Source organism: Pseudomonas izuensis, assembly GCF_009861505.1.
Lineage (GTDB): Bacteria > Pseudomonadota > Gammaproteobacteria > Pseudomonadales > Pseudomonadaceae > Aquipseudomonas > Aquipseudomonas izuensis.
The window spans coordinates 1-48,015 of sequence record NZ_WTFT01000057.1; the positions used below are offsets into that span (position 1 = coordinate 1).

47 protein-coding genes and 2 pseudogenes are annotated in these 48,015 nt (G+C 59.2%); 22 read left to right on the forward strand and 27 right to left on the reverse strand.

What is annotated here, in order from left to right:
- From pqqB to GPL81_RS29990, 4 genes are all read right to left on the reverse strand, one after another.
- A partial coding sequence (gene pqqB / locus GPL81_RS29975) for a pyrroloquinoline quinone biosynthesis protein PqqB (protein WP_160109680.1) occupies positions 1 to 889 on the reverse strand: 889 nt, incomplete at its 3' end.
- 125 nt (positions 890 to 1,014) lie between these two features.
- A complete protein-coding gene (gene pqqA, locus GPL81_RS29980) occupies positions 1,015 to 1,086 on the reverse strand; it encodes a pyrroloquinoline quinone precursor peptide PqqA (protein WP_008365141.1) in 72 nt (23 codons plus the stop codon).
- 117 nt (positions 1,087 to 1,203) lie between these two features.
- Positions 1,204 to 3,300 (reverse strand): PQQ-dependent dehydrogenase, methanol/ethanol family, encoded by a 2,097-nt coding sequence (locus GPL81_RS29985; protein ID WP_246219006.1) that lies wholly within the window; start codon positions 3,298 to 3,300, stop codon positions 1,204 to 1,206.
- A gap of 70 nt (positions 3,301 to 3,370) precedes the next feature.
- Positions 3,371 to 4,303 (reverse strand): transporter, encoded by a 933-nt coding sequence (locus GPL81_RS29990; RefSeq protein WP_160109681.1) that lies wholly within the window; start codon positions 4,301 to 4,303, stop codon positions 3,371 to 3,373.
- A gap of 256 nt (positions 4,304 to 4,559) precedes the next feature.
- Here GPL81_RS29990 and GPL81_RS29995 point away from each other — a divergent pair, with 256 nt between their 5' ends.
- Positions 4,560 to 6,461 carry a sigma-54-dependent Fis family transcriptional regulator gene (locus GPL81_RS29995; RefSeq protein ID WP_160109683.1) on the forward strand — a complete coding sequence of 634 codons (1,902 nt, stop codon included), beginning with the start codon at positions 4,560 to 4,562 and terminating at the stop codon, positions 6,459 to 6,461.
- Positions 6,462 to 6,516: 55 nt separating this feature from the next.
- On the opposite strand, the gene GPL81_RS30000 is transcribed toward GPL81_RS29995, so the two are convergent.
- From GPL81_RS30000 to GPL81_RS30010, 3 genes are all read right to left on the reverse strand, one after another.
- Positions 6,517 to 6,789 (reverse strand): DUF4242 domain-containing protein, encoded by a 273-nt coding sequence (locus GPL81_RS30000; RefSeq protein WP_160109684.1) that lies wholly within the window; start codon positions 6,787 to 6,789, stop codon positions 6,517 to 6,519.
- A 91-nt stretch (positions 6,790 to 6,880) separates the two neighbouring features.
- A complete protein-coding gene (locus GPL81_RS30005; protein WP_160109686.1) occupies positions 6,881 to 8,371 on the reverse strand; it encodes an aldehyde dehydrogenase family protein in 1,491 nt (496 codons plus the stop codon).
- Between the two features lie 283 nt (positions 8,372 to 8,654).
- Entirely contained in the window at positions 8,655 to 9,332 is a 678-nt protein-coding gene (locus tag GPL81_RS30010; protein ID WP_246219007.1) for a TetR/AcrR family transcriptional regulator, read from the reverse strand.
- Between the two features lie 47 nt (positions 9,333 to 9,379).
- Here GPL81_RS30010 and GPL81_RS30015 point away from each other — a divergent pair, with 47 nt between their 5' ends.
- Positions 9,380 to 10,102: an SDR family oxidoreductase gene (locus GPL81_RS30015; RefSeq protein ID WP_160109688.1), complete on the forward strand. Its 723-nt coding sequence runs from the start codon at positions 9,380 to 9,382 to the stop codon at positions 10,100 to 10,102.
- Positions 10,103 to 10,194: 92 nt separating this feature from the next.
- Positions 10,195 to 10,620: a GNAT family N-acetyltransferase gene (locus tag GPL81_RS30020; protein WP_096512204.1), complete on the forward strand. Its 426-nt coding sequence runs from the start codon at positions 10,195 to 10,197 to the stop codon at positions 10,618 to 10,620.
- A gap of 132 nt (positions 10,621 to 10,752) precedes the next feature.
- Here the strand turns inward: GPL81_RS30020 and GPL81_RS30025 are convergent, their stop codons facing one another.
- The 4 genes and pseudogenes from GPL81_RS30025 to GPL81_RS30040 form a co-directional block, all read right to left on the reverse strand.
- A complete protein-coding gene (locus GPL81_RS30025; protein ID WP_160109690.1) occupies positions 10,753 to 11,388 on the reverse strand; it encodes an Nmad2 family putative nucleotide modification protein in 636 nt (211 codons plus the stop codon).
- 2 nt (positions 11,389 to 11,390) lie between these two features.
- Positions 11,391 to 12,218 (reverse strand): Nmad3 family putative nucleotide modification protein, encoded by an 828-nt coding sequence (locus tag GPL81_RS30030; RefSeq protein ID WP_160109692.1) that lies wholly within the window; start codon positions 12,216 to 12,218, stop codon positions 11,391 to 11,393.
- Positions 12,219 to 12,561: 343 nt separating this feature from the next.
- On the reverse strand, positions 12,562 to 12,753 hold the full coding sequence (locus GPL81_RS30035) for a hypothetical protein (RefSeq protein WP_160109694.1): 192 nt from the start codon (positions 12,751 to 12,753) through the stop codon (positions 12,562 to 12,564).
- 114 nt (positions 12,754 to 12,867) lie between these two features.
- Positions 12,868 to 14,299 (reverse strand): annotated as a pseudogene (locus GPL81_RS30040) (IS1182 family transposase).
- Positions 14,300 to 14,618: 319 nt separating this feature from the next.
- On the opposite strand from GPL81_RS30040, the gene GPL81_RS30045 reads away from it, so the two are divergent.
- Entirely contained in the window at positions 14,619 to 15,209 is a 591-nt protein-coding gene (locus GPL81_RS30045; protein ID WP_218585675.1) for a flavodoxin family protein, read from the forward strand.
- Between the two features lie 102 nt (positions 15,210 to 15,311).
- On the opposite strand, the gene GPL81_RS30050 is transcribed toward GPL81_RS30045, so the two are convergent.
- Together GPL81_RS30050 and GPL81_RS30055 are read right to left on the reverse strand one after the other, a co-directional pair.
- Complete coding sequence (locus GPL81_RS30050) at positions 15,312 to 16,091, reverse strand: SDR family oxidoreductase (protein WP_160109697.1); 780 nt, start codon at positions 16,089 to 16,091, stop codon at positions 15,312 to 15,314.
- Complete coding sequence (locus GPL81_RS30055; protein ID WP_160109699.1) at positions 16,091 to 16,417, reverse strand: nuclear transport factor 2 family protein; 327 nt, start codon at positions 16,415 to 16,417, stop codon at positions 16,091 to 16,093. Before GPL81_RS30055 ends, GPL81_RS30050 begins: the two co-directional genes overlap by 1 nt.
- A gap of 99 nt (positions 16,418 to 16,516) precedes the next feature.
- Here GPL81_RS30055 and GPL81_RS30060 point away from each other — a divergent pair, with 99 nt between their 5' ends.
- On the forward strand, positions 16,517 to 16,858 hold the full coding sequence (locus tag GPL81_RS30060) for a winged helix-turn-helix transcriptional regulator (protein WP_160109701.1): 342 nt from the start codon (positions 16,517 to 16,519) through the stop codon (positions 16,856 to 16,858).
- A gap of 104 nt (positions 16,859 to 16,962) precedes the next feature.
- On the opposite strand, the gene GPL81_RS30065 is transcribed toward GPL81_RS30060, so the two are convergent.
- Positions 16,963 to 18,093 (reverse strand): Gfo/Idh/MocA family protein, encoded by a 1,131-nt coding sequence (locus GPL81_RS30065; protein ID WP_160109703.1) that lies wholly within the window; start codon positions 18,091 to 18,093, stop codon positions 16,963 to 16,965.
- Positions 18,094 to 18,316: 223 nt separating this feature from the next.
- On the opposite strand from GPL81_RS30065, the gene GPL81_RS30070 reads away from it, so the two are divergent.
- A complete protein-coding gene (locus GPL81_RS30070; protein WP_160109704.1) occupies positions 18,317 to 19,537 on the forward strand; it encodes an MFS transporter in 1,221 nt (406 codons plus the stop codon).
- 2 nt (positions 19,538 to 19,539) lie between these two features.
- On the opposite strand, the gene GPL81_RS30075 is transcribed toward GPL81_RS30070, so the two are convergent.
- Entirely contained in the window at positions 19,540 to 20,427 is an 888-nt protein-coding gene (locus GPL81_RS30075) for a LysR family transcriptional regulator (RefSeq protein ID WP_160109743.1), read from the reverse strand.
- Positions 20,428 to 20,561: 134 nt separating this feature from the next.
- On the opposite strand from GPL81_RS30075, the gene GPL81_RS30080 reads away from it, so the two are divergent.
- From GPL81_RS30080 to GPL81_RS30100, 5 genes are all read left to right on the forward strand, one after another.
- On the forward strand, positions 20,562 to 20,978 hold the full coding sequence (locus GPL81_RS30080; RefSeq protein WP_281355073.1) for an MBL fold metallo-hydrolase: 417 nt from the start codon (positions 20,562 to 20,564) through the stop codon (positions 20,976 to 20,978).
- Positions 20,979 to 21,198: 220 nt separating this feature from the next.
- Positions 21,199 to 21,879 carry an alpha/beta hydrolase gene (locus tag GPL81_RS30085; RefSeq protein ID WP_160109706.1) on the forward strand — a complete coding sequence of 227 codons (681 nt, stop codon included), beginning with the start codon at positions 21,199 to 21,201 and terminating at the stop codon, positions 21,877 to 21,879.
- Positions 21,880 to 21,938: 59 nt separating this feature from the next.
- On the forward strand, positions 21,939 to 22,694 hold the full coding sequence (locus GPL81_RS30090; RefSeq protein ID WP_160109708.1) for an SDR family oxidoreductase: 756 nt from the start codon (positions 21,939 to 21,941) through the stop codon (positions 22,692 to 22,694).
- Positions 22,695 to 22,930: 236 nt separating this feature from the next.
- Positions 22,931 to 24,037 (forward strand): alkene reductase, encoded by a 1,107-nt coding sequence (locus GPL81_RS30095; RefSeq protein ID WP_160109710.1) that lies wholly within the window; start codon positions 22,931 to 22,933, stop codon positions 24,035 to 24,037.
- Between the two features lie 120 nt (positions 24,038 to 24,157).
- On the forward strand, positions 24,158 to 25,369 hold the full coding sequence (locus GPL81_RS30100; protein WP_160109711.1) for an MFS transporter: 1,212 nt from the start codon (positions 24,158 to 24,160) through the stop codon (positions 25,367 to 25,369).
- 87 nt (positions 25,370 to 25,456) lie between these two features.
- Here the strand turns inward: GPL81_RS30100 and GPL81_RS30105 are convergent, their stop codons facing one another.
- On the reverse strand, positions 25,457 to 26,401 hold the full coding sequence (locus GPL81_RS30105) for a GlxA family transcriptional regulator (protein ID WP_160109712.1): 945 nt from the start codon (positions 26,399 to 26,401) through the stop codon (positions 25,457 to 25,459).
- Positions 26,402 to 26,730: 329 nt separating this feature from the next.
- Between GPL81_RS30105 and GPL81_RS30110 the strand changes: the two genes are divergently transcribed.
- On the forward strand, positions 26,731 to 27,453 hold the full coding sequence (locus GPL81_RS30110; RefSeq protein ID WP_160109714.1) for an SDR family NAD(P)-dependent oxidoreductase: 723 nt from the start codon (positions 26,731 to 26,733) through the stop codon (positions 27,451 to 27,453).
- A 305-nt stretch (positions 27,454 to 27,758) separates the two neighbouring features.
- Here GPL81_RS30110 and GPL81_RS30115 read toward each other — a convergent pair whose 3' ends face one another.
- A complete protein-coding gene (locus tag GPL81_RS30115; protein ID WP_160109715.1) occupies positions 27,759 to 28,838 on the reverse strand; it encodes a saccharopine dehydrogenase family protein in 1,080 nt (359 codons plus the stop codon).
- 197 nt (positions 28,839 to 29,035) lie between these two features.
- Here GPL81_RS30115 and GPL81_RS30120 point away from each other — a divergent pair, with 197 nt between their 5' ends.
- Together GPL81_RS30120 and GPL81_RS30125 are read left to right on the forward strand one after the other, a co-directional pair.
- Positions 29,036 to 29,839: a type 1 glutamine amidotransferase domain-containing protein gene (locus GPL81_RS30120; protein ID WP_160109745.1), complete on the forward strand. Its 804-nt coding sequence runs from the start codon at positions 29,036 to 29,038 to the stop codon at positions 29,837 to 29,839.
- A gap of 169 nt (positions 29,840 to 30,008) precedes the next feature.
- Complete coding sequence (locus tag GPL81_RS30125; RefSeq protein ID WP_425502632.1) at positions 30,009 to 31,010, forward strand: acetoacetate decarboxylase (ADC); 1,002 nt, start codon at positions 30,009 to 30,011, stop codon at positions 31,008 to 31,010.
- A 45-nt stretch (positions 31,011 to 31,055) separates the two neighbouring features.
- Here GPL81_RS30125 and GPL81_RS30130 read toward each other — a convergent pair whose 3' ends face one another.
- A complete protein-coding gene (locus GPL81_RS30130; RefSeq protein ID WP_160109747.1) occupies positions 31,056 to 31,499 on the reverse strand; it encodes a MerR family transcriptional regulator in 444 nt (147 codons plus the stop codon).
- Positions 31,500 to 31,750: 251 nt separating this feature from the next.
- Here GPL81_RS30130 and GPL81_RS30135 point away from each other — a divergent pair, with 251 nt between their 5' ends.
- Complete coding sequence (locus tag GPL81_RS30135) at positions 31,751 to 32,581, forward strand: alpha/beta fold hydrolase (protein WP_096510421.1); 831 nt, start codon at positions 31,751 to 31,753, stop codon at positions 32,579 to 32,581.
- A 206-nt stretch (positions 32,582 to 32,787) separates the two neighbouring features.
- On the opposite strand, the gene GPL81_RS30140 is transcribed toward GPL81_RS30135, so the two are convergent.
- On the reverse strand, positions 32,788 to 33,681 hold the full coding sequence (locus GPL81_RS30140; RefSeq protein ID WP_160109717.1) for an AraC family transcriptional regulator: 894 nt from the start codon (positions 33,679 to 33,681) through the stop codon (positions 32,788 to 32,790).
- Between the two features lie 184 nt (positions 33,682 to 33,865).
- On the opposite strand from GPL81_RS30140, the gene GPL81_RS30145 reads away from it, so the two are divergent.
- From GPL81_RS30145 to GPL81_RS30155, 3 genes are all read left to right on the forward strand, one after another.
- Positions 33,866 to 34,267, forward strand: a complete 402-nt coding sequence (locus GPL81_RS30145; RefSeq protein ID WP_160109719.1) for a VOC family protein — start codon at positions 33,866 to 33,868, stop codon at positions 34,265 to 34,267.
- Positions 34,264 to 35,241: a saccharopine dehydrogenase family protein gene (locus GPL81_RS30150; protein WP_160109721.1), complete on the forward strand. Its 978-nt coding sequence runs from the start codon at positions 34,264 to 34,266 to the stop codon at positions 35,239 to 35,241. The genes GPL81_RS30145 and GPL81_RS30150 overlap by 4 nt, the downstream gene beginning before the upstream one ends.
- Positions 35,242 to 35,313: 72 nt before the next feature.
- Positions 35,314 to 35,778, forward strand: coding sequence for a nuclear transport factor 2 family protein (locus GPL81_RS30155; protein ID WP_160109722.1), 465 nt, complete (start codon positions 35,314 to 35,316; stop codon positions 35,776 to 35,778).
- Between the two features lie 244 nt (positions 35,779 to 36,022).
- Here GPL81_RS30155 and wrbA read toward each other — a convergent pair whose 3' ends face one another.
- The gene (gene wrbA / locus GPL81_RS30160) at positions 36,023 to 36,625 is read right to left on the reverse strand and encodes an NAD(P)H:quinone oxidoreductase (RefSeq protein ID WP_160109723.1); all 603 of its coding nucleotides are present in this window, start codon (positions 36,623 to 36,625) and stop codon (positions 36,023 to 36,025) included.
- 210 nt (positions 36,626 to 36,835) lie between these two features.
- Positions 36,836 to 37,759 carry a LysR family transcriptional regulator gene (locus GPL81_RS30165; protein ID WP_160109725.1) on the reverse strand — a complete coding sequence of 308 codons (924 nt, stop codon included), beginning with the start codon at positions 37,757 to 37,759 and terminating at the stop codon, positions 36,836 to 36,838.
- Between the two features lie 177 nt (positions 37,760 to 37,936).
- Between GPL81_RS30165 and GPL81_RS30170 the strand changes: the two genes are divergently transcribed.
- The gene (locus GPL81_RS30170) at positions 37,937 to 39,433 is read left to right on the forward strand and encodes a DUF1254 domain-containing protein (protein ID WP_160109727.1); all 1,497 of its coding nucleotides are present in this window, start codon (positions 37,937 to 37,939) and stop codon (positions 39,431 to 39,433) included.
- Positions 39,434 to 39,455: 22 nt separating this feature from the next.
- Here GPL81_RS30170 and GPL81_RS30175 read toward each other — a convergent pair.
- Positions 39,456 to 39,638, reverse strand: a pseudogene (locus tag GPL81_RS30175) (SDR family oxidoreductase); the annotation flags it as partial.
- Between the two features lie 186 nt (positions 39,639 to 39,824).
- On the opposite strand from GPL81_RS30175, the gene GPL81_RS30180 reads away from it, so the two are divergent.
- Positions 39,825 to 40,055: a hypothetical protein gene (locus tag GPL81_RS30180; RefSeq protein WP_121102518.1), complete on the forward strand. Its 231-nt coding sequence runs from the start codon at positions 39,825 to 39,827 to the stop codon at positions 40,053 to 40,055.
- A 121-nt stretch (positions 40,056 to 40,176) separates the two neighbouring features.
- Here GPL81_RS30180 and GPL81_RS30185 read toward each other — a convergent pair whose 3' ends face one another.
- From GPL81_RS30185 to GPL81_RS30195, 3 genes are all read right to left on the reverse strand, one after another.
- Positions 40,177 to 40,671 (reverse strand): PaaI family thioesterase, encoded by a 495-nt coding sequence (locus GPL81_RS30185; RefSeq protein ID WP_096510428.1) that lies wholly within the window; start codon positions 40,669 to 40,671, stop codon positions 40,177 to 40,179.
- Between the two features lie 308 nt (positions 40,672 to 40,979).
- Positions 40,980 to 42,284 carry an MFS transporter gene (locus tag GPL81_RS30190; RefSeq protein WP_160109730.1) on the reverse strand — a complete coding sequence of 435 codons (1,305 nt, stop codon included), beginning with the start codon at positions 42,282 to 42,284 and terminating at the stop codon, positions 40,980 to 40,982.
- Between the two features lie 48 nt (positions 42,285 to 42,332).
- Positions 42,333 to 43,511 (reverse strand): M20 aminoacylase family protein, encoded by a 1,179-nt coding sequence (locus GPL81_RS30195; protein WP_160109732.1) that lies wholly within the window; start codon positions 43,509 to 43,511, stop codon positions 42,333 to 42,335.
- 141 nt (positions 43,512 to 43,652) lie between these two features.
- Here GPL81_RS30195 and GPL81_RS30200 point away from each other — a divergent pair, with 141 nt between their 5' ends.
- Complete coding sequence (locus GPL81_RS30200; RefSeq protein WP_160109734.1) at positions 43,653 to 44,606, forward strand: LysR substrate-binding domain-containing protein; 954 nt, start codon at positions 43,653 to 43,655, stop codon at positions 44,604 to 44,606.
- A gap of 308 nt (positions 44,607 to 44,914) precedes the next feature.
- Here the strand turns inward: GPL81_RS30200 and GPL81_RS30205 are convergent, their stop codons facing one another.
- Both GPL81_RS30205 and GPL81_RS30210 read right to left on the reverse strand, forming a co-directional pair.
- Positions 44,915 to 45,208: a hypothetical protein gene (locus GPL81_RS30205; RefSeq protein WP_160109735.1), complete on the reverse strand. Its 294-nt coding sequence runs from the start codon at positions 45,206 to 45,208 to the stop codon at positions 44,915 to 44,917.
- 69 nt (positions 45,209 to 45,277) lie between these two features.
- The gene (locus GPL81_RS30210) at positions 45,278 to 46,990 is read right to left on the reverse strand and encodes an ABC transporter ATP-binding protein/permease (RefSeq protein WP_160109736.1); all 1,713 of its coding nucleotides are present in this window, start codon (positions 46,988 to 46,990) and stop codon (positions 45,278 to 45,280) included.
- A 106-nt stretch (positions 46,991 to 47,096) separates the two neighbouring features.
- Between GPL81_RS30210 and fhuF the strand changes: the two genes are divergently transcribed.
- Positions 47,097 to 47,813 carry a siderophore-iron reductase FhuF gene (gene fhuF / locus GPL81_RS30215; RefSeq protein WP_246219009.1) on the forward strand — a complete coding sequence of 239 codons (717 nt, stop codon included), beginning with the start codon at positions 47,097 to 47,099 and terminating at the stop codon, positions 47,811 to 47,813.
- The last annotated feature ends 202 nt before the right edge of the window (positions 47,814 to 48,015 follow it).

The following is a 48,015-nucleotide window of genomic DNA, read 5'->3' on the forward strand; positions in this document are numbered from 1 at the left end:
CATACGCCACTTCCACACCGCGCTGCTCCAGTTCCGCACGCTGCGGCGAGTCCTCATCGAGAATCGGGTTGGTGTTGTTGATGTGGATCAGCACCTTGCGCGGCTCGGGCAATTGCGCGAGCACCTCGAGCATGCCGCCGGGGCCGTTTTGCGCCAGGTGACCCATTTCCCGGCCGGTGCGGGTGCCGACGCCACGGCGCTGCATTTCGTCGTCGTCCCACAGCGTGCCGTCCACCAGCAGGCAATCGCTGCCGGCCATGATTTCCAGCAGCGGTGCATCGACCTTGCCCAGGCCCGGTGCGTAAAACAGTTTACCGCCGGTGCTCAGGTCCTCGACGATCAGGCCGATGTTGTCGCCCGGATGCGGGTCGAAGCGGTGCGGCGAGTAGGGCGGCGCGGCGCTGCGCAGTGGCAGCGGGGTGAAGCGCAGGTTCGGGCAGGCCGGGACGCTGAAACTCTGATCGAGTTCGATGCGGTTCCAGTTCAGGCCGCCGTTCCAGTGGGTCAGCATGGTGAACAGCGGGAAGCCGGTAGTCAGGTCTTCGTGGACCATGTCGGTGCACCAGACCTGGTGCGGGCAACCTTCGCGCAGGCTGAGCAGGCCGGTGGTGTGGTCGATCTGGCTGTCCATCAGGATGATCGCGCCGATGCCGGTATCGCGCAGGGCGCGGCCCGGTTGCATCGGGGCGAAGCTCTGCAGTTGCGCACGGATGTCCGGCGAGGTGTTGCACAGCACCCAGTTCACGCCGTTATCGGAAATCGCGATGGACGACTGGGTCCGTGCCTGGGCCCGCAGGCTGCCGTCGCGAAAACCGGCGCAGTTCACGCAGTTGCAGTTCCACTGGGGGAAACCACCGCCGGCGGCGGAACCTAGAATCTGGATATACATGATGTGATCCGACCAACAATCGCGTCAGGGCGACTGCGCAAAAAAAGTGCCCCGGCGCACCGGGGCCAAATTGAAGTGATGCCATGCCTGTGGAGTGGAGCAGCGCACGGCACCACGCTCACGGGTCAGCGGCTGGCGAAATACATAGTGACCTCAAAGCCGATACGCAGGTCGGTGTAGGCAGGTTTGGTCCACATGGTCGAGTTCCTCAGTGTTGTTGGATGGGTCATCTCAAAAAGCTGTTGCGCATCCTTGCTCGACATGACGGCGAGTCCGGTCAAACAGCCCGCCGCCGTCGCGTTACCGAAGTGCGGTCATGGCGTGGCTTTGGCCGTGGCCGGCTGTTGCGCCTTGAGGTAGTCCGCGTACTCCCGGCTCATCACGTATTGCTTGATTTTCTCGACCTCGGCGGGCTCCAGCGTGTCCTTGAAAGAAGGCATGCCCAAAGGCCTCAACACGCCGTCCAGGACGATCTGCTGGAACAGGCCGCGCCGCGCCTCGTCGGACTTGCGCAGGTCGGGAATCAACCCGCCGCTGACGGCGCCCACGCCGTGGCAGACCGAACAGTAGGAGCCGAACAGCTGTTGGCCCGCGGCGAGGTCTGTGGCGGATGCCTCGACCGGCTTCGGTATGCGGGTGACGACCTGCGCTTTTTCGGGCAATGGTGGCAGTGAGTCTTTGCCGCCGAGTTTGAAGACCAGCAGGCGACTGACGTTGCCCACCCCCGGCGCATTCGCGGCGTCACCGCCGATCAGGGGCGCGACACCACCCCAACCCGCCATGACGGCAACGTACTGCTCACCTTCGAAACGGTAACTGATGGGGGCGGCGACGATGCCGGTCTGGGCGGCGAAGGACCACAGTTTCTTGCCTTTGTCCGCCGAGTACGCGATGAAATTACCGTCTGCCGTTCCCTGGAACACCAGGTTGCCCGCGGTGCTCAGGGTGCCGCCATTCCAGTAGTTCGAATAGGGCACGCGCCAGACTTCTTTTTGCTTCACCGGGTCCCAGGCCAGAAGCGCACCGGATACCGCCTCACGCGGAATTTCAGTGGCGTCGGAGAACCCGGCGCCGGTGTTGAATCCCTTGCGTTTGATGAAGTCCTTGGCTTCGTTGCGGTAGACGCCCGGAATTTCCTGGTAGGGGATGTACACCAGGCCGGTCTGCGGGTTGAACGACATCGAGTGCCATCCATGTGCGCCGAACGGGCTCGGCCACATCACAATGGGTTTGTCCTTGTAGCGCACACCGGGTGCTTCCACGGGTTTGCCGGTCTTCATGTCGATCTTCTCGGCCCAGGTCACTTTGCCGAATTTTTCAGCGGAGAGCAGTTGGCCGGTTTCGCGATCCAGAACATAGAAGAAGCCGTTCTTGGGTGCCTGCATGATGACTTTGCGCGGTTTACCGGCAATGTCCAGCTCCGCCAGGGTCAGCTGTTGGGTGGCGGTGAAGTCCCAGCTGTCCCCCGGGGTCACCTGATAGTGCCAAGCCAGGCGGCCGCTGTCCGGGTGGATGGCCAGAATCGATGACAGGTAGAGGTTGTCGCCGCCTCGCGGGCTGCGGATATTGCGGTTCCACGGTGAACCGTTGCCGGTGCCGATGTAGAGCAGGTCGAGTTGCGGATCGTAGGCCATGCTGTCCCACACGGTGCCGCCACCGCCAAGTTTCCAGTACTGGTCACCGGTCCAGGTCTTGGCTGCCTCGGCCAGCTCCGGGTGCTCGTAGGGTTGGTTCGGATCGCCCGGCACGGTGTAGAAGCGCCATTCCATTTTGCCGCTTTCGGCGTCGTAGGCAGAAAAGTAGCCACGTACGCCGTATTCGGCGCCGCCGTTGCCAATGATCACCTTGCCTTTGACCACCCGTGGCGCACCGGTAATGGTGTAGGGCAGGCTGTTGTCGGTTGTCTGTTGGCTCCACACCTGTTGACCGGTCTTGGCATCCAGGGCGATGAGACGACCGTCGAGGGTGCCGATGTAGACTTTGCCGTTCCACAGTGCCACACCGCGGTTGACTGCATCGCAGCAGGCATCGCGGGCTTTGCCGCGATCAATCTGCGGGTCGAAGGCCCATAGTTGTTTGCCGGTCTTGACGTCGATGGCAATGGCACGGCTCCACGACAGCGACGCATAGAGCACGCCGTCCGAGAAGAGCGGCGTTGCTTCCAGACCCCGGTGGTTATCGAGGTCAAGGTGCCAGGCCAGGCCCAGTTGGTCGGCGTTCTGTTCGGTGATCTGCTGGAGGGGGCTGAAGCGCTGTTCGGCATAGGTTCGACCGTGGCTGAGCCACTGGCTGCCGTCGTTCTCGCTGGCGACGATGGCGGCTTGATCGACCGGGGTGGCGCCGACCATCGGGGCCAGCAGAGCCAGGGCCAGGCTAGCGATTTTCAGGGGTGATGACTGCGTCTTGATCATTACGCAAGAGTCCTATTGTGCTTGTTGTAGGTAGATCGTTTTGCGTGCTCTGCGCGCGAACGCGTGAAAGCTAGAACAATTGCAGGAGGCGTAGATTGATTCGCCTTTCCTCTTTGAAGCCACTGTCCACGGACATGTCCTGGCCGTAATTGGCCATCAGCTGGGTGCTCGGCGTGACGAAGTAGGAAGTGCCCACGGTGTACTTGCTGGTGCCGGGTTTGTCATTCATGTCCAGCCCGGCGATTTCGCTTTCGCCACCCCAGAGTTTCGATACGCCGGCACGTACATCGAAGCGCTCGGTAAAGTTGTAGCGCAGAAAAGCCTGGCCCTGGTAGAGCGGTTCCTGCTTTTGAGTAACGCCTGCGTTGCCGTAGTCATTGTTGTGGCCGAAGAACGTGACATCGCCTACCAGATCGAGGGTCACCTTGTCGGTCAGCCCGGTGATGTAGCCGCTCTGCAACGTGAACTTCCAGCGGTTCTCGCCCAGGTTGATCGCGTTGTCTTTGTCGTAGCTGCCGGTGGGCACGAAGAGAAAAGGGGTGATGCCGAAGTAGCGGCGTTTTTCAGGTTCATTCACCAGCCAGACGGTAGCGGCAAGGATCAGGTCGCCGATGCCGCTGTCGCTGCCCAGGTCCTTCAGATCGTCCTTGGCCCGCACGTTGCCGAATGGCAGGAGAAACTGTGGATCGACGATGTAATCGCCCAACTGCATGAAATGCACGCCACGCAGGATGCCGATATCCGAATCCAGCCCGGCATGGATCGGCACCTTGTGGCCATCGGCATAGAGCGCATTGCGTTCGGCATGTTGGTAATAAAGCAGGCCCAGGTTGGTGTCTTTGGGAAGCGCGGTGTAATCGCCGGCATCGACGTCCATGGCCAGGGCGCCGCAGGAAAAACCGGCCATCAGGCCAAACAGCGAAGCGTGCAACAGATGCGCTTGAAGACGTTCGCGCGATAACCGCCCCGGGTTGGCGCGAGCCGGCCCTGTGCTCATTTTCATGACATCACCTTTATTGTTTTTGTTTATGATTAGCGCCAGGCCGGAGGGGATGTCCGGCTTGGTGATGTCATTGAGCAGGGCCTGTGCCAGTTTTTCTGTTTGGTGGAAAACTTCATATAAATCAATAATATGAATAACATTGGAAGTGGTCGAAGCAAGCGCGGGATTTGTCCCGCTGTATCGCTGGCTCAAACTGAGACAGTGGCTTGGGGTCAGGTTGACCCAGTTCGAGACACCCACCCGCGAGATGCCTGCCATGCGCAAAATCAGCACCCCCTCTGAGACGCCTCCTTCGCGCAAACGATTCGTCGATTCCGAAGTGGTCGAACGCTCGTGGCAGCGTTCGCGCAACTACGGAATATGTCAGCGCGACAACCTGCTTTTCGAAGCGCCGGTCGTCGCCAGCAGTTCGCAGATCGCCGAAAGCAATCGCCTGTTATTGAGCTGTGCCACTCCGGAAATGGAACAACTGCACGCGGCCCTGTCGCCCAAGGACTGGGTGCTGGCGTGCCTCGATCTGGAAGGCGTGGTCATCAGCAGCCTGGGCCGACGCAACACAGAGAATCGTGAGTTGAACCAGGTCTTCCGCGTTGGCGCACAGATTTCCGAGCAGAATGTCGGTACGACCGCACCCAGTTGCGTGCTGACCGAATGCGATTCGGTTTTTTTCGTCGGCGAGGAACACTATCTGGAAGAGGCACGCCAGTTTTCCTGCCTGGCCACGCCGATCTTCGGTCTGAACGGCAGCATTGTCGGTGTCCTGGATGCAAGCAGTAAGCAGGGGGCGCCTTCGATCTACACCCTGGAGTCCCTGGTGTTTGCCGCCCGTGCCATCGAAAACCGCCTGTTCGCCCAGCTCGGGGAGGTGCTGCTGGTGCATGTGCACCACCGCCTGGACATCCTGGGAACGCCGATGGAAGGGCTGCTGGCTTTCGACCCGGCCGGCAAGCTACGGTGCGCCAACCGCATTGCCGGTCAGTTGTTGAAGCTCGGCGACATCCAGATCGGCCTGGATTTCTCCGAGCTGTTTGACATGCCCTTCATCCATGCCGCCTGCTACCGCCGTCACGACCTCAGCGCACCGCTGCGTTTGCGCAGCCACCATAGCGGCGAGCTGCACGCTTGCATCACCATGACACCTGGCCAGAAACCGGCGCGGCGTGAGCCTGCGAAGCTCCTGCCAGCCATCGTCGCCGAACAGCCTCCAGCGCCGCAATCCAGGCCCTGTCTGGAAGATCCTGCCTTGCAGGATGCCCTTGGCCGCGCACGCAAGGCCTTCGCCCACGACATCCCGGTGCTGGTCAACGGTGAAACCGGCACAGGCAAGGAGGTCTTCGCCCGGCTGTTGCACGAAGGCAGCAAGCGCGCCGGCGAAGCCTTCGTCGCGATCAATTGCTCGTCCATCCCGGCCAGCCTCATCGAATCTGAACTGTTCGGTCACGTTGAAGGTGCCTTTACCGGTAGCCGCAAAGGGGGTGCCAGCGGGAAGATCGAAGAAGCCCACAAGGGCACACTGTTTCTCGACGAGATAGGCGACATGCCCCTGGAGCTTCAGGGTCGGCTGCTGCGTGTGCTGCAAGAGCGCAGCCTGACCCGTCTTGGCAGCAGCCAAGTGATCAAGGTCGATTGCGCGCTGATCTGTGCCACCCACCGCGACCTCAAGCAACTCACGGACAACGGGGGCTTTCGCGAGGATCTGTACTACCGCATCAATGGCCTGCGTGTGGCCCTTCCGGCCCTGCGTGAACGCAGCGACCTTCAGGCACTGATCGGCCATCTGCTTCGCGCTGAAACCTCCACGCACCGGTCGGTTCAACTCAACAGCCAGGCGTTGCAGGCGCTGTTGGCCTACCGCTGGCCAGGCAATATTCGACAGCTTTACCAAACCCTGCGCCTGGCAGCCGCACTGGCAGAAAATGAAGGGGAAATAGGTTTGCAGCACCTGCCGGACGAAGTCCTGGAAACCTGTGCCGTGCAGACCGAAGTGGAGCCTGACCCACCGCAACCTCAGGAGCGGACGACCTTGCACGCCACCGAGCTGCGCGCCATCAAGGCGGCGGTGGAAGCCAACGGCGGCAATCTCTCGGCGGCGGCCCGCAGCCTGGGCATCGGCCGGGCGACGCTGTACCGCAAGCTCAAAGGCATGGAGGACAGTTGACGCTGAGGGCAAGGCTGCGCTCCGACGGGGAGCCAGCCTTGTCCAGGCAGAGGGTCTATTCGGCGGTGGTCGGATCGATGATTTCAACCACTTCGGATACGCGGTTGGCCGGGAAACCGCCCTGTGCGGCGTGTTCGCGAACCTGTTGCTCGTTCGATGCGATGTACAGGCAGTAGACCTTGTCGTCCGTCACGTAACTGTGCAGCCATTGAATCTGTGGCCCCAGGGAGCCAAGCACGGCACAGGATTTTTGCGAAATCGCCCGGAGTTCCGGCGCCGAGAGTTTTCCGGCGCCCGGGATTTCTCGTTCGATGACATATTTCGGCATGGTGGTTTCCTCGAAAGCCGTGAAGGGCGAGTCGCCCGGAATAAAAAGCAGGCAGAGGCCGCGTGAGACGGCCCCGACCTGAAAGGGAGAATCAAAGTTTGATCATGACGGTTTTCAGTTCGGTGTAATGCTCAATGGCCGCCGCACCCATTTCGCGGCCGACACCGGAAAGCTTGTGGCCGCCAAAGGGCAGTACCGGGTCGAGGGCGCTGTGACAGTTGACCCACACCGAGCCCGACTTGATGCGCGGGATCATGCGATGTACCGCCCCCAGATCGTTCGACCAGATGCTCGCGCCCAGACCATAGGGGTTGTCGTTGGCCAACCGCACGACCTCATCGATGTCGTCGAAGGGCATGGCCACCAGCACAGGCCCGAAGATTTCCTCCTGGACCAGGCGATGCTTCTGGTCGACATCCACGATCACCGTGGGCCTGATGAAGTAGCCGGGGCCTGATTTCTCGCCGCCGCAGGCAACGGTGGCACCCAGCTCGCGACCCATCTCGATGTAGTGGTGCACACGGTCCTGTTGCTTGGCGGAAATCAGCGGGCCCATGTCCACGCTGGGGTCGAGGCCATTGCCCAGCTTCATGCCATTGGCGACGTCGACAATGTCACCCACCACTCGGTCGAAATGCTTGCGCTGTACATACAGGCGTGACCCTGCGCAGCACACCTGGCCCTGATTGAAGAAGATGGCGTTGGCAGCGCCGGCGGCGGCTTGCTGCAGGTCGGCATCGGCGAGGACGATGGTAGGGGACTTGCCGCCCAGTTCCAGGGTGACGCGGGTCATGTTATCCATGGCCGTCTTGCCGATCTGCTTGCCCACTTCGGTAGAGCCGGTGAACGTGAGCTTGTCCACGCCGGGGTGGCGGGTAAGGGCAGCGCCGGCATTGAGTCCGGTCCCCGTGACCACGTTGAACACACCGGCGGGATAACCGGCCTCCAGGACCAGTTCGGCCAGCTTTAGCGCACTGAGCGGTGTCTCATCGGCAGGCTTGAGTACCAGGCTGCAACCGGTGGCCAGGGCCGGGCCCAGTTTCCAGCACGCCAACATGAAGGGAAAGTTCCAGGCAACGATGGCGCCAACTACACCGACGGCCTCACGACGGATGAAGGCGTGGAAGTCGGAATCCGGCATCAGCGGCAGCGACGGATCCACGGTGCTACCCGAAATCTTGGTCGCCCAGCCAGCCATGTAGCGCAGGAAGTCGATCGACAACTGCACGTCCACCAGCCGCGCCATCTGCACGCTCTTGCCATTGTTCAGGCATTCGAGCTCGGCGATCACCTGCGCATCGCGTTCGATGAGATCGGCCAGGCGCCACAGCAGGTTTTGTCGCTCGCGCGGGCGCATGCGACTCCAGGCGGAGTCATCGAAGGCGCGACGTGCGGCTTGTACGGCACGGTCCACATCGACATGGTCAGCGGATGGCACTTCCAACAAGAGGTTGGCAGTCGCCGGATTGCGCACGGCCATGGTCGCGCCGCTGGAAGCGAACACCCATTCGGCGCCGATCAACATGCGCGGTTGCCTGGAAAGGAATTGGAAGGTCTTGTGATGCAGCGGTACAGGGTCCATGGGTGCGGCCTCGTTGTTGTGGGTCTTGTTCGTGACCCTGGAGCAACGGATGTGCCAGCCACAGGAAAGTACCGCGGGCATTGGCCCCGGCGTTTGTCGGCAGGAAAACCGCACAGTTACGGACATTGGGGAGTTGTATCGAACCCGTACAACTGTCTCAGAACGGGGCAGTCACCAGGGATGCCGATACGATCAGATCGGCGCGAAGACCTCGATCACTGCGGCGCAAGTCATTCACGCTCGATCCTGAGTGACTGCTATTGGCCGATTCGCAGAAGCCCCTTTAAACCCGTGGAGACACCAGGATATCGACTAGCGAGTCAGCGATATCTTGTAAGCGCTGGGCGTCCTGATAAAGCCGCTCGATAACGACAATGCCCCTGGTCAGGGTAATCACCAACCGTGCCGCGGCAGTTGTTTCCATGGCTAAAGACTGCTCTGCCTCAGCGGATGCGAAACGCTCAATGAGCAGAGCTTCCAAACTATCCAGCAAATCTCGTAATGCTTGGCGGATTGGCTCGCAATTGGCCGTCTCATCAATCGCCGTCTTAGTGGTCAGACAGCCTCTTGACGGGGTGCCTTGGGTCATTGAGGCAATGGTGTAAGCAAAAAAAGCCTTCAATGCCTGAGCCAGATCAGGCGCTCCCAAAGCCTGACGTGCGGCCTCCAGAAACCGCGTTTGATATCGGGCAAATACTTCTAGAAACAGCGCCTGTTTGTCGCCATAGGCGTTGTACAACGACCCGCGCAGCACCCCCGTGGCCTCAGCCAATTGCGGCATCGATGTCGCTCCGAACCCCTGACGCCAAAACACCTCCATGGCCAGGTCCAGGGTCTGGTCTTCATTGAACTGTCGTATTCCAACCACGCTGATCGTCCCTAGAAATGCTGTGAAGTGGATCTTGACACACCTGTCAAACATGTCAACACTGACAAGCATGACAGATGTGTCAAAGATCATTTGGCCATTGTTCTGCTCACTTCGCTTACCCCAAAAAGAGGTTCACCATGCAAAAACGTACTTTCCTCATTACCGGCGCCAGCAAAGGCATTGGTCGCGCGCTTAGCGAACGCTTGGCTACAGCAGGCCACCACGTGGTCGGCCTGGCGCGTCGCGCCGATGATCCGGGTTTTCCTGGCACTCTGGTTTCGGTCGATCTCAGCGACCGGCACGCCACTGATAAAGTCTTGGCCGAACTGATCCAGCGCTACACATTCGATGGCGTGGTCAACAATGTGGGCTTCATTCGCCTTGGCAAGCTGGGCGAGATAGATCTGGATGATCTTGAAGATGCCTTGACCCTCAACTTGCGGCCTGCGGTTCAGACTGTACAGGCGGTGCTGCCAGGCATGCGTGCCCGGGGCTGGGGACGCGTAGTCAATTTGTCCAGCCTGGTTGTACTCGGGGTGGCCGAGCGTAGCACCTACGCGGCGGCAAAGAGCGCAATGATCAGCTTCACCCGTACGTGGGCCCTGGAGCTCGCACGTACAGGCATTACGGTCAATGCCATTGCCCCCGGTCCCGTGGAGACCGAAATGTTCCGTGAGAACACCGCCGCCGGTAGCGAGGCAGAAAAGCGTTTTCTGGCGATGGTGCCCATGAACCGACTGGGCAAACCGGACGAACTGGCCGCGAGTATTGCCTTCCTGTTATCGGAGGAGGCCAGCTTTATCACCGGGCAAACACTGTTCGTCGACGGCGGGGCCTCGATTGGCCGCGCACCGCTTTGACAAAAACGGGCGACTGACTTCCAGGTCAGTCTCCCGCTGACAGAAATGGGCTACCTTGTTGACCCGACTACTCATCGCTCAGGGAGAGCGCCATGCCTTTAGAGATCCAGCTTTCGGAAATTGTGACTGAAGCAGAGCGGTTCGGGATTTTGAACCCGCTGCTGGCCCATAACCTGGCCAAAGGTGGGGACGATGCCCACGAGACATTTGCCCTGTTGCTACGAGACCCCGATAGCAATGAAGTCATTGGTGGACTGTATGGCAAGGTATCTTATCGATGGCTGCTCATCGATCTTGTCAGCGTTCCCGAGTCGATGCGTGGCCAGGGTATCGGAGAACGGCTAATGCACATGGCCGAAGAAGTCGCGAAGCAAAAGCACTGCATCGGTATTTGGCTGGAAACCTTCAGCTTTCAGGCACCGGGGTTTTATCAAAAACTGGGTTACTCCGAATTTGGACGCCTGGCAGATTATCCGCCGGGACATACCCGGTTCTATTATCAGAAACGGCTGTGCTGACAACCTGTTGTGCAGATTGCTCGACTTTGTGCCTGGATGCATCGGTCATTTGGCGCTCTTCTTCAATGTCTGCTTTGGGTTGATTACTGCCCTTTAGCGAAAAAGAGCGCTCCCTGTAGATGCTGCCGCCTGTCAGCATCGCCGTCGTGTTGGGAGGGCTGGCAGCGGTGCAACCGGTAGCGCGCAGGCCGTGTAACCGCGACTCGACTTGCGGTTACTGGCAACCTCAATGGAGATTTGTGACTGGGCATTCAGCCAGGTTTCGAGGCGCTGCCACACGGAGTCGGTGAGATCGGCAACCCTCTCCCCGCGCCGGATGTTGATCATGCGCAGACCAAAGTCCTCTGGTAAAAGGGGGCCGAAGGCACCGAAGCGCCAAGCATGATCGAACACGAGGACGTTCAGCCCGCCGGTGTCGCGAACTTGGGCCTCAGGCCCGTGAACGGGATTGGATTGCCAGGCGAAGCCGCCGTTACCGGTAGGCTTATAGAAATTGTCCGGTACGTCAGTACGGTCGGGTTTCTTTGAGGCAAAACGGCGGTCGCTCCAGTATTCGGTGAAGGTCAGTACATCAGAGACGATGCCAGCCCAGACAACGCTGTGGCGGGAGGTGGGATTCACTTCCGCACCTGCAAATGCGAGCACGAGTTCTCCGACCTTCGCCTTCTTGCGGATGCGCGGCTTACAGATAGCCAGCGTAACGGCGGGCGGATCGTAGTTTGGCGCGGAGCCCGCGTCCGTGGCGATCACATACGTGTGGACTCGCATCGTCATGCATCCTGCGCAAAGAGCTGATCGAGCCAAGCGAGTGCATCGGCACGATTTGTGATATCTGCGACGAATTCCTGACCCCGTGCGGCGGCCTCCAGAGTCCCGGACGACGACCAGCGCTGCGATGGATGATAGGTCAGGCCGACTCCGCCGCGAGCTAAGTTCAACCAGTCAGGTACCGACCAAATGGATGGACGCGGCGCATGACTCTTAGTCAGTCGAAAGCCTTTCTTGAACAGGCCAAAGCCCGGGCGATGCGCTTTGCGGCCGTCCAGCATCAGATGCTCGGCAGCAATGTAAAGCGTGTTGTTTTCCTTCCAGCCGGCCCTAGTGTGCGGGTGTTCTTCGAGCCAAGGGTAGCGCTCAGCCGCGTGCGTTCCATTGACCCCCAGAGAGAGGACCTCTCCGACTTGCAGCCACCCAAATACGCGATGTTCGCGTTGCCCCTCGTATGACCAGCGGTCTTGGATTTGCGTCACCGGCCGGAACAGACCCCAGAAGAGGTACAAATCGCCGACGCCGACATCTTGCCCGGCGAGATGACTCTGAGCTGCGGCAAGCTGACCGAGCGCGCCGCGCCATCCAGGTGCGCGAGGGCGCACGCTGGGATCAAGGTCTGGATCGAGGTGGCAAGGAGTTGCTCTCGTATATCGGCCTCGGGTGAGCTGTTCGATTAGTGTCGGAATCGGTTCGATCAGGTCGCCGAAGGTGATGGGCGTCGGCATACGTGTGGGGATGGGGAGCGAGAATGGTCGCCCCTCTAGTAGCGGGCTAGGGACTCCGCCAGCGGAGGAATCGAAACCTTTGCGGGAGAGTATGAGCTTCATAAGCCGCCAGTGGTGAGGTGCCGCTTGAAATTGTGGTCCGACGTGATTAGTTCACCGTCGATGCTGAGCGCCGCCAAGGGCTTGAGTGTAGTCCTTCTTTATTCCGGCATTGTATATATGCCTTTCATTATCGTTTTCTACACTTAGCCAAGCTTTCTCCCATTTTTTTAGGTCGAAATTTCGATCCGTAGGCCCCTTTAGCTTTTGACTCCGGATTAATTCCCTAAATGGAGTTTGCATATAAAATCCTTAGTATGAGTTAGGGTAGATAATTTCTTGTGTCAGAGCCTTGCTATTGGATCCGTTTTTGTTGTGATGTTCAAGTGCCATCACTCGGTGTTAATTAATGGGTGTCGAACATTCCGAATCCCTGCATGAAAGGGATCGCCGTAGGTAGCAAATGACTGCAAGTCAGCGAGACCATTGCAGCAAAGCTTTGTGCAGCTTTATCGATGTGCTTCATATGGCCGCAACCAAGGGCCGCTTCTGGCCCAGAATGTGTAAAAACACTCATGACCTCATCGCTTTCGATCATCGACGTTCGTTGACTGAGCGATTGCGTAGTCAATGCCGCAGATCGCATCAGTCGCGACTTGGAACACGTCAACGCCGTTTTTACAGCTTCTGGGATGGGCCAAAATCAGTCTTTTTAGGCTGACAGTACCGTCATCAAACCGTGAGCACCGATGATTTTCATGACCCGTTTTAGGTTGTAGGCGAGCACATTCAAACTCATCTCCGCACTCACCCCGGCCAGTTTTCGGGTCAGGAAGTGCGTCGTACCCATCCATTGTTTGAGCGTCCCGAAGGGATGCTCAACCGTCCGTTTTCGGATTCGCATCATCTCCGGGGCTTTGCTCAGCCGAAGCTGCATTTCCTCCAATAAGGTTTCATGCTCCCAGCGCCGAATTCGTCGTTCCGTGCTCGGCGTGCACTGCGATTTCAACGCGCAACCCTGGCATTTCGAACTCCAGTAACGGTGCAGCTTCAGGCCTTTTTCAGCGTAGGAGTAGTGCCAGATCAGCGCCTCTCCAGCTGGGCAAATGTATTCATTTTTTGCCGCGTCATAGATGAAGGCATCGTTATTGAAAACGCCCGTCGGCCTTGGCTCCAGAGGTCATCGGCTTGGGCACATAGGCGGTGATACCTGCTTCGTGACAAGCGAGGATCTGTTCGCTTTTGAAGTAACCTCGGTCAGCCACTACCGACAACGTATCTGCCGCCATCGCCTCGCGGGCTTGCTTGGCCATCGAGCTGAGTTGATCACGGTCGGAACCGACGTTGGTCACCTCATGTGCAACGATCAAATGGTGCTGGGTATCGACCGCTGTTTGCACGTTGTAGCCGACGATTCCGGTGCCGCGCGTCATCATGGAACGGGCGTCTGGATCGGTCAGTGAGACCTGTTTATCCGGCGATTCAATGAGCTGGACTTCGATCGCCCGGAGCTCCTTCATTTGAGTTTTGAGCTTGGCGATTTTCTCTTCCAATCGCACGGCGCTAGGCTCGGAAGCTGTTGGTTCTTGCCGATCGGCAGTATCGAGTGCCGCCAGGTAACGGCTGATGCTCGATTCAATTTCTTCCATTCGCCGCTTCAGTTTGGCGCTGGTGAAATTGCGGTCGCGGTTGTTGACGGCTTTGAATTTACTGCCATCGATGGCGACCAGATGTTCTCCGAACAGTCCCAACTGCTGACACAGCACGACGAACTGGCGACAGACGCCTCGGATGGCCTTGCTGTTGTCTTTTCGGAAGTTGGCGATGGTTTTGAAATCAGGCATCAACCGCCCGGTCAACCACATCAGCTCGACGTTACGTTGGGCTTCTCGTTCCAAACGTCGGCTCGACTGGATGCGGTCGAGGTAACCGTAGATGTAGATCTTCAACAAGACCGAAGGATGGTAAGCAGGCAGGCCAGTTTCGGCTGGGATGGCACCTTCAAAGCGCAGATTGACCAGGTCGAGTTCATCGACAAACACGTCCACTACGCGCACCGGGTTGGTATCGCTGACGTAGTCGTCGAGGCTCTCGGGAAGTAAGGTGCCTTGGCCTCGATGTTCACCTTTGATGAAGCGCTTCATGGGCGATCCCTGCGATGAAATCCTCAGAAATCATAGCAAGGGTTCGCGGAGGCGTTTTTACACACTCTGGGCCGATTTTTGCCTGTCGCTGCTGCGCAATCTATTGAACGCAGGGTTTGATTCTATTGCCCGCGACAGGTTTCGCGGATGGCTTCCAACAGCGTTAGGTCTTCAATTGGCAGCATGTTCTAAATCTTCGAACGAGTAGGCCAGAAACCTCGTGCGTCATTCGAATGATATCGGCAGATGATCACGCTCAATCCGCAACCAATCATGGGCGGACCTACTGATCACTCCCGAGGATTGCGCCATGACTGACATTACCCGCGTTGCCGTCGTTTACCACAGTGGCTATGGTCACACCGCCAAACAGGCTGAGGCCGTTGCCAAAGGCGCCAGCAGTGTTGCCGGTACCGAAGCCTTGCTGATCAGTGTCGAAGATATCGACCAATACTGGGAAACCCTGGAAGGTGTTGATGCAATCATCTTCGGCGCTCCAACCTATATGGGTAGTGCTTCCGCCCAGTTCAAAGGCTTCATGGACGCGACCTCTCGGACTGTCTTCGCCAAGGGTGGCGTATGGGGCAACAAGATTGCGGCAGGTTTTACCAATGCAGCCTCCCGTTCCGGTGACAAACTGGCAACCTTGCAGCAACTGTCGATCTTCGCTGCGCAGCACGGCATGCACTGGATCAACCTGGGGCTTCCACCGGGTCACAACAGCACCAAAACCACGGAAGACATGCTGAACCGCCACAGTTTCTGGCTCGGTGCAGCAGCCCAGTCCGATGCGGATGTCAGTGCTGAATTCGGTCCACCGAAAGCTGACCTGCTGACCGCCGAACACCTCGGTGCCCGTGTGGCAAAGGTAGCCCGTCAGATGGCTGCGGGTCGTCACGCTGTGGAATGATCCCCGACGAGTGTTAACCGCCGATGTACGATGGCTCATCACCCAGTGAGCGCGGTCGTACATCGGTTTTTTGTTAGTTTTCATGCTAACCAAAGGAAGGCATCACACTGTGGGAACCGTTCCACCATCGATGACGTATTCAGTACCCGTAATGGAGCTTGCAAGCGGCGAGACAAGGAATGCGATGAGGTCGGCTACTTCTCCTGGTTTAGCGGGGCGTCCGATCGGGATGCCTCCCAGTGAACCCATTACGACTTGGCGGCCACCCTCATAATCGGTGCCGTTCTGCCTCGCAATCTCCTCTACAAAGGCGACTGCTGCCTCCGTCTCCACCCATCCCGGTGAAACCCTGACCACGCGCACGCCCTTGGGGCTGACCTCTTTGGAAAGGCCCTTGCTGTAGTTCGAGAGCGCGGCCTTGGCGGCGGCATACGCAAGCGTGGACTCAGGTAGCGGTAGCTGGCGCTGGATAGAGGTGACGTGGATGATGACACCAGAGCCTTGCTTAAGCAGCATGGGCAACAGCGCTCGGTCGAGACGAACTACCGAGAACAGGTTCAAGTCCAGAGCCCGTTGCCATTCCTGGTCGTCGAGCACCGCATAGCCACCGGCTGGAGCCGATGAGCCGCCAGCAACATGAACGATGATATCGAGACCGCCGAGACGATCATGGACGGCATCGAAGACGCTGGCACAACCCTCGGTGGTGGTGATGTCCGCCGCGACGAAGAGGTCCCCGGGCAGGTGCTCGGGACGCGAGCGCGCAGTTGTCAGGACTTTTGCGCCAGCCTCGCGAAGTCGGGAGACGACGGCTTCTCCAATGCCTTTGGTTCCGCCGGTGACCAGCGCCCGGAGGTCTTCGAGTTCCAGTGCGATGCTCATCAGCGAATCTCCAGGGATGCGATCTTGTCGTCGACGAGTACAACGGTGTAAATGAGCTCGACAGGGCTGCCAGGGAAGTTCCCCGTAAGCCGGGCGAGCAGGGTCACGGTCTGTCCCTCCTGCGAGCTGCTCAATGGTTCGATGCTGTATTGATACTTGGCCTGCGAGGCTTGCTTCCAGGACTTGATGGCCTCCACCCCCTTGTACGTCTGGCCTTCATCACGCACGGTGGCATCTTTGGCGAAGCAGCGCTCCAACACCTCGGTGTCAGTCATCTTTTCGGCCGCCAGGTAACGGGCGAGCGGTTCAGGCAATTCGATTTTCATGGTGACTTCACCTCACTGATGTAAGGATTACTTCATCCACATGCTCGCTTTCGGCCATACCCGATGGCAAGAACCCACGAAAAAGTAAGCTAGGGAAATATGAGAAAAATCTATACGCCCTCTACTGCCGCTAGCGAAGTAGAAGCAGTGTTCAAGCAACTCGAAGGACGGTGGAAGCTGGTGATCTTGTTCCACCTCTTCGGTGGCCAGGTGCAACGCTTTTCCGAGCTGGAAAAACTAATCCCCGAGATCTCCCAGAAAATGCTCGCCCAGCAGTTACGCCAGTTGGAAGCGGATGGCATCGTGCATCGCACCGCCTATCCGCAAGTACCACCTAAGGTGGAGTACCGCATGACAGAGTGGGGTCAGGCGCTTTGTCCGGCACTGGATGCACTGTTGAAATGGGCGGAACTTCGGGAGATGCTCAAGCCGGCAGGTTGAACCTTCCAGGTTTCGCAGCCCCACCGGAGAGGCCGCTTTTGGCGGGTTGCTACCTGTCGCGAAGGGCAGTTGACGACCCATAGGAGCCCTTCGCGAATGGCTGCTTATGGCCGATTTTTGCTTGTCGCGAAGTCCTGAAAATCGACCAGGGGAGTTTGAGTCCCGCTCTTTGCCGCATCCAGCAACTGATGCAGGCGTAATGCATCGTTGAACGTCGCGGCCGCATGGGTGCCTTCGGCAACATCCTGCGCATACACGTGATAGAGCTCTGCCAGTTCAAGCACGGCTGACGGCAATGACGAGGCCGGCAGGCGCTGATAATTCTCAGGCACGGGCAACACTTCCAGCGTCAGGTTATCGCCATGCGCGCCCTCGACGACATAGTCGTCGCCGACATCGCCAAACGCCGAACGGTTGGTGATTTTCAGGTCACCCTGATCGCCAGTGATATCAATTTGGACGCCGGAGCCGTTCCGTTTGCCGCCTTCGATATGGATTGAAATGACTCCGCCGTCTTCGAGCATGCCGCTGAGTACGAGCTGGTCGGGGGCGGTGCTGTCAAGCACTTCGCCGGTTTCCTTGATGGTCACTTTCGGGAACTGGTTGACCATCAGGCCCGAGACTTTCACTGGCCAGCCGGTGGCGGTGAAGAGCATGTCCAGGAAGTGTCCGGCATAAATGGCGATGACACTGGAGAAGTTTTTCTCGGGGGCGGTCCAGCGCAGGGCATTGGGGCGCAGGGCCTGGAAGTAATTCATGCTGACGTGCATCCGCACGGAGCGCACCCTGCCGACGTAGCCTTGTTGCAGCAGGTCTTGCAGGTAGCGGTTGTGCGGTGCGTGACGGCGTTGCAGGCCGACAATGTGGCGCACGCCGGCGTCCTTGGCCACGTGCAGCAGTTGTTCGGAGTCTGCGGTGGTGGTGGTCAGCGGCCATTCGCAATAGACGTCTTTGCCAGCGGCGATGGCGGCGCGCACGGTTTTTTCGTGTTGCGGGGCGGTGTTGAGCACCACGACCAGATCTACTTCAGGGTTGTTGACCAACGCGTCGACTGAGTCGGCGACCTGGCTGATGGCGTACTCGCTGGCGGCGGCTTCGGCGCGTTCGCGGCGTTCGCTGTACACCGCTTGCAGGTGATATTGCGGCAGCAGATTGAGCACGCGCAGATGGCCGTGGCGAGCCCAGTTGCCGACGCCGATGATGCCGACGCGAATAGGGGAGTGAGCAGTTGTCATGGGAATGTCCTCGTAGGGTTTGGCTGACGAGGTGAAGTCTAGGGAGCGAAGCCCCGCGGAAAAACCGGCCAAAGGGCCGAACACTGCGGACAGGAAAGGCGCTAATGGCGGCACGCCTGTTCGATTGCGGAACGATTGATCCGCAGTGATCGGAGCTGCGCACTGTTTTTTCGCAGTGATCAGATACCTAGCATGGCGCCACTCATTACTGTGGAGCTTTGCCATGAACGATCTGTCTGCATCACCGGCCACCGCTGCGCTCGCGCCAGCGGAGCCGTCCTCCTGGCGCGACTGGCTGTCGGTGTACGCGGTGGCCCTGGGTGCTTTTGCCTTTGTCACCACCGAATACCTGCCGGTCGGCGTCCTGCCGCAAATTGCCAATAGCCTGAACATCACCGATGGGGTGGCCGGGTTGATGGTCACTGTGCCGGGCATGGTGGCGGCGGTGTCGGCGCCTGCGATCATGCTCGGCGCCGGGCGCATGAATCGGCGGCATTTGTTGCTGCTGTTGACACTGTTGCTGGTGGCTTCCAACGCCGTTTCGGCTCTGGCGCAGTCATTGCCGATCATGTTGTTGGGGCGCGGCTTGTTGGGTGTGGCGCTGGGTGGTTTCTGGGCGGTGGCGATTGCGGCTGCCGGGCGTCTGGTCAGCGAGTCAAAAGCGGCGAAAGCGACGGCGCTGATCTTTGCCGGGATTACCTTGGCGACGGTGTTCGGTGTGCCCTTTGGAACCTTTGTCAGCACGCTGTTTTCGTGGCGGATGTCGTTTGCCGTGACCGCGGGGTTGGCGTTGCTGGCGTTAGCCGCTCAGTGGCTGACGTTGCCTTCGTTGCCATCCCGCGAGGGCTTGCAGGTGCGCGCGCTGTTGGCGTTTCTGTCACGCAGCAATGCCCGTCGCAGCATGCTGTTGCTCGGTACGGTGGTGGCGGCGCACTTCACCGCGTACACCTACATTGCGCCGTTCCTTGGGCATGACGCCGGTTTCTCGCCGGATGCGATCACCGCGATTCTGTTGGGCTTTGGCCTGGTCGGCATGTTGGCGAACTTCGCGATGGCCGGGAGCATCACCACGCACCTGCGTGCGTCGTTGGGCGCTGTGGTGTTGCTGATGGTGATCGCGCAATGGGCCTTGCCCGGGTTGCAGGGCTGGGGCGTGACGTTGGCGGTGCTGGTGTGGGGCGTTGCCTACGGCGCGATTCCGCTGGGCGTGAGCAGTTGGATGCAACTGACGTCGCCGCAATTGCCCGAAGCCAGTTCCGCCATGTTGGTGACCACGTTTCAAGTGGCGATTGCTTCGGGTTCGCTGTTTGGCGGCTTGATGGTTGATCACGCCGGCGTGTCTTCAGCGTTATGGCTGGGCGCCGCCATCGGTGTGCTCGGTTTGGCGGTGATGCTCAGTTTCGGTCTCGGCAAAGCGCCGATTGCCGAGGCGCTGCAGCGCTGAGCTCAGGCTTTGAGAATGTTGTCCTTGAAGTAGTCGATCAACACTCGCAACCTCGGTGCCGTCTGCTTCGACGCAGGCCAGAGCATCCACAGGTTGCCAGTGTGGTCGGTGTAGTCCTCCAGCACCACCTTCAGCCTGCCGTCGGCCAATGGCTGACGGATTGAAAAATCCGGCAGGCAGGCAATCCCCACCCCATCGATCGCCAGGTACGTCAGCGGGTCCATCGTGGTGCAGGTCAACGCCCGCGTCAGGTTGGGCTCGATGTGTGTATCGTCGACGCGCAGCGGCCAACGCTCGATCATCCCGGTGGCCGGAAACTTGTGCAGCAGGCACACGTGGCGGATCAAATCGTCCGGGTGTGTCGGATCGCCATGGCGCTCCAGATACACTGGCGATGCCACCAGCTGCAATTGATAACCCCCCAGCTTGCGCGCCATCAGCCGCGAATCCTGCGGTGCGCCCGTGCGGATCACCGCGTCGAACCCTTCCTCGATCACGTCCACCATGCGGTCGGACATGTCCACGTCCAGCTCGATGTCCGGGTAGGCACGCATGAACCCGGCCAGTACCGGCATGATCAACACGTTCTGGATCGGCACGCTGATGCGCACCTTGCCGCGCGGGGTGGCGGACAGTTCCAGCAATTCCATTTCTGCCGCTTCCACTTCGCTGAGGATACGCTTGCAGCGGTCCAAGAACAGCTCGCCTTCAGTGGTCAGGGTGACACTGCGGGTGCTGCGATGGAACAGCCGCACCCCTAGGCGTTCTTCCATGCGCGCCACGCTCTTGCCGACGGCGGAGGAGGAGATCTCCAGCAAGCGACCGGCTTCGGTAAAGCTGCGGGTTTCGGCCACATGAATGAAGGCCGTGATGCCGCTGAGGCTGTCCATCATTTGAGGTGTGCTCGGTGCTGGGAAAGGGTTAAGGCAGAGTAGAGGCGGGCGGGGAAATTGGAAAGGGAAGTAATAGGGAGCGAGGCGTTGGCGTTGGCCGCGTTTTTAATACGGCAAAAATATTTTTCCAGATTGCCCAGGCTGCCGCTGCACCTTATCTGGCGGCTGGCAAATGGAAGCCATTGCAGGGCATGGATGAAATCGTGTCGGGCATTACTCCAGTTGCCATCCCGGGGCATACGCCAGGGCACGTGGGTTACAGGGTTTCGTCGAAGGGCCAATCGCTGCTGATCTGGGGCGACGTTGCCCACGTCGTCTCTGTGCAAATGCCACATCCCGAAGTGGGTATCGCGTTCGACGCTGACGGACCGACCGCAATCAAGACCCGCGAAGACCTTTTCGTGAAGTTGGCAGAGGACAAAACCCTGGTCGGTGGTGCACATATGTCGTTCCCTGGCTTTGGGCGCTTGCGCAAGGAAGACACAGGCTATTCATGGGTGCCGGTAACCTTCATGAACCTGAACTTATGGCCAGTCGACAAGGGATAAAACCCCCTGCAGATGATCATTCAAAGCAAGGGTGATCACTGTGCGGAAAGTTGTCTTTATGCTGGCTGCACTCTCTGCAGAGTTTGCCAATCCTGCAGCCAGTGAAATGTCCCGAAACGTCGGTATTACGACCCATCTGCTTCTTAGCTCGCGCCTAGCATAGACCCTGAATTCACAGCACGGGCAACCCGCCCGTCTACCCGAAATCAGGAGAAGGGCCATGAGCACTATCGAACACGTCATTCTTGTACACGGTGCCTGGGCCGACAGTACCAGCTGGAACAAATCGCGCGCCTTGATCGAAGCCGCCGGCCTGAGCACGGCCACGGTCAACCTGCCGCTGACGTCACTGGCAGCAGATGCCGACGTCGTGTCCCAGGCCATCGCCGCCGCCCCAGGACCGGTGTTGCTGGTGGGCCATTCCTATGGCGGTGCGGTCATCAGCGAGGCAGGTGTTCACGCCAAGGTGGCGGGCCTCGTCTATATCAACGCCTTTACCCCTGACATTGGCGAATCAGCTTTGGGGCTGACCGCATTGGCCGAGCCATCGCTGATGAGTGCCGAGATCCGCATAGATCAGGCGGGCTCGTCGAGCCTCACTTACGAGGGTGTCCATGAAGGCTTTGCTCAGGATGTGAGTGCGCAGGAGAAGCGTCAGCTGTTTGAAAACCAGCGTCCGACCGCTGTAGCGGCACTCACCGCACCACTCACTCAAGCCGCCTGGCAGCACAAGCCCAGCTGGTATCTGGTGGCGACCCTTGATAACGCCATTGAACCGGCACTTCAAGAGCTGATGGTGAAGAAGATCGGTGCCGTCAGCGACCGTGTCGATGCGGGCCATTGCTCAATGGTTTCCAAGCCTGAGGCTGTCGCCGATCTGGTCATTCGCGCCGCCAAGTAACCGATATTTCCCCTCCATTGTTCACCCTTTGCATTTCTGCAATCTCAGAGGACGCACCCATGAAACTCACTCAAAACACCATCTTCATTACCGGCGGCGGCTCTGGCATCGGCCGCGGGCTGGCCGAAGCCCTGCACAAATTGGGAAACCAGGTGATTATCTCAGGTCGGCGCAAGGGCCATCTGGAAGCCGTCGTTGCGGCCAACCCGGGCATGCACGCGGTCGAACTGGATATTACCGATCCAGCCAGCATTACCAAGGTCGCGAAACAGTTGATCAACGAATTCCCGCAGCTCAACGTGCTGATCAATAACGCCGGGATCATGTTGCCGGACACTGCGGCCGGCCACGTGGATGACGAATTGCTGGCGTCGACCGTTACCACCAATCTGATGGGCCCCATCCGCATGACTTCGGCGCTGATCGAGCACCTCAAGAAGGCCGATGACGCCTATGTGGCGTACACCTCTTCAGTACTCGGTTTCGTGCCCATGGCGCTGACGGCGGTGTACAGCGCCACCAAGGCCGCGCTGCATTCTTATGCACTGTCTCAGCGCTTCATGCTGCGCGATACCTCGGTCAAGGTGCTGGAAATCGCGCCGCCATGGGTACGTACCGAGTTGATGAATAGCTCGGAAGTCGAACTGGCGATGCCATTAGATGAGTTTATTGCCGAGACGATAGCGGTGCTGGGCACGGACGCGGTGGAAATTCTGGTCGAGCGGGCCAAGCCAATGCGCGCTAATGCCGGGGCGGATGAACACGCCTTTGTCGCTGAGTTCAACACACAGATATTGAAACTCTACGCCCAGTGAGCACCCTGCGGCGCTTGCATGAGTGCGGGCGCCGTTATCCGGACATCGAAAGTTCGATCTCCATGTTCGCCAGCATTACAGCCAAAAAGTCCGAAGTGTTGGGAAACACGGCCCATTTATTCACTCCGGAAAATCACCTTTACTGATGCCAAGCGCCCCAACCTCGAAAGCCCACATGGCTATCGACCCGGGCAGATATCCAATGGCTCTACACATACACTTCAATCGAGGCAACCATGTCCAAACTTCATTCCCCAGTTAAAGTCGGGCGGTTCACCTTCGCCCACCGCATTGTATTGGCACCGCTGACCCGCATGCGTGCCGAAGATGGCGCTCGTCCTGGCGCCCTGATGGTCGAGTACTACGCCCAGCGCGCTTCCGAAGGCGGTTTCCTGATCGGTGAAGCCACCATTGCCGCGCCAAACGGCAACGGCTATCTCGGCGCACCTGGCCTGTTCGACGACAGCCAGATCGTGGGCTGGAAACACGTCACCGACGCCGTGCACGCCAAAGGCGGCAAGATTTTCCTGCAGCTTTATCATGCGGGTCGCCAATCCAATGTCGACGTGCAGCCTGCAGGCAGCATCCCCGTCGGCCCATCGGAAATCCTGCACGGCGGCGTTGCTTACACCACCGAAGGTTGGGTACCCAATACCCCGAACCGCGCCCTGACCATCGAAGAGATCGCAGGCCTGGTAGAAAACTTCCGCACCGCCGCCGAACGCGGCGTGAAAGCCGGTTTTGACGGCGTGGAGCTGCATGGTGCCAACGGTTATTTGATCGACCAGTTCCTGCAGGACAACAGTAACAAGCGCACTGACTTTTACGGCGGCTCGTTCGAAAACCGCGCACGCTTCCTGCTGGAAGTGACCAACGCGCTGATTTCAGTGTGGGGTAGTGATCGCGTGGCGGTACGTGTCGGCCCGAGCGGCACCTGGGGTGACATGGGCGACAGCGATCCAGAAGGCCTGTTCACCTACGTCGCGCAACAACTGGCGCCGCTGAACCTGGCTTACCTGCACCTGATCGAGCCGCGCATCCTGGGCAACATCGAGGACGAGAATGCCGACCCGGCGCCGGTCGCTGCCCAGCTGATGCGCAAACACTACAAAGGCGTGATCATCGCCGCCGGTGGCTTTGACGGCGAATCCGCCGAGGCCATCATTCAGGCTGGCGACGCCGATCTGGTGGCCTTCGGTCGCCACTTCATCGCCAACCCGGACTTGCCGGAACGCCTGCGCCACAATCTGCCGCTGAACGCTTATGACCGTCCGACCTTTTTTGGTGGTACCGAGGTGGGTTACACCGACTACGAGTTCTATAAAGAAGAAGCGATTGCGTAACGTCTTTCGCCAAGCTCGAGTTGCTTTAGCGCAGAGACCAAACGAAGCCCCCTCGCGGGGGCTTTTTTATGTGTACACGCGATCAACAGGGCGCCATCACTTTTCCACAGCTGGAATACCATGAACTCAACCCAATTCATCAAAAGCAACCGGCCGCTGTATTGGTTGGCCTTAGGCACGTTTGCCGTCGGTACCGAAAGTTTCATGATCGCGGGCCTGCTTCCCGGAATGGCGACGGACCTTGGCGTTAGCGTTGCCATGGCGGGCCAGTTGGTCACTGTATTTGCTCTGGCCTATGCACTGAGTTCTCCAGTGCTGGCGGCGCTGTCCGGGAACCTGAACCGGCGCAGGCTGCTGATCGGTGCCATGGCGTTATTTGCGGTGGCCAATCTGCTGGCCTTCACGGCCAGTGGCTATTGGTCGTTGATGGCCGCGAGAGTGGTGCTGGCACTCGCGGCGGCAGTGTATGTACCCGGTGCGAACGCACTGGCCAGCGTGGTCGTGCCTCCTGAACAGCGTGGCCGCGCCATCGCAATTGTCAACGGTGGCCTGTCGCTCGCCATTGCCCTGGGTGTTCCGGTGGGCACCGTGCTGGGGGCGGCAATGGGTTGGCGCGCTACGTTCGGCAGCGTCGCGATTATTGCCGCGTTGGCCGTTGCCGGTTTGCTGATAGGCCTTCCACGCGAGATAGGAACCGGACTCGCCACTGCCAGCCTGCGCCTGCGCATTTCCACTGCGGCTCAGCCTGCGGTTTTGCATACGCTGCTGATCACTACGTTGTGGGCGATGGCGAGCTACACCACTTACACTTATCTCGCTCCGCTTTTGGAAGCCACCACCTTCATAAATGGTCCGGCGATAGGCTTCGTGCTATTTGGCTGGGGTGTTTCTGCCGCAATCGGCCTGGCCATCAGCGGCCGGGCGGTTGACCGCAAAGGTCCGCGCGCAGTGATCCTGCCAGCGTTGGCAACATCCACTACCGCGTTCGTCGTCCTGTCGCTGGCGCCGCACTTTATCGACAAACAGTTCGCAGTTGTGCCGATAGTCCTCGCCATCGCTGCCTGGGGCGTGGCGCACTGGGCTTTTTATCCTGCCCAGCAAACCACGCTGGTGGGTGTGGCTGGCGTTGCGAGCGCGCCAGTGGTGTTGTCGCTCAACGCCTCCTTCATGTACCTCGGTTTCTCACTGGGTGCGGGTCTCGGCTCTCTGACATTGCACTACAGCTCATTGGCCAACCTTGGCTTTGTCAGTGCCCTCTGCGTAGCAACGGCCTTGACCTTGGCCTATACATCCGGCCGCCGACCCGCACCGCAACTTCAACCTTCAAATTAAGTAATCTAAACGCTCAAAAAGTAGAGCTCCAAGAATGAATAACGGCGGCCAATGGCCGCCATTATTCTGCTGCGAAAAAATTGAAGCTTATACGTCAGCGTTAGAGCCGAAGGTCCGGCGTAACGATTGCGGGGACTGACCATATACCCGCAGGAAGGCCCGGCGCATACGTTCGCGGTCGCCAAAGCCGGCCTCCGAGGCCACCGCTTCAAGCGTTAGACGCCCCTGTTCGATCATCAATCGGGCGGCCTCCAGGCGTAGATTTTCGATGGCCTTGGCGGGTGAGCTTCCGGTCTGCTCGCGAAAGCTTCGACTGAACTGCCGAGGGCTCAGGCACGCCGCATCCGCCAGGTCTTCTACGGAAAGGTCGCGGCGCAGGTTTTTTCGAGCGAAGTCCAGCGACTGCTGAATGCGGTCGGAGCTCGGACTCAGTTCCAGCATCGCCGAATGCTGGGATTGCCCACCCGCGCGGCGATGGTAAAGCACCAGCCGCTGCGAGACGGTTCGGGCCAGAGCGGCACCGTAATCCTTCTCGACCATACCGATGGTTAAATCGAGCGCAGCGGTCATGCCTGCCGAGGTCCAGATCTTTCCATCGATGATGAAGATGCGATCTTCTTCTACTTTTATTGCGGGATATCTATCGCGCATTTCCTTGGCACGAGCCCAGTGCACTGTGGCTCGGCGCCCATCGAGCAAACCGGACTCGGCAAGCGCGAAAGCACCGACGCACAAAGCGCCTACCCGCCGTGAATTTGCATTGGCTTCAACCAGAAAGGAGTGAATACCGTCCGACGCCGAACTGCGATCCATTGCACCGCTGATCAAGACGGTATCGAAATCAGTTTTGTTGAACTGCTGAGTATCAATCGACGTGAACAAGGAGCTGGCGACCAAGCCGCCATGCTCGGATAGCACACTGATGTCGTAGAGTTTTTCACCCGCGGCCAGGTTGGCAAACTCGAAAGCTGAAAGCGCAGCAAGGCTCATCACCTGAAAATCGGGCCGTACGATTAACGCCACACTTTGCATAAAACCCCCATTCGCCCAGTTGAACACTGGCTTGACGCATGGATTCTGGTGACATGCGAAACGTAAGCATGCGCGAAAATCGCGGGACTGCAAGCAGAACCGCGATTTCGAGGGGGTTAGCGTTTTGCGCCGGGCGCGGCGTCTTGCGGCCCGACGCAATGAAGACAGATTAAGCAGCCTGAACTCCGTCAATAGGTCGGAACACCAATACTTCCGGCCATAAACTTGACCAACCCTAGGCCGAAAATGATGGTTTTACGGCCTTTACCGACATACGGGCGCTCAATACTCTGGCCCTATTTCATACACCCGCCTTTGGAGCAAACCGCATGACTCATAAAGGCACGGCCGTTATAACCGGCGCTGGTACAGCAATAGGCACAGCTTTCGCCTACCGACTGACTCAGCGGGGCTACGACTTGATTTTAATTGCGGTGGATCGGCCGCAATTAATGACGCTCGCTGCGGCGCTCACTGACTCCAGCGGACGATCGGTGGAAGTGCTGAATGCCGATTTGGCAGTGTCCGCCGAAATTGTCCGCATCGAGGCCCTGTTAAGCCTGGACGCCAGTATCACATTGCTCATCAACCATCACGACATCACTGAGGCGAATGAGATAGGGGCCTCAATTGCCTTGGGGATCACCGCTCCCGTACGCTTGTCTTACGCATTGGCAAATGGTTTCGTAAAGAGGGGCGCCGGAACGGTTATCAATCTGGTGCCCGTGTTCGAGGCGAGTTCCGGTGCTGCCATTGAGTCAGCGAATAGCGCTTTTTTGCTCTCGCTATCCCATGCGCTGCGGCAGCATTTCAATAAAGTTGCAGTACGTGTTCAAGCAATTTTGTATGCAGGTTCACAGCAGACCCAATATCAAAGCGCAGTGGCCATTGTGGATGCCGCGCTAGAGGATTTTGATTCTGGAGAAGCCATCTCGCTACCCAAGCTTGCCGATCGGGTGGTATGGAATAAATTCGAGGTTGCCCGGCTGGAATTGCTCAGTCGGGTAGCAGGGGGCCCCAATATCGTCTCACCTGCACGTCTGCTCCATTGACCTGCGGTGGGTAGCGAGTGCGTGTCTCCCCGCTAAGTGATTGCAGGCATCCTCGTCCAAATAGAGCGGATATCCCGGCCATTTTAGTTCAGCAGCCGACAAGGACGACTACGCCTGTCTTCAGTCAGCTGGCCCAGCGACCACCTGGTGTCCTGTTCATCCTGCCTGCGTGGTATTGCTCCTGTGGATTAGGGTTACGTCACCTATTCGATAATACCCGCAAGCGCCTTCCCCTGCGTGTGAATCCCCAACCTGGGAGTCTATGTGTTGGGTTTCCTGTTGATCGTTTGCTTCGACCGTTTGTTCTATTCGACCTTCAAGGCGCCTGACCCTGGCAAGTCCGTCACCAGATCGACCCCCATCAGCCTCGCGGGTGTGTAGGTGCCGCCAGCCGGACGCACCTGCAACAGGTAATCGACCACGGTCAACGCACCGTAGATCGTCAAGCTGTAGACGTTCGCGGTATGCACGCGTGCCACTTTGCATTCTCCGCGAGCGTTACGGGCTTCGCCCCACACATAGGTGCCTTGATCTGCACGCTTTTCGTCATCCGGGCCGATCACCGTCTTGCCGATGCGTGCCTTGAGCAGCCTCTGCACGAACGACAAACCCAGTAGCGGACGGATGAAGTTGGCGAGCCTGGCGCCGCGAATCATGCCGGCAGAGCCCGGTATGAACACCTCGATGTTGGGAATGCCGGTGGTGTGCCAGGCCGTGGAAACGTCACCCCAGGGAATGGTCATCGCCAGCTTCTCGCCGTCGCCGAAGTCGATACGACGCACCTGATAGGCCAACGCAACAGACACGATTTTCCCGTCGCGACGAATCTTGCCGCCCTGCGCCATGCCTTCGATTGACGTCTTGGCAGTGCCAGGCGAAAAGCTGGAACGGGAATCAAAACCCAGCGCCAGATGCGTTGCATCCGGCAGCGCACGCTTGAGTGCAGCGGCGACACAGTCAGTGGGGATCACGTCGAAGCCGACGCCAGGGCAAATGACGACGCCCGCCGTTTGCGCACGTTCTTGCAGGGACTGGGCATGTTCGAATACGGCAATCTCGCCGGTGATATCCAGGTAGTGCGCATTGGTCCGCAAGCAAGCATCCATCATCGGTGCAGCGGTCGCCGAAAACGGCCCTGCGCAATGCAGAACCAGACCATGGCCCTTGATCTGGGCGAGCAATCGCGCCTCGTCATCCAGTCCGAAAACACGGGCTTCAAGACCCAGCTCCCGGGCCAGGGCCCCGATCCTGTCGCGGCTGCGTCCCGCCAAAACCGGCCTGAGGCCGCGCTTGACGGCTTCGCGAGCGATTAGCTCGCCGGTATAACCATTGGCGCCATAGATCATCCATTTCATCTGCGTCACAGGGTTGTCTTGCTGACTCATGCATTGCTCCTGACAGGATTGATGAAGTGCCTTATTGCCTTGCCCAATCAGCGTCAGACGCTAACGTTGAAGTCAGGTTTAGAGTCAAGCAGAAGTGTGCCGGCGCCGGCGGCAAACGTTCAGAAGTGCAGGGGGGTTGACCTTAAAGAAAGGTTTAAGGTGAGCATGCACGGACATGCATGACTGTTGGAACCCTGATGATGTTGAAGACCTTTCTTTCTTGTGCGTTGGTATTGATAGGCGGTGTTTTCATGACCTTTTCAAATGCTGAGCCGAACGCTTCCACCGCTATGGCGAAGGATCGCCAGATATTGGTGATCATGACCAATCACGCCAGTTATCCCTCACGAACCGACACCACGGGGCTGTGGCTGACCGAGCTGACGCATTTCACCGATGTGGTGGAAGCGGCCGGCTACACGACGGTTTTTGCCAGCCCCAAGGGTGGAGCGGTTCCTTTGGACGAACGCAGCCTCGGTTGGCTCTATATGGACAAGGCCGCCCGTGAGCATTTGCAGTCACCGGCCTTTCGCGCTCGACTGAAAAACACGATACCGATTGCCGATATCGATCCGTCCCGATTCAGCGTCATCTATTTCACCGGGGGGCACGGTGTCATGTGGGACTTCCCCGCAAACCCGGACCTGCGTCGTGTCGCCGAAACAATCTACAACCAGGGCGGCATCGTATCGGCCGTCTGCCATGGCGTAGCGGGACTGCTGGACCTGAAAGACGAGCAAGGCCGGCTGATCATCAACGGCAGAAACATCACCGGGTTCTCTGATCGCGAAGAGCTGTTTTCAGGCATGAAGCGTCAGGTTCCCTTCTTCCTGGAGGACAGGCTGGTGAGCCAAGGTGCGCGTTACCGCAAGGCCTGGCTGCCCTTCACGCCATTTGCCATCACCGATGGAAGGCTCGTGACGGGCCAAAACCCTCAATCGCCCAAGGCCGTGGCTGAAGCCGTCATGGCCTTGCTCTCCACCGGCAAGACAAATCGCTGAATCCTGGTCGATGGCACGCAAAAACAATCCTGCGAGTGAACTGAAAAATCTGTCTTTCCAGTGCTTGACCTTAAAGTTCAGTTTAACGTTAAGGTGATTTCAGGCAGGCCCCGGAAGCCGGCCCTGGCCGACGCCAACAAGCCGATGCAATCACCTGGAGAGAGACAGATTGAAACTCGCAAGCGCCGTTTTAACAGGATTGCTGTTCAACACACTTGCCAACCACGCGTTGGCGCAGGTGCCTGAAATGCCCAGCCAGACCGACACAGCCATGATCGATATCGCCGGTCACCCGGTGCCCGTCGTCAAGGGCGGTTTGTATGATCGCTTTCGCTCCAACCCTCCGTTGTCGGTGATTGCAGCAGAAGTGCCGGGCGTTGATTTGAGCTGGTTCAAAGGATTGGAGAAGAACAAGGTCGACATTGGCTTTGAGTCGTACTCCCCAAACTTTTACTACCAGAACAGTCGCGTGACGGCTGTCTATACGGCAGATCTGGACAGGCTCCGGGCACTGATGCCGCCCGAAGTATTGGCCACCGTCCAGCCGCTGCAAATCTGGCCAGGTCGAGGCTTGATCGCGTTTACCGCGTACACCTATGAGCACTGTGATAACGACGCTTATAACGAAGTGGCTGTGTCGATCATCACCAACAAACCTGGCAAGGCCAATCTGGGCCCGTTCACGTTGATTGGCCAGTCGATGTCTGGAGATTTCTGGGGCTATGTGCTCAAGCTGCCGGTCAATACCGAGCTGGCGAGGGTTCGCGGTGTCGTCGGTTACAACCTGCCGAAATGGCTGACGGGCATTGACCGAAAAGAAGATGCCCGATCGGTGGTCTATGACATTACCGACAACCAGACCGGCAAAGTGGACGTGTCCTTCAAAGCGAAGAAGCTCGACGACCTGTCCAGCGACGTCGATATCGTCACCAGCAGTTTCACCAATCTCGATCACCACGGCCAGCTGGCCTATGGGTATGCGGTTTCCCGCCAGCTCAGCCACGGCTCCAGCAGAAACGCGGATTCGGCAACCCTCACGCTGGGCGGCGGTAGCCTGTCGAACTACATCCGCTCCTTGAAGCTGGGGAAAATGATGAAATACGAATACGTGCCGGCGTTCCAAAGTGCGCTCTACGCACCGAAACCGTTAGCGGCACTGGCCGCGCACTGATTCGACGACCCGGAAAAAACTGTCAGGCCTCACAAGCCTGACAGGTCACGCTTTACTTGCTCGGCCGCGTGGTGCTGGCGCCACACCTTCCTCGCGCAGACGATGCAACAACAACTGAGTGTTATCCACGCAACCCATGCCTTCCGGCTTGCTTTCAACGCCCTCGATCACCAGCAGCAGTTGCGCTTTATTCTGCGCCAACCGTTGCTGGAGGATTTCGATTTCCTCGACCTTGCGCTTGAGCCCACTGAGCAACGCTTCCTGCTGCCAACCGTTCGCGTTCATCGGCAGTAATTGTCGGATTTCATCCAATGAAAAACCCGCCGCCTGGGCGCCCGTGATGATCTCCAGAACCCACTCCGTGTCGGGCGCGTAGTCCCGATACCCATTGGCTTTGCGCGCGACAGACTTGATCAGGCCGCTCGCTTCGTAAAAGCGGATGCGTGAAGGCGCCAGTCCGCTGATTTTCGCCAGTTCGCCTATTCTCATATTCCGCTCCGGAAAACCATTGACCTTAAAGTTGACTTTAAACCTAAAGTGATTTGGCGGCCAAGCGACGCAGCGGTCATGCGTTGCTAAAACGCCATGGCATTCAGGGGCAGGAGAAAACCAAACCAGGACCATTCCCTCTGAACCACCTATTGGATGGCCTGCACGTTGTCTACAAGGGCCACGTTCAACAAGGGTCACGATCAGAACACGAATGGTCATACCCTCCATTTCATTCAGGAGATGCGAACATGGGTTATGTCACTACGCAGGACGGTGTTGAGATCTTTTACAAAGACTGGGGTCCACGGGATGCCCCAGTGATCTTTTTTCATCACGGATGGCCGCTCAGCGCGGACGACTGGGATGCACAGATGCTGTTTTTCCTGGCGAACGGTTACCGGGTGGTTGCACACGACCGACGTGGTCACGGGCGATCCAGTCAGGTCTGGGACGGGCATGACATGGATCACTATGCAGATGACGTTGCGGCCGTAGTCGACCATCTTGGCGTGCAGGGTGCAGTCCATGTGGGCCACTCCACCGGCGGTGGTGAAGTCATCCATTACATTGCGCGCCACGGCGAAGACCGGGTGTCGAAGGCAGCCATCATCAGCGCCGTACCACCCTTGATGGTTCAGACGCCGAGCAATCCAGGCGGCTTGCCGAAGTCGGTTTTCGATGACTTGCAGGCCCAGCTCAAAGCCAACCGCGCCCAGTTCTACCATGATGTTCCCGCTGGACCTTTCTACGGTTACAACCGCCCGGGTGCAAAACCGTCCGAGGGCATCATCCTCAATTGGTGGCGCCAAGGCATGATGGGTTGTGCAAAGGCACATTACGACGGGATCGTGGCCTTTTCCCAGACTGACTTTACCGACGATCTGAAGAGCATCAAGATCCCCGTGCTGGTGATGCATGGTGATGATGATCAGATCGTGCCATATGAAAACTCCGGGCTCTTGTCAGCCAGGCTCTTGCAAAACAGCACGCTGAAAACCTACTCGGGCTTCCCGCATGGAATGCCCACAACGAACGCCGATACCATCAACGCCGATTTGCTCGCTTTCCTGCGAGGTTAGGCAGCAGGGGGGTGGCTAAAAACTGCCCCCCATTTCCTTCAAAGCCAAAAAACGATGCGTTGAAGATTCGACCAAGTGGCTAGAAGTTGAGCTGACCGAGTGAGCGTTTCTGGCCGGTTGCTACCTGTCGCGAACGGCAGTTGACGACCCATGGCGGACGCCAAGTCCTGGAATTAAATGAGGCATATCCAAGAGTGACTGCCGGCCTACCTTTTCTCGCCTCGGGTTTCTCCAAGAATTCTTGCAGTATCGCGCGCGGGCGGTAAGCCAAACACCCGTGCGTAATCGCGACTGAATTGCGTAGCGCTTTCATAGCCGACCTCAAACGCCGCATGGGTGACACTTTTGGCGTTGGCAACCATCAGCGTCCGCGCCTTTAGCAGGCGAACCCTTTTCTGATACTGCAACGGGCTCAATGCAGTGACGGCTTTGAAGTGACGGTGGAACGCCGAGACGCTCATCGCAGCACGGTCCGCCAGTGCCTCCACCCGTATGGATTCAGCGAAATCACGGCGAATGTACTGAATGGCCAGACTGACCCTGGCCATGGCGCTATCGGGGGCCGCGATGTCACGCAGCATCCAGCCATGAGGCCCTTGCAGAACACGAAACAGAATCTCACGTTCGTAGACGGGCGCCAGGGCCGCAATCTCTTCGGGCCGATTCATCAAGCGCAACATGCGTACCCAGGCATCCATCAGTTCAGGTGTGACCGGGGCGACCGAGAAGCCCGCATTCTTGTCGTATTGCCCGTCGGGCTTTGGAAGGTCGGCCAACAAGGTTGCCAGTACTGTCGGATCGAGTGTCAGGCTGACAGCGAGGTAAGGCTCACCATTGGCACTGGGGTGTACTTGGCCCACTGCCGGCAATTCAATGGACATCACGAAATACGTCGCCGGATCGTAGCGAAGCGTACGGTCTGCGATGGTCATCGATTTACTGCCTTGCAGGATCAGGTTGATCATCGGCTCGTAAACAGCTGCCAGCATATGCTCAGGAATTTCACCCTGCACCATGGCCACGCGCGCAATGCCCGTCTCTGTGCGGCGGTTTTCAGCTCGTGCAGCTAAAGCCCGAAGTTCTTTCAGTGGGTTCGTCATAAGCGGCATCTGAACTCAGGCCGATGCACCCACGCAAGCAAAAAGCAGAAACAGGCAGGATTTGAGCAGGAACGGCTGCGTTCATGGCGAAGGCGATGGTTACTGTAATGACTCAATTCAGTGACATTGGAGAACCTTATGAGCGTTGTCGTTATTACCGGTGGCAGCCGGGGAGGCATCCGCAATGCTTGATCATGTTTTTATCTCGGTCAGTGACGTTGAACGCTCGATCCGTTTCTATACCGCAGCGCTGGCTCCGCTTGGCATCACCGGGCGGCTTGATTACGACGGTAAGGACGGTCCGCCAGGCCATCCGGATCTCAAGGGCTTTGGTGCCAATGGGCGGGTATTTTTCTGGTTGCGCGAGGGTGTGGTAGAGGGGCGGGCGGCGCATGTTGGCTTCGTGGCGCATAGCAAGGCTGAAGTTAATGCCGCCTACGCAGCCGCCATGGAGCATGGCGCTATCGACAACGGTGCTCCAGGTGCCCGACTGCATTACGACCCCAATTATTACGCCGCCAATGTTCTTGATCCGGACGGCTACAGTCTCGAATTCGTCTACAAAAACTGGCAGCACGCGCAATGAATAAATTAATGATCTACGGCGCGACTGGCTACACAGGTCGCATGGCTGCCGAGCATGCCAAAGCGCTGGGGCTGGACGTTGTTATTGCTGGGCGAACGGCGGAAAAGCTGGAGTCACTCGCTCAGCAACTTGATATCCCGTATCGAGTGTTCAGCCCGGATGCCCCGACGGCGCAAGCGTTTGAAGGCATCGGTGTACTGCTGAATTTTGCAGGGCCTTTCGCTCGAACGGCGCAACCCTTGATGCACGCATGCATTGAGGTCGGGGTCGACTATCTGGATATCACCGCTGAGATCAATGTCTATCGGCTGGCGGAACAGTTGGGAGCACAGGCTGCGCAAGCTGACGTCATGTTGTTGCCTGGCGTTGGCTGGGACGTGGTGCCAACAGACTGTCTGGCGATGCATGTCGCCCGTCGCGTGCAGAGTCCGCAGACATTGAGAGTGGCGCTGCAGGTGGCCGGATCAATGTCACGGGGTTCGGCCATGAGTGTCAGCGAGATCATGGGGGCGGGTCTTCTGGCGCGAGTTGACGGACAGCTTTTGGCAACACCGGATGCGCAACCGCGACACTTCGATTTTGGCCAGGGTCAGGCGTTGTGCGCTCCGTTATCGTTCGGTGACCTGGTCACCGGTTGGCGCTCTACCGCTATCCCGAATATTGCCATGTTTGTGCATATTACCGGCGACGCGTTCCCCGAAGGGGATCTGTCACAACTCCCGGACGGCCCAAGTACTCAAGAGCGTGACGATCATCGTGCCCGTGCAGTGGCTGAGGTGGTAGGCGCTGACGGTACGGTTGCGCGCTCAGTGATCGAGACCGTGAACGGCTACAGCTATACACCTTTGGCCGCAGTGGAGGCAGCACGTCGGGTGTTGTGTGGCGATCGACGAGCCGGTTTTGAAACGCCGGCGCGGGTGTTCGGCATCGGATTCGCCGAGACCATTGCCGGTACGACCATTACCGATTATTAGGGCGCTACAACGCCTCGATTTCATACAAAGCCCGGAACCGTTCTCCCCCTCACTTCACATAAGGCGTTATCCATGTCGTCCAAATACCTTCAGGAAACCGCAGACAAGCTCTCGGTAGTTGAAACACTTTACCGATTCGCTGCCGGTATCGATTTGCAAGACAACGAACTTCTCGCATCGGCGTTTGCGGAAAATGCAGTTTCCGATTTCAGACCCGCGGCTGCCAAAGCGGGCTTTGAATACCCGGTGCTGGAAGGTCGGGACACGATCGTCGCGGCGCTGTCCGGAGCGCTCAGTCACGTCGAAACCACGCATTCGGTGACTAACCCCCGCGCCAGCGTCAATGGTGACAAGGCACACCTGGATGCACTGGTGGAGGCGCAGCACGTGCTGAAAAACGATCTGTCGCGCCATTACCTCATGAAAAACCGTTACGACGTGGAAATGGTCAGGCAAGGCGAAGTTTGGCTCATTGAACGCGTCACGGTCGACAACGTCTGGCGCACCGGTGACCTGGCAGCTCTTTTCGGTAATTGAAAAAGGCATTCGGGAAGCGTCTGACTCGCCAACCGGGTCAGCGCATCCCGGACGTGCAGCCTTACTCGGAGGCAGGCTTGAGCAGCAGCCTGGTTATGTGACGGCCAGAGTGGGGGAGAGACTTGGCCGTCACACGATTACCGGCACAGCGTTCAGTCGGGCATGAAAACGAAGGGGACCCGGGTTCAAGCCGGCAACGTTCGACGTCCGCCCCAGGCGTCAGGATCCCCCTTTTCTGCTTGCATTAACTGGCGATCTTTTTTGCAAGTTCAGCAACGTGCTTGCCTTGGAAGCGCGCAATATCCAGTTCATTTTGTGACGGTTGCCGTTTCCCGTCGGCCCCGGCCAGAGTGGTGGCACCATAGGGTGTACCGCCGGTGATCTCATTCATATTGGTGAGCCCTGCGCAGGTGTAAGGCACACCCACGATGACCATCCCTTGATGCAGCAGTGTGCTGTGGAATGACGTAATCGTGGTTTCCTGGCCCCCGTGCTGGGTTCCCGTTGACGCGAAAACACTACCGATTTTCCCGACGAGCGCGCCCTTCATCCACAGCCCACCGGTCTGGTCGAGAAATGTGCGCATCTGTCCGGCCATGTTGCCAAAGCGTGTCGGAGTACCAAAGATGATGGCATCGTAATTGGCCAGCTCGTCAGGTGTCGCGATCGGGGCCTGCTGGTCGAGCTTGACACCGATGGCTGCCGCCTGTTCGGCCGGGATGGTTTCAGCCACACGTTTGAGCGTCACATCAACGCCAGATACGGATCGTGCGCCATCGGCGACGGCGTTCGCCATGGTTTCCAGGTGGCCATACATTGAGTAATAGAGAACAAGTACTTTCGCCATGATTTTGTCCTGGGTTGGGACCCATTCGTCGGTTCGAAGAACTTGAATTACCCCGCTGCAACGAAGAGCAGCGTAGGCGTAGGTCGGCAGCCGCAGTCTGCAGAGACTTTGACGGCGTCCGGACTTAACACTAGCAGCTCCCCAGGGTGCCTGCCGTCAGTATCAGCCGCTGGTCGAGCTCTGAATCAAGCAGAAGCCGCGTGGGCTCATTCAATCGATGGTTTCTCCTTCTTTCAATTGCCGGTCATATTCGACGATCGCTTCAATCGCTTTTTCCGCCATGGGTGAGAGCGTGCGATGCGCGAGATACGCGATGGCGAATTGCATGCTGAAGGCTTTTGCATCCTCGAGGACGATCCGGCGCAGCGTGCCTGCTGCCAGCTCACGCCGCACGGCGACCAGCGGGCCGCAGATTGCAGTGTCGGAGCATTCGGCGATTTCCTTCAGGGTCGTGAAGTTATTGCATTCGGCGCTGAATTCCAGATTTTCAGACGGCTTGTAACGCAGGCGTTTGCGTAATTCTTCGCGCATCGCTTCCGGCACCGGTACGGCAGCGATGCGCGCTTCGCGCAGATTCGCCGTCATGCATTTCGCCTTTTCGAAGATCGGATGCTGCGGCCGGGCGAACCACCCGCATTCGTACGTGGACAATGTCACCACCGCCAGTTTGGGCGTCCACGGCACAGCGCGTTTTTCGGCAATAAAGAAATCGATTGCCTCGCCATGCAATCGCTCCAGCAACGTGTCCCAACTTTCCGCTTCCATTCGTAGTGCCAGCTGCGGGCACGACTGTGACAGCCTTGCGATTACGCCTGGCACGAAAACCGTTGCCGGGTAGGGGCCGACGCCGAAACGTACGTCGCCCAGACTGTGCCCCTTGAACAGCTTGATATCACGGTCGAGCGCCCGGCTTTCGAGCAGCACTCTGCGCGCACGCTCCACCACCAGTTTTCCCGCTGGCGTGAGGTCTATCCCGCGGTAGTGGCGATCACACAATTGCAGATCAAGCGTTTCCTCCAGTGCCTGAATGCTGCGCGTGAGTGCCGGTTGGCTCAAATGCAGTTTTTCCGCCGCGCGGGCGAAGGCGCCTTCGTCGGCCAGCGTGACCAAATGCTCCAGTTGGCGCAGATTCAAGGTATGCGCTCCATGCAATATCTCCATAATTATTATGCAAATGCATTATAGGTTTGGTTCGTTTAGATTCATTCTGAATTTACAATAAAAACGACACGTAAGGAGCAAGGAGCCATGTACCCGCCTAGCCGCTACAGACTGGAGCGCCTTTGGAGTCCGACGGCGCCCGAAACACCGATGTTACAAACTTCCAGGATGATTGCACTGGCGCTGCCACTCGGTTTTGCCGCCGTGTTGAGTGCTGCTGCCACGACTGCACTTGCCCACACAGAGGCAACGCCAGTGCAGGCAATGACCGCGCTTTCGGGTCCGGACGCCAATACCCGGATTACCGAACCCTACGCGCGCCTGGTGGCGCGCGACGCCTGGTTCTGGGCCTGGCCAATGGTAAACATCTACAACCGCCGCCTGGCCAATACCAAGGCGCCCGAGCAGGGGCTCGTCGGTGGCGTGCTGCCGATGTCTCCGTTCAATCGCGTGACCATGCTGAGCGATTACATCAAGCCGGAACAACGCGCCATCGCTTGCCCTAACCAGGATGTCGTGTATGGCGCCGGTTACATGGCACTCGACGTCAGTCCGGTAGTGATCCAGGTGCCGGACTTCGGCGAGCGCTTCTGGGTCTATCAATTCTCCGACCTGCGTACAGACAGCATCGCCGGCCTTGGTGCGATGTACGGCACCAAGCCGGGCTTCTATCTGGTCGTCGGGCCGAACTGGCAAGGCGAAGTGCCCAAGGGTATCGCCCAGGTGATCCGGGCGAGGTCCGATGCCGCCTTCATCGGCCCGCGGGTTTTCCAGGATGACACACCGCAGGACAGGCAAGCGGTGCAGGAGGTGATCCAGGGTATCAACGTCTACCCGTTGGCCGAATACGACGGCACTATGAAACGCCGCGACTGGCGCAAGCTGCCGATATTCCCCAAGCGCGCTGACGGCACGGGCGAAACCCGTTGGGTGCGCCCCGAGGTCTTTTTCGATCAATTGCCGCTCGTGCTGGACCTGGCGCCGCCACTGGCAGGAGAAGAGGCGCGCTACGCACAAGTGCTGGCGGTGATCGCCGCTGCACAGAAAGATCCCGCGCTCAAGCAGGCGATGATCGACGAGGCGGAAAAAGCGGACCGGGAACTGGTCGACCCGTTGCTGCAGTTCCGCAACTGGGGCATTGCGCTGCCGCATCACTGGACCACCATCACCAACGGCGCGCGCTTCGGCACCGACTATTTCACGCGCACCGCCGTAGCGAAGTCGAACATTCTGGTCAATGCACCGAACGAGACGCGCTACTTCTATCAGGACCTGGATGCCGCCGGCATGCGACTCAACGGTGCGAATACCTACACCGTCACCTTCGCCAAAGGTCAAGTGCCGCCGGTGAAGGGTTTCTGGTCGCTGACGGCGTATGACGCGTCACACTTTTTCGTGCCCAACCCGCTCAACCGTTATTCGCTCGGCACCAAGAACAAGGACCTGAAGATCAACGCTGACGGGTCGCTGACGTTCTACGTACAGGCCGAGTCGCCGGGTGTGGACAAGGAAAGCAACTGGCTGCCGGTACCGAAGGCTGCCGATTTCTCGCTCTTCCTGCGAGCCTATTGGCCGGAAGAAGCAATCACTCAAGGCCGCTGGACGCCGCCAGCAGTGGACAAAAGCGTTATAGCGTCCAACAACTGATTGATACCTCTGCTAGCGTGCGTTACCGGCCAGCGCTCTGGCCGCCGTCGACGTGCAGGATTTCTCCAGTAATGAACGCCGCCGAATCCAGGAACAGGATGGCGCTGGCAATTTCGCTGGCTTCGCCCATGCGCCCCAGTGGATGGAGGCTGCCCAGCATCTCGTAATATTCCTCACTGTGCATGGGCGTCTTGGTGACGCCCGGAGGTGTCTGCCGTGCGTTGGTATGTGCGACTTAATACCCACGTATGTTCAGCGTTGCTCAAACAGGTGCATTTCCCCGTGGAATCATTAAGTTACTTAATGGTCATAGCCAGGGCTGAACGTTGTCCGGATGAAAAATTCCGGGCAGCCATAACTTTTCAATACCTCCAACGTTTAGGGCGTTCCAATGAATCGCGCAATCATCATGACCCTGGCCATTTTCAGTTTCTTCTTGTTGGGAGGCTGCGGCCCTCACTGGGATGATGGAGAAAGGTACGGCCGATACCACGACCATGATCATCGACGCGGCTACGACCAAGGGGATGACAATGATCAAGGCTATGACCGCCGATATGATCGTCGTGACTATGATCGCGATCACCGTCGTTACCGCGATCGCGACGACAACGACGATTGATGCGTTCAACGTCCTGGAGGGGTGGGGCGAGGCGTAACGGGTGAATTAAAAGATCGCAGCCTGCGGCAGCTCCGGCAGGATTATGTGCTGGACCGCTGGCTGCGTTCTTTTCAGCGGCCCATCAGCGCCCATGCGCCGAGTCCGCCAATTGCCCGGTATCGACCCGGACAAACACCGAGTCGCCCACCGCCGTCAGCACATCCCCGGCGTAGACCTCGCAGATCACGCGGGTCTTGCGTCCTACTTCGCCTTCCACTTTCGCCCGCAGGGTCAGCGGCACGCCCATGGGTGTCGGTTTGATGAACTTGATGCCCAGGTTGCCGGTGACGCAATTGATGCGGGGCAGGCTGGCGACTTCGCGCTGTTCGGCGCGGTAGTGCCAGGCCATCGCCGTCCAGTTGGAATGACAATCGACCAGCATCGCGATCAAGCCGCCGTACACCAGGTCCGGCCAGCCGCAATACTTGTCATCCGGCACATGCTCGGCCACGACGTGCTCGCCGTCCTCGTGCCAGTAACTCTTGATGTGCAGCCCGTGGGGATTGCTGCCGCCGCAGCCGTAGCAAACGCCGTCCGGCGCGGCGGTATCTTGCAGGGAAGTGTCGAGCGTGGTCATGCCTTGATCATCCTTATTTTTGTAGGAGCGAGCTCGCTCGCGATGGTCGCCAACGATAACGCGTGCTGCTGTTGCGGTGCCAGAAACGCATCATGGAAGTCATTGCGCAACGCCTGACAGCCGACCAATACCTTCCCGATAAACACGGCCCAATTGTAGGAGCGAGCCTGCTCGCAATGGTCGTCAACGATAACGCTGGCTGCCTGACACCACGCGGCGTTCTGTCGTCCATCGCGAGCAGGCTCGCTCCTACAGGGAACTGCGGTCTGCTTTGGCTTTTGATCTTGATCTGCCCCGTCGGATCCAGGTCAGTCCAGCGGCCTTCCAGCCGTCTCCCTGGTCATCGCCAAACCGATCAACGTCATGCCCAAACACACCATCACATATAACGCCGGCGCATTATTATTCCCCGTCAACCCAATCAACCCGGTCGCAAAAAACTGCGCAAAACCCCCAAACACCGACACCCCCAGGCAATAGACAATCGACAACCCGGTAGCACGGATCGCGCGCGGAAACAGCTCGGTCACCAGCACCAGAGTCGGCACGGTGATCAACACCAGCAACAGGGTAGTAACCAGGGAGACAGCCAACAGCGTACCCAGCGTGGGGTACTGGTTCATCAACATGAACGCCGGATAGATCAGCAACAGCATCGGAATCGCGCCCAGGGCAACAGTGCGGCGACGGCCGATGCGGTCGCTCAACCGCCCAGCCCAGATCGACAGGCTGATCTGCACCAATGCGCCGAGGCAAGCGGCAGTGGTGCCCATCTTCATCGGCAGGTGAAGCACTGTGACCGTGTAGTTGGTCATGTAATCCAGCACGATGTAGCTGGATGCCGTGCTGCCAATCACCAACAGCACACCGGTCAGCACCGTTCGACGATAGCGCGTGAAGATCGCTCGCAGGCCGGACGTTGCCTGATTACCTGGCGCAGCATCACCGGCGGTTTCCTTCAGATGGCGGCGAATGTAGACGCCGACCGGAATCACCAGGATGCCCAGCACGAACGGCAAGCGCCAACCCCAACTTTCCAGCGCCTCGGGCGACAGGTTCGAACTCAGCGCCAGGGCCACCAGTGCACCGAGCAGGAAGCTCAGGCCCTGGCTGAACAGTTGCCAGCTGCCGTAGTAGCCGCGACTGTTGTCGTCCGCATGCTCCATCAACATCGCGGTGGAAGCACCGACTTCACCGCCGATGGCGAAGCCCTGTATCAGCCGTGCCAGCACGATGATCACCGGCGCGGCGATACCGATCTGCGCATAGGTGGGCGCGATGGCGAACAGCAGCGAACCCAGGGCCATCAGCCACAGCGTCAGCATCATCGCCGGTTTGCGCCCGACCCGGTCGGCGTAGGTGCCCAGCACCAGTCCCCCAATGGGGCGCATGCCGAAGCCGACGCCGAAGGTTGCCAGCGACAGCAGCAACTGCCCCAACGTGCTCTCGACGGGAAAGAACTGCCGGCCGATCAGGGTGGCGAAGAAGCTGTAGACGGAAAAATCGTAGAACTCAAGGCCGGAGCCGATGGTGATGGCCGCGATGGCGCGTGCGCCGATCGGTCGACGCACCGCAGGGGCAGCCGGCATAACGGTAGAAACGGGAGTGGACATGTGGCGAACTCCAGAAGGCGAGGGCGATACCCGGTTGTCGAGGGCGAATCAGGCCAGGAAGGTTTCCACCAGCCGAACCCAATAGCTGGCACCCGTCGCCAGGCAGTCGTCGTTGAAGTCGTAGCCGGGGTTATGCACCATGCAGCCGCCTTCGCCGTCACCATTGCCGATCAGCAGGTAGCAGCCGGGGCAGCGCTGGAGCATCACGGCGAAATCCTCGCTGCCGGTCAGCGGTTTCATGTCGCGAATCAACCCGTCCTCACCGACCCAGTCCAGTGCCACCTGCCGTGCGAATTCGGTGCTTTGCGGATGGTTGAACAGCGCCGGGAAACGTTGTGCTTCATCGACTTCGACGGTGGCACGGGCACCAAAGCTCGCCGCCTGGGCTTGTGCCACGGCGGTGATGCGCGCAATCAGTTCATCGCGCACCTGGGCCTTGAGGGCGCGCACGCTCAACTGCAACTCGGCGTGATCGGGAATCACATTGGCGGCGATTCCGGCGTGGAACGCGCCGACGGTGACCACGGCGGTGTCGAGCGGGTCGATATTGCGCGCAACGATGCTCTGCAGCGCCATGACGATGGCCGATCCCGCCAGTACCGGATCCACCGCCTTGTGCGGCATGGCGCCGTGGCCGCCGACGCCATCGATGCGAATGCTCACCGTGTCGGTGGAGGCCATGAACGGCCCCGGCAGGAAGCCGAGCTTGCCCACCGGCAGGCCTGGCATGTTGTGCATCGCGAACACCGCATCGCAGGGGAACCGCTCGAACAGCCCGTCATCGAGCATGCGCTGCGCACCGCCGTCGCCTTCCTCGGCGGGCTGGAAAATCACCACCAGGGCGCCGTCGAATTCGCGGCTCTCGGCCAGATATCGGGCGGCCGCCAGCAACATCGCCGTGTGACCGTCGTGGCCGCAGGCGTGCATCACGCCTTCGTGACGACTGGTGTAGGGTAGGCCTGTCTGCTCGATGATCGGCAGGGCATCCATGTCGGCGCGCAGGCCGATCATCTTGCCGCCCTGGCCGTTGCGCAGCAGCCCGACCACCCCGGTGCCACCCAGACCACGGTGCACATCAAAGCCCCACTCGGTGAGTTTGCCCGCCACCAGATCGGCGGTGGCGAACTCCTCGAAACTCAGTTCAGGGTGGGCGTGGATGTGTCGACGCAAGGCGATCATCTCGACTTCGAGCGCACGAATGCCGGGCAGCGCAGGCAGGTTGAGCATCAAAAATTCCTCGTTTTTATGGGTCGTTTTTGGAAGTTCGACTGATACCCTGCGATCCTAATGAGTTGGCGAAGACCGCGGCAGTCGCAAAAAAGCGGGGCTGAAAACCCTGGGTTTACACCCAGGGATAGGGAGGAAAGGATGAAGCTGCATCAATTGCGCGCGCTGGTGATGATTGCCGACTGCGGCAGTATCCGCGCGGCGGCGCGGCAACTGGACGTCTCGCAGACGGCGGTGGCCAAGGCCCTGCGCGAGCTGGAGGAGCAGCTGCAATTGCCGCTGCTGGTGCGCAACGCCAGCGGGGTGGTGCTGACCCAATACGGGCAATCGCTGTTGCAGCATGCGCGGCAGATGCTGAGTCAACTCGAGCGTGCGCAACTGGAGTTGGCGCACTTGAGCGATCAGGCCGAGGGGCATTTGCGCCTGGGCATCTCGCCGTGGATGGGCATGACCCTGTTGCCCGAAGTGGTCACGCTGTTCCGCCAGCGAATGCCCCGTGTGCGCCTGGAAGTCTTCGAAGGGTTGATGGCGGTGACCTTGCCGCGCTTGCGCGACGGCACCATGGAATTTGCGGTGGGCCTGGTGTCTTCGTTGCTGCCGCGCCCGGAGTTCGTCTGCGAGCCGATCTGTTCCTACCGGATGGCCGTGGTGGCCCGCCACGGTCATCCACGCAGTGACAGCCGTTCCATTCATGATTTGCTGGATCAGGATTGGGTGGTCAATTATCCCGATGCCAGTCACGAGGGCCTGATGACCGAGCTGTTCTGGCAACACGGCGCGCAGATCGACATGCAACACATCCATCGCGCGCATTCGCCGCAGCTGACGTTATCGCTGATCGAGCAGACCGACATGCTCAGCTACTTTCCGGAGCCGATGCTCACCGTGCCGATCTACCGCGAACGGGTGGGGCGCCTGGCGCTGGCGGAAACCTTCGCCACCGACACCATCGGCATCGTCACTCCACGCAATGCCCAGTTGGGTGTCGCCGCGCAATGCTTCGTCGACTGCCTGTTCCAGGTCATCCGCCGCCGGGCCCGGTCGGCACGGCCGGAGGATGTCGAGTTGTTCGATACGCTGGATCTGTTGATTTGAGTTGCGCCCGATGTGGGAGCGAGCCTGCTCGCGATGGCGGTGTGTCAGTCGCTATAGATGTTGAATGTGCCGCCCCTTCGCAGGCAAGTCGAATCGTCGCACCGCCGCTCCTACAGGTTTAGTGTGTGTCCGCAAAATCCGTGAGCACCACAAATTACTGTGGGAGCTGGCTTGCCAGCGATGAGGCAGGGTCAGGCAGAGCATCACTGACTGACCCGCCACCCTCGCGAGCAGGCTCGCTCCCACATTTGATCTGTGCCGGACACAAACCCTGTGTTCACTGAAGATCCCCTGGGGAGAGCGCCGGCTCAGTTGCACCGCCGGACAAACTGCAAACCGGCCAGCGGCATTCCAACGCCGGCGATGCACAGGCCCCAGACCAGGCCTTCGATGCCGAATGCGATCAGTGCTCCACCGACGACAGTCGCGGGCAACACCGGGAAAAACAGCAGGCCGATCAACAGCGCATGGGCCCCCAGCAGCCTTTTCAAGCGACGTTTGGCATTGAAAATACAGACGATCCAGAACAGGGCCCAGAACGCGATACTCAGTAAATAAAGGGCCAGATGGAGTAAATCCCCGATCATTCCATACCCGTGCATAGTCATCCCTCCGTTGCGGTTCCAGCGTACGCGCACCTGACCTGCTCAAGGCCAGGGATCCATGACTGATTAAGTGGTAACACCTTGAACTGTAGTCGACATTGACTGCTCGAGAATCTCCGAAAGGGCTACAGGCACCACATCGACCACGTGGGTGTGATAGGCCCCGAGGCTTTCGCGGTGGCCGATGCTGACCACGGTCATTTTGCTGGCCGCCAGTGCCTCGTACAGCCGGCGCTCGGCCGTTTCGTCCAGCCCCGACGTGGCCTCGTCAAGGAACAGCAGCGGTGGCTGGATCAGCAAGGCCCTGGCCAGCGCCAGGCGTTGCTGCTCGCCGGGGCTGAGGCGCCGGCTCCAGTCGCCGGTGTCGTGCAACGGCAGGTGCTGCAGGTCTGCCAATTCAAGCACTTCGTCCAGGCGTGAGTCGTCGATCTCGATGGCATCGTCTGCGCGGGTATAAAGCAACAGGTCGTGCAGTGATCCGCCGGGCAAATAGGGTTTCTGCGGCAGAATGAGCAGCCCCTCGCGGTCCAGTTCGGCGCTGCCCCGATGGCGTGGCCACAATCCCGCCAGCGAGCGCAGCAGGGTGGTCTTGCCGACGCCGGACGGGCCGCGCAGCAACAGCCGTTCGCCGGGTGCCAGGTTCAGTGTCAGCGGTTCGAACAAGGGCAGACCGTGCCCGTTCAAGGGGGCGAAAGCCTGCAGGCGAAGGCCCGCGACCGGGCCGGTGACCGGGTCGGTCGGTGCGGGCAGCGCATCGAGCTCGCGCCAGAAACTGCACAAGCGGGTCTTGGTGGCGCGCCATTCGGCGATTTGCGGGTAGCTGCGAATCAGAAACGACAGAGAAGCCTGGATCTCGCCGAAAGCCGAAGCGATCTGGGTCAGTTGCCCCAGTTGAATCTCCCGCGAAAAGAAGCGTGGCGAGACCAGCAACAAGGGCAGGGTAAAGGCGAATCGCTCATAGGCCGCGTTGATCCCCAGCAAGTGCTTTTTCGAGCGCACCAGTTTGGCGTAGTTGCTCAACAGCAGCCCAAGCTGCCCCAGCAACTGCTTGCTTTCCCAGCCCTGGCCACGGGACAGCGCGACATTTTCGGCGTCTTCACGCAGGCGCGTCAGGCCGAAGCGGAAATCCGCCTCGCGGCGTTGTTGCAGGAAATTCAGGCCGATCAGCGGTTTGCCGATCCAGTGCGCGATGCCGCTGCCGATCACGGCGTAGATCAGCGCCAGCCACAACATGTAGCCGGGGATGGCGACCGCATGGCCTGCGACTTCGAACTCCAGCGTGCCGGAAATGCGCCACATGATCAGGCTGAACAGCACCACCAGAATGATCGCCTGCAGCAGGTTCAGGCCCAGGTCCAGGGTTTGCTCGACGAAGATCTTGCAGTCCTCGGCTATCCGCTGGTCCGGGTTGTCGTAGGTCACGCTGTGAAAGCGGCTGCGGTAGTAGCGTTGGCTGTCGAGCCATTTGGCGAGGAAGGCCTGGGTCAGTTTTTCCCGCCAGTTGATCAGCAAGCGCTGTTGCACCTGGAATTTGACCATGGTGCAGGCGATGAAGGCGACGTCGAGCACCAGCAGTTCCACGACGTGATAGGCGAACGCGGCGGCGTCCAGACTCTGCAGCGAGTTATAGAAGCCCAGGCTCCACTCGTTCCAGCGCACCTGGATCGCAATGATCCCGGCCACCGCCAGCATCGCCATGGCCAGGGTCAGCCAGGCGCGACGGCGGCCTTGAGCTGACCAATAAGGGGCGGCCAGCAACTTCATATCATGGATGAACATCAGAGCGTCCTGCCTGGCAAACCCGGGGATTGACCCACCGAGTCGAGTCTTCGGAATTCAAAAAACGTGGTAGGTTAACAGTTCTCAAACTCAGTTACGAAGCCCCATGACGTCTCTTCAAACCACTGCCCGAATGCTCGACGAAACCTTGCTCGATCAGTTGTTTCGTTTCGACGGCGCTTTTTTGCGCAGCACCTGCCGGCTGAGCAGTGACATCGAAGGGCGTGGGCTGCTGGCATTTCGCGATCCGTCAACCTGTGCCGAACTGCTGGGGCTGTATGCCCACTACTATCCCGCGGCGCCTCGGGCCGCCCTGGTGTCGCAATGGTCGATGGACCTGATCTGCGTGACGCTGGCCTTGCCGCTGGCCGCCGCCGCACAAAACCTGCGCTGTCATTTGCACGATCCCCATGTCGTGCTGGACAACGGCATGCCGGTGGCTCAAGTGTTCGCTGCCGGCGAAGCGCTGCCACTGAACGACCCGCTGGCCTTCGCACAACAATGGCTGACTGACGACATCGCGCCATGGGTACAGGCACTGGCCAGCGCCGGACGGGTAGCCCAGCGCTTGCTGTGGAACAACGTGGCGGCCGCCATCAATGTGGCCCTCGATTACTTCCAGATGCCCCACGCGGCACAATGGCGCGAGCGGCTGTTCCGGGAGCGGTATTGGGCCGATGGCACGCGCAATCCGCTGTACGGCTTCCTGCAACTGGCCCCCGGCCCGAGCGGCATGCCGTTGCTGATGCGCAAGGTGTGCTGCCTGCATCACCAATTGGGAGATGCGCGCCCGTACTGCGACAACTGCCCGCTGTTAACCTGACACGGACCTGTAGGAGCTGGCTTGCCAGCGAAGGCTATGTATCAGGCGCCATCATTGTTGGCTGACAGCCCGCTTTCGCTGGCAAGCCAGCTCCCACAGGGTCACCTCATCAGGCATACGCCGTATGGACTTCGACCGACCAACCGGCAGAGGCGCGTCCGTACGGCGACATCGCAGGGGAACACGGACCTGTAGGAGCTGG

Bases quoted from the DNA above. Each gene is read 5' to 3' on its own strand.
- GPL81_RS30070 (WP_160109704.1), top strand. From the start codon at position 18,317: ATGAACGATCTGTCTGCATCACCGGCCACCGCTGCGCTCGCGCCAGCG.
- GPL81_RS30090 (WP_160109708.1), top strand. From the start codon at position 21,939: ATGAAACTCACTCAAAACACCATCTTCATTACCGGCGGCGGCTCTGGC.
- GPL81_RS30190 (WP_160109730.1), bottom strand. From the start codon at position 42,284: ATGTCCACTCCCGTTTCTACCGTTATGCCGGCTGCCCCTGCGGTGCGT.
- GPL81_RS30115 (WP_160109715.1), bottom strand. From the start codon at position 28,838: ATGAGTCAGCAAGACAACCCTGTGACGCAGATGAAATGGATGATCTAT.
- GPL81_RS30205 (WP_160109735.1), bottom strand. From the start codon at position 45,208: ATGCACGGGTATGGAATGATCGGGGATTTACTCCATCTGGCCCTTTAT.
- GPL81_RS29985 (WP_246219006.1), bottom strand. From the start codon at position 3,300: ATGATCAAGACGCAGTCATCACCCCTGAAAATCGCTAGCCTGGCCCTG.
- GPL81_RS30015 (WP_160109688.1), top strand. From the start codon at position 9,380: ATGCAAAAACGTACTTTCCTCATTACCGGCGCCAGCAAAGGCATTGGT.
- GPL81_RS30170 (WP_160109727.1), top strand. From the start codon at position 37,937: ATGTTACAAACTTCCAGGATGATTGCACTGGCGCTGCCACTCGGTTTT.
- GPL81_RS30145 (WP_160109719.1), top strand. From the start codon at position 33,866: ATGCTTGATCATGTTTTTATCTCGGTCAGTGACGTTGAACGCTCGATC.
- GPL81_RS30020 (WP_096512204.1), top strand. From the start codon at position 10,195: ATGCCTTTAGAGATCCAGCTTTCGGAAATTGTGACTGAAGCAGAGCGG.
- GPL81_RS30095 (WP_160109710.1), top strand. From the start codon at position 22,931: ATGTCCAAACTTCATTCCCCAGTTAAAGTCGGGCGGTTCACCTTCGCC.
- GPL81_RS30000 (WP_160109684.1), bottom strand. From the start codon at position 6,789: ATGCCGAAATATGTCATCGAACGAGAAATCCCGGGCGCCGGAAAACTC.
- GPL81_RS30135 (WP_096510421.1), top strand. From the start codon at position 31,751: ATGGGTTATGTCACTACGCAGGACGGTGTTGAGATCTTTTACAAAGAC.
- GPL81_RS30180 (WP_121102518.1), top strand. From the start codon at position 39,825: ATGAATCGCGCAATCATCATGACCCTGGCCATTTTCAGTTTCTTCTTG.
- GPL81_RS30110 (WP_160109714.1), top strand. From the start codon at position 26,731: ATGACTCATAAAGGCACGGCCGTTATAACCGGCGCTGGTACAGCAATA.
- GPL81_RS30120 (WP_160109745.1), top strand. From the start codon at position 29,036: ATGATGTTGAAGACCTTTCTTTCTTGTGCGTTGGTATTGATAGGCGGT.
- GPL81_RS29990 (WP_160109681.1), bottom strand. From the start codon at position 4,303: ATGAAAATGAGCACAGGGCCGGCTCGCGCCAACCCGGGGCGGTTATCG.
- GPL81_RS30085 (WP_160109706.1), top strand. From the start codon at position 21,199: ATGAGCACTATCGAACACGTCATTCTTGTACACGGTGCCTGGGCCGAC.
- GPL81_RS30005 (WP_160109686.1), bottom strand. From the start codon at position 8,371: ATGGACCCTGTACCGCTGCATCACAAGACCTTCCAATTCCTTTCCAGG.
- GPL81_RS30200 (WP_160109734.1), top strand. From the start codon at position 43,653: ATGAAGCTGCATCAATTGCGCGCGCTGGTGATGATTGCCGACTGCGGC.
- GPL81_RS30210 (WP_160109736.1), bottom strand. From the start codon at position 46,990: ATGTTCATCCATGATATGAAGTTGCTGGCCGCCCCTTATTGGTCAGCT.
- GPL81_RS30075 (WP_160109743.1), bottom strand. From the start codon at position 20,427: ATGGACAGCCTCAGCGGCATCACGGCCTTCATTCATGTGGCCGAAACC.
- GPL81_RS30155 (WP_160109722.1), top strand. From the start codon at position 35,314: ATGTCGTCCAAATACCTTCAGGAAACCGCAGACAAGCTCTCGGTAGTT.
- GPL81_RS30195 (WP_160109732.1), bottom strand. From the start codon at position 43,511: ATGCTCAACCTGCCTGCGCTGCCCGGCATTCGTGCGCTCGAAGTCGAG.
- GPL81_RS30050 (WP_160109697.1), bottom strand. From the start codon at position 16,091: ATGAGCATCGCACTGGAACTCGAAGACCTCCGGGCGCTGGTCACCGGC.
- GPL81_RS30055 (WP_160109699.1), bottom strand. From the start codon at position 16,417: ATGAAAATCGAATTGCCTGAACCGCTCGCCCGTTACCTGGCGGCCGAA.
- GPL81_RS30140 (WP_160109717.1), bottom strand. From the start codon at position 33,681: ATGACGAACCCACTGAAAGAACTTCGGGCTTTAGCTGCACGAGCTGAA.
- GPL81_RS30060 (WP_160109701.1), top strand. From the start codon at position 16,517: ATGAGAAAAATCTATACGCCCTCTACTGCCGCTAGCGAAGTAGAAGCA.
- GPL81_RS30030 (WP_160109692.1), bottom strand. From the start codon at position 12,218: ATGAAGCTCATACTCTCCCGCAAAGGTTTCGATTCCTCCGCTGGCGGA.
- fhuF (WP_246219009.1), top strand. From the start codon at position 47,097: ATGACGTCTCTTCAAACCACTGCCCGAATGCTCGACGAAACCTTGCTC.
- GPL81_RS30100 (WP_160109711.1), top strand. From the start codon at position 24,158: ATGAACTCAACCCAATTCATCAAAAGCAACCGGCCGCTGTATTGGTTG.
- GPL81_RS30185 (WP_096510428.1), bottom strand. From the start codon at position 40,671: ATGACCACGCTCGACACTTCCCTGCAAGATACCGCCGCGCCGGACGGC.
- GPL81_RS30105 (WP_160109712.1), bottom strand. From the start codon at position 26,401: ATGCAAAGTGTGGCGTTAATCGTACGGCCCGATTTTCAGGTGATGAGC.
- GPL81_RS30150 (WP_160109721.1), top strand. From the start codon at position 34,264: ATGAATAAATTAATGATCTACGGCGCGACTGGCTACACAGGTCGCATG.
- GPL81_RS30035 (WP_160109694.1), bottom strand. From the start codon at position 12,753: ATGATCGAAAGCGATGAGGTCATGAGTGTTTTTACACATTCTGGGCCA.
- GPL81_RS30065 (WP_160109703.1), bottom strand. From the start codon at position 18,093: ATGACAACTGCTCACTCCCCTATTCGCGTCGGCATCATCGGCGTCGGC.
- GPL81_RS30025 (WP_160109690.1), bottom strand. From the start codon at position 11,388: ATGCGAGTCCACACGTATGTGATCGCCACGGACGCGGGCTCCGCGCCA.
- GPL81_RS30130 (WP_160109747.1), bottom strand. From the start codon at position 31,499: ATGAGAATAGGCGAACTGGCGAAAATCAGCGGACTGGCGCCTTCACGC.
- GPL81_RS30010 (WP_246219007.1), bottom strand. From the start codon at position 9,332: ATGATCTTTGACACATCTGTCATGCTTGTCAGTGTTGACATGTTTGAC.
- wrbA (WP_160109723.1), bottom strand. From the start codon at position 36,625: ATGGCGAAAGTACTTGTTCTCTATTACTCAATGTATGGCCACCTGGAA.
- GPL81_RS29995 (WP_160109683.1), top strand. From the start codon at position 4,560: ATGCGCAAAATCAGCACCCCCTCTGAGACGCCTCCTTCGCGCAAACGA.